Origin of the sequence: Kitasatospora sp. NPDC058190, assembly GCF_042883685.1 — a bacterium.
In the GTDB taxonomy this organism is placed as follows: domain Bacteria; phylum Actinomycetota; class Actinomycetes; order Streptomycetales; family Streptomycetaceae; genus Kitasatospora.
In genome coordinates this window covers 1-49,756 of the sequence record NZ_JBHVVI010000069.1, presented here as the reverse complement: position 1 = coordinate 49,756, position 49,756 = coordinate 1, and the positions used below count along the sequence as shown (strand labels likewise).

40 protein-coding genes are annotated in these 49,756 nt (G+C 73.1%); 26 read left to right on the top strand and 14 right to left on the bottom strand.

Features of this window, described 5'->3' with window-relative positions; translation table 11 throughout:
- Positions 1-143 precede the first annotated feature (143 nt).
- The 5 genes from ACFVWU_RS27925 to ACFVWU_RS27905 form a co-directional block, all read right to left on the bottom strand.
- Positions 144-890: a hypothetical protein gene (locus ACFVWU_RS27925; RefSeq protein WP_387626022.1), complete on the bottom strand. Its 747-nt coding sequence runs from the start codon at positions 888-890 to the stop codon at positions 144-146.
- A gap of 345 nt (positions 891-1,235) precedes the next feature.
- Positions 1,236-2,264, bottom strand: coding sequence for a peptidase (locus tag ACFVWU_RS27920; protein ID WP_387626020.1), 1,029 nt, complete (start codon positions 2,262-2,264; stop codon positions 1,236-1,238).
- A gap of 4 nt (positions 2,265-2,268) precedes the next feature.
- Positions 2,269-2,835: a hypothetical protein gene (locus ACFVWU_RS27915; protein ID WP_387626018.1), complete on the bottom strand. Its 567-nt coding sequence runs from the start codon at positions 2,833-2,835 to the stop codon at positions 2,269-2,271.
- Positions 2,836-3,156: 321 nt separating this feature from the next.
- Positions 3,157-4,560 carry a selenium-binding protein SBP56-related protein gene (locus tag ACFVWU_RS27910; protein ID WP_387626016.1) on the bottom strand — a complete coding sequence of 468 codons (1,404 nt, stop codon included), beginning with the start codon at positions 4,558-4,560 and terminating at the stop codon, positions 3,157-3,159.
- A 169-nt stretch (positions 4,561-4,729) separates the two neighbouring features.
- Positions 4,730-5,266, bottom strand: a complete 537-nt coding sequence (locus tag ACFVWU_RS27905) for a helix-turn-helix domain-containing protein (RefSeq protein ID WP_387626014.1) — start codon at positions 5,264-5,266, stop codon at positions 4,730-4,732.
- 78 nt (positions 5,267-5,344) lie between these two features.
- Here ACFVWU_RS27905 and ACFVWU_RS27900 point away from each other — a divergent pair, with 78 nt between their 5' ends.
- Together ACFVWU_RS27900 and ACFVWU_RS27895 are read left to right on the top strand one after the other, a co-directional pair.
- Positions 5,345-6,565 (top strand): alpha/beta hydrolase family protein, encoded by a 1,221-nt coding sequence (locus tag ACFVWU_RS27900; RefSeq protein WP_387626012.1) that lies wholly within the window; start codon positions 5,345-5,347, stop codon positions 6,563-6,565.
- Between the two features lie 119 nt (positions 6,566-6,684).
- Positions 6,685-7,656, top strand: a complete 972-nt coding sequence (locus ACFVWU_RS27895) for an alpha/beta hydrolase (protein WP_387626010.1) — start codon at positions 6,685-6,687, stop codon at positions 7,654-7,656.
- A 14-nt stretch (positions 7,657-7,670) separates the two neighbouring features.
- Here ACFVWU_RS27895 and ACFVWU_RS27890 read toward each other — a convergent pair whose 3' ends face one another.
- A complete protein-coding gene (locus ACFVWU_RS27890; RefSeq protein ID WP_387626008.1) occupies positions 7,671-8,924 on the bottom strand; it encodes an RNA-guided endonuclease InsQ/TnpB family protein in 1,254 nt (417 codons plus the stop codon).
- A 134-nt stretch (positions 8,925-9,058) separates the two neighbouring features.
- Here ACFVWU_RS27890 and ACFVWU_RS27885 point away from each other — a divergent pair, with 134 nt between their 5' ends.
- From ACFVWU_RS27885 to ACFVWU_RS27840, 10 genes are all read left to right on the top strand, one after another.
- The gene (locus ACFVWU_RS27885; protein WP_387626006.1) at positions 9,059-9,757 is read left to right on the top strand and encodes a 2-hydroxychromene-2-carboxylate isomerase; all 699 of its coding nucleotides are present in this window, start codon (positions 9,059-9,061) and stop codon (positions 9,755-9,757) included.
- The gene (locus ACFVWU_RS27880; protein WP_387626004.1) at positions 9,754-13,203 is read left to right on the top strand and encodes an amino acid adenylation domain-containing protein; all 3,450 of its coding nucleotides are present in this window, start codon (positions 9,754-9,756) and stop codon (positions 13,201-13,203) included. Before ACFVWU_RS27885 ends, ACFVWU_RS27880 begins: the two co-directional genes overlap by 4 nt.
- Before the next feature lie 104 nt (positions 13,204-13,307).
- Entirely contained in the window at positions 13,308-14,366 is a 1,059-nt protein-coding gene (gene sbnB / locus ACFVWU_RS27875) for a 2,3-diaminopropionate biosynthesis protein SbnB (RefSeq protein WP_387626002.1), read from the top strand.
- Complete coding sequence (sbnA, locus tag ACFVWU_RS27870) at positions 14,363-15,376, top strand: 2,3-diaminopropionate biosynthesis protein SbnA (RefSeq protein ID WP_387626000.1); 1,014 nt, start codon at positions 14,363-14,365, stop codon at positions 15,374-15,376. The genes sbnB and sbnA overlap by 4 nt, the downstream gene beginning before the upstream one ends.
- 221 nt (positions 15,377-15,597) lie before the next feature.
- Complete coding sequence (locus ACFVWU_RS27865) at positions 15,598-16,128, top strand: YbaK/EbsC family protein (protein ID WP_387625998.1); 531 nt, start codon at positions 15,598-15,600, stop codon at positions 16,126-16,128.
- A gap of 372 nt (positions 16,129-16,500) precedes the next feature.
- Positions 16,501-17,367, top strand: a complete 867-nt coding sequence (locus ACFVWU_RS27860) for a LuxR family transcriptional regulator (RefSeq protein WP_387625996.1) — start codon at positions 16,501-16,503, stop codon at positions 17,365-17,367.
- Positions 17,368-17,707: 340 nt separating this feature from the next.
- The gene (locus ACFVWU_RS27855) at positions 17,708-18,661 is read left to right on the top strand and encodes an ACP S-malonyltransferase (protein WP_387625994.1); all 954 of its coding nucleotides are present in this window, start codon (positions 17,708-17,710) and stop codon (positions 18,659-18,661) included.
- Between the two features lie 98 nt (positions 18,662-18,759).
- Positions 18,760-19,509, top strand: coding sequence for a thioesterase II family protein (locus ACFVWU_RS27850; protein WP_387625993.1), 750 nt, complete (start codon positions 18,760-18,762; stop codon positions 19,507-19,509).
- Positions 19,510-19,513: 4 nt separating this feature from the next.
- Positions 19,514-20,305, top strand: coding sequence for an IclR family transcriptional regulator (locus ACFVWU_RS27845; protein WP_387625991.1), 792 nt, complete (start codon positions 19,514-19,516; stop codon positions 20,303-20,305).
- Positions 20,306-20,520: 215 nt separating this feature from the next.
- Positions 20,521-21,576 carry a polyprenyl synthetase family protein gene (locus ACFVWU_RS27840; RefSeq protein ID WP_387625989.1) on the top strand — a complete coding sequence of 352 codons (1,056 nt, stop codon included), beginning with the start codon at positions 20,521-20,523 and terminating at the stop codon, positions 21,574-21,576.
- Positions 21,577-21,649: 73 nt separating this feature from the next.
- On the opposite strand, the gene ACFVWU_RS27835 is transcribed toward ACFVWU_RS27840, so the two are convergent.
- Complete coding sequence (locus tag ACFVWU_RS27835; protein WP_387625987.1) at positions 21,650-23,803, bottom strand: MMPL family transporter; 2,154 nt, start codon at positions 23,801-23,803, stop codon at positions 21,650-21,652.
- Positions 23,804-24,094: 291 nt separating this feature from the next.
- Here ACFVWU_RS27835 and ACFVWU_RS27830 point away from each other — a divergent pair, with 291 nt between their 5' ends.
- From ACFVWU_RS27830 to ACFVWU_RS27820, 3 genes are all read left to right on the top strand, one after another.
- Entirely contained in the window at positions 24,095-24,352 is a 258-nt protein-coding gene (locus ACFVWU_RS27830) for a hypothetical protein (protein WP_387625985.1), read from the top strand.
- A 146-nt stretch (positions 24,353-24,498) separates the two neighbouring features.
- Positions 24,499-27,531 carry a BTAD domain-containing putative transcriptional regulator gene (locus ACFVWU_RS27825; protein ID WP_387625983.1) on the top strand — a complete coding sequence of 1,011 codons (3,033 nt, stop codon included), beginning with the start codon at positions 24,499-24,501 and terminating at the stop codon, positions 27,529-27,531.
- 335 nt (positions 27,532-27,866) lie between these two features.
- A complete protein-coding gene (locus tag ACFVWU_RS27820) occupies positions 27,867-29,765 on the top strand; it encodes a BTAD domain-containing putative transcriptional regulator (protein WP_387625981.1) in 1,899 nt (632 codons plus the stop codon).
- Between the two features lie 84 nt (positions 29,766-29,849).
- Here ACFVWU_RS27820 and ACFVWU_RS27815 read toward each other — a convergent pair whose 3' ends face one another.
- Positions 29,850-30,188: a hypothetical protein gene (locus tag ACFVWU_RS27815; RefSeq protein WP_387625979.1), complete on the bottom strand. Its 339-nt coding sequence runs from the start codon at positions 30,186-30,188 to the stop codon at positions 29,850-29,852.
- A 165-nt stretch (positions 30,189-30,353) separates the two neighbouring features.
- Between ACFVWU_RS27815 and ACFVWU_RS27810 the strand changes: the two genes are divergently transcribed.
- Positions 30,354-31,949, top strand: a complete 1,596-nt coding sequence (locus ACFVWU_RS27810; protein WP_387625977.1) for a tryptophan halogenase family protein — start codon at positions 30,354-30,356, stop codon at positions 31,947-31,949.
- Positions 31,950-32,053: 104 nt separating this feature from the next.
- Here the strand turns inward: ACFVWU_RS27810 and ACFVWU_RS27805 are convergent, their stop codons facing one another.
- Genes ACFVWU_RS27805 through ACFVWU_RS27795 form a run of 3 tightly spaced genes read right to left on the bottom strand, consistent with a single transcriptional unit; the run spans position 32,054 to position 36,187 of the window.
- Positions 32,054-32,458: a nuclear transport factor 2 family protein gene (locus ACFVWU_RS27805; RefSeq protein ID WP_387625975.1), complete on the bottom strand. Its 405-nt coding sequence runs from the start codon at positions 32,456-32,458 to the stop codon at positions 32,054-32,056.
- Between the two features lie 13 nt (positions 32,459-32,471).
- Complete coding sequence (locus tag ACFVWU_RS27800) at positions 32,472-33,395, bottom strand: NAD-dependent epimerase/dehydratase family protein (protein WP_387625973.1); 924 nt, start codon at positions 33,393-33,395, stop codon at positions 32,472-32,474.
- Positions 33,392-36,187, bottom strand: a complete 2,796-nt coding sequence (locus ACFVWU_RS27795) for an AMP-binding protein (RefSeq protein ID WP_387626026.1) — start codon at positions 36,185-36,187, stop codon at positions 33,392-33,394. The genes ACFVWU_RS27800 and ACFVWU_RS27795 overlap by 4 nt, the downstream gene beginning before the upstream one ends.
- 669 nt (positions 36,188-36,856) lie before the next feature.
- Between ACFVWU_RS27795 and ACFVWU_RS27790 the strand changes: the two genes are divergently transcribed.
- Entirely contained in the window at positions 36,857-38,995 is a 2,139-nt protein-coding gene (locus ACFVWU_RS27790) for a BTAD domain-containing putative transcriptional regulator (RefSeq protein WP_387625971.1), read from the top strand.
- Positions 38,996-39,140: 145 nt separating this feature from the next.
- Here ACFVWU_RS27790 and ACFVWU_RS27785 read toward each other — a convergent pair whose 3' ends face one another.
- From ACFVWU_RS27785 to ACFVWU_RS27775, 3 genes are all read right to left on the bottom strand, one after another.
- Complete coding sequence (locus tag ACFVWU_RS27785) at positions 39,141-39,317, bottom strand: hypothetical protein (RefSeq protein ID WP_387625969.1); 177 nt, start codon at positions 39,315-39,317, stop codon at positions 39,141-39,143.
- Positions 39,318-39,391: 74 nt separating this feature from the next.
- On the bottom strand, positions 39,392-40,249 hold the full coding sequence (locus ACFVWU_RS27780; protein WP_387625967.1) for a LuxR family transcriptional regulator: 858 nt from the start codon (positions 40,247-40,249) through the stop codon (positions 39,392-39,394).
- 69 nt (positions 40,250-40,318) lie between these two features.
- Positions 40,319-41,068, bottom strand: coding sequence for a LuxR C-terminal-related transcriptional regulator (locus ACFVWU_RS27775; protein ID WP_387625965.1), 750 nt, complete (start codon positions 41,066-41,068; stop codon positions 40,319-40,321).
- A gap of 588 nt (positions 41,069-41,656) precedes the next feature.
- Between ACFVWU_RS27775 and ACFVWU_RS27770 the strand changes: the two genes are divergently transcribed.
- The 9 genes from ACFVWU_RS27770 (at position 41,657) to ACFVWU_RS27730 (ending at position 49,665) form a co-directional block, all read left to right on the top strand.
- Positions 41,657-41,974 (top strand): WXG100 family type VII secretion target, encoded by a 318-nt coding sequence (locus ACFVWU_RS27770; protein WP_387625963.1) that lies wholly within the window; start codon positions 41,657-41,659, stop codon positions 41,972-41,974.
- Between the two features lie 2 nt (positions 41,975-41,976).
- Entirely contained in the window at positions 41,977-43,554 is a 1,578-nt protein-coding gene (locus tag ACFVWU_RS27765; RefSeq protein ID WP_387625961.1) for a hypothetical protein, read from the top strand.
- Positions 43,555-43,564: 10 nt separating this feature from the next.
- Positions 43,565-43,957 carry a hypothetical protein gene (locus ACFVWU_RS27760; protein ID WP_387625959.1) on the top strand — a complete coding sequence of 131 codons (393 nt, stop codon included), beginning with the start codon at positions 43,565-43,567 and terminating at the stop codon, positions 43,955-43,957.
- Positions 43,954-44,421: a hypothetical protein gene (locus ACFVWU_RS27755; RefSeq protein WP_387625956.1), complete on the top strand. Its 468-nt coding sequence runs from the start codon at positions 43,954-43,956 to the stop codon at positions 44,419-44,421. The genes ACFVWU_RS27760 and ACFVWU_RS27755 overlap by 4 nt, the downstream gene beginning before the upstream one ends.
- 151 nt (positions 44,422-44,572) lie before the next feature.
- Positions 44,573-45,379, top strand: a complete 807-nt coding sequence (locus tag ACFVWU_RS27750; RefSeq protein WP_387626024.1) for an ABC transporter ATP-binding protein — start codon at positions 44,573-44,575, stop codon at positions 45,377-45,379.
- Complete coding sequence (locus ACFVWU_RS27745) at positions 45,364-47,277, top strand: hypothetical protein (RefSeq protein ID WP_387625954.1); 1,914 nt, start codon at positions 45,364-45,366, stop codon at positions 47,275-47,277. The genes ACFVWU_RS27750 and ACFVWU_RS27745 overlap by 16 nt, the downstream gene beginning before the upstream one ends.
- A 29-nt stretch (positions 47,278-47,306) precedes the next feature.
- Positions 47,307-48,605: a sensor histidine kinase gene (locus ACFVWU_RS27740; protein ID WP_387625952.1), complete on the top strand. Its 1,299-nt coding sequence runs from the start codon at positions 47,307-47,309 to the stop codon at positions 48,603-48,605.
- On the top strand, positions 48,569-49,225 hold the full coding sequence (locus tag ACFVWU_RS27735; RefSeq protein WP_387625950.1) for a LuxR C-terminal-related transcriptional regulator: 657 nt from the start codon (positions 48,569-48,571) through the stop codon (positions 49,223-49,225). Before ACFVWU_RS27740 ends, ACFVWU_RS27735 begins: the two co-directional genes overlap by 37 nt.
- Before the next feature lie 29 nt (positions 49,226-49,254).
- Positions 49,255-49,665 (top strand): ArsR/SmtB family transcription factor, encoded by a 411-nt coding sequence (locus ACFVWU_RS27730; RefSeq protein ID WP_387625948.1) that lies wholly within the window; start codon positions 49,255-49,257, stop codon positions 49,663-49,665.
- Positions 49,666-49,756: the final 91 nt, after the last annotated feature.

Below are 49,756 nucleotides of genomic sequence, written 5' to 3'. Positions count from 1 at the left end.
CCCTGCGTTTCTCGGGGGTGTTCCCGTGTTTTTTTCTGCGGGGGGGGGGGGGGGGGGGGGGGGGGGGGGGGGGGGGGGGCGCCCCCCCCCCCCCCCCCCCCCCCCCCCCCACCTCCCGCTACGTCCACGCGGGCTGAGCGCTGTCAGTTGTCGTGGCGATCGCAGTGGTCATGGTGGCCGTCGTGCCCGCCGTGGCCGCTGTGGCCGTCGTGGTCGTCGTGCCCGTCGCCGTCGTGCCCGTGGCGCTTGATCGTGGTGGGGTCGGTGGCGGTGTGGATGGTGGTGTCACCGCCTCCAGTGACGGTAGCGGTGTTGGTGACCCGTTCACGGGCGTCGCAGGAGACGTCGACCGTCAGGGTGATGGGCGGGTAGCTCTGCCCGGCAGGCAGGACGTCGCTGCGTGTACAGGTGAGGGTGGCCAGAATGCAGTTCCATCCGCTGCCGGTGATCTTCTCGGCCCGAAGACCTCGAGGGAGGGTGTCGTGGACGGTGACCGGGGTGCCATTGGTGGGGCTGGCCGTAGCGAGGTTACCCACGGTGATGGTGTAGGCGCCGTCCTCGCCCCGGATGAAGGGGTCCGTGTGACTCTTGGCGATGGTCAGGCTGACCGGGATGACCGTGAATGTGAGGCTGGTGCTGCCGGTACTGCTGGTGCTGGCGGCTCTGTCGGTGCGGCCGGGGTCGGCGGTGGCGGCGCCGCCGGGTTTGGTGAGGCCGGTGGTGGTGAAGGTGTCGATCACCGGCATCGCCTCGTCGTCGACCTGGGCGACGTAGGTGGGTTGAACCGTGGCGGTCCAGGTCGTGGCCTGGACGATCGCCAGGACGGCCAGCCCGGTCAGCGTGACCGCCCCCGCCCTGCGGGCCCGCGCCCTCAGCCACGATCGAAACATGCCGCCCGTACCTCCCGTGCCGCGGCGTGCTCCGGTCCGCCCTCTCTCATGTCTGAACACCGACATCTCCGCTCCCGACCGTCGATGACAAGCCGTAGATACTCATCGTGACATGGACATTACTTTAGGTATTCGTGCGTGGGCTCGCGAAGACAACACGACGGTGATCGTGGCGAGCACGCGGAGTCGACAAACACGGCGGGTGGGCGAGTGATGTGCCGAGGTCGGAGCGCCGGCGAGGATGGCGCCGGCGCAGAAGCAGCGGTGACACGCTCGATGAGGACCGTCATGCGTCGCTCACGGGACAGATCGGCCGGCTGCGGGGGCGGGGCTCGGTTGGAGTGGTCATCGGCGACGCCGAAGGAACTTGGAGAGCAGAAGGCACAGAGCGGTGAGGGCGAGGGCTGAGAGCCCGGCGACCGCGGGGGTGGGGAAGTGCCCTTGCTGGGCGACCGCGGCGACCGCTCCGATGCTGCCGGGGGTCGTTGGGAAGGTGATGGTGGCGCGGGTGGTGTGCTCGACCAGGCCGCTTCTGAGCGTGAGCTCCGCTGTCCACGGGCCGTTCGGTAGCGGTGCGTCCAGCGGGACGACCGCCTCCCCTCGGTCGCCCGGAGCCAGTGTGGTGCCCGTCTTGGCGGCCGGGAACGGTCCGGCGTGCTGTCCGCCGGGCCCGTCGGAGAGGGAGAGTGCCCCGCTGATGTCCAGGGCGCGGCCCCCCGTGTTGTGGATCCGGGCGCGAACCTCTCCCCGCCCGTCGCGGGCCCGGGTCGGATAGAGCTTCTCGATCGTGAAGTCCGAGGGTGGCTCACTGCCGGGACCGACGTCGATGTACATGCGGACGCCCACCCGGCCCAGCACCGTCAGAGTGTGCGAACGGTCCGTGGGGGTGCCCGTCTGCGCCCAGATGACGCCGTATCGCTCCCCGGCGGCGGCGTCCCTGGGCACCCGGATGGTGGTGCGGACGCGCGCCGTTTCGGAGGCCGCCAGCTCAAGGCCCGTCGTATCGAGTGATGTCCAGCCGGTCAGGTCGTTGGGGGTGCGCTCCGGCGCGAAGGTGAACTCGCCCCTCGCGATGGTGGCTGCCGCGGCGTAGAGGTTGACGTGCATCGGCGTGGACGACTGGTTGGTGACCTCCACCCGCCGCTCGATGGTCGAGCCGGGTGCGACGTGGTCGACGATGTAGGCATGCGCCCTGGGATCGGCACGGCGGTTTTCCGGAGCGTCGAGCAGCTTGATGCCGATGGTCCTGCCCGCAGCCGGGTCCTGGGGGGACGGAGCCCCGGGCGCCCCGTGCGCCGCCGCCGGCATCACCCCGGCGGCCTGCACGAAGGCCAGCATCAGCAGGAGAACCCAGTACCGGCGCGCACCCTTCATTCCGTCAGGCAACGGACTGGGTCAGCGTTCCGGTGTAGGTTCCGCTGACGGCGCTGGCGGGCACGTTGACGGCGACCGTCGGGTCCCAGGACGCGGTGTTGTCTCCGACACCGGCGCTCCCGGTGAGTACCGTCTGCGCGCTGTTGCTCAGCGTCACGTTCGTCGGAGTGACGGTGATGGTGCCGGTCGTCGTCACCGTCCCGACCGAGTAGGTGGCGCTGGTGGCGGGAATCGTCGACGGGCCGTTCACGAAGTCCGTCTCCGCCGCGGTCACCGTCCAGGAGGCCGAGGCGAGGGCGCGGTCGTCGGTGACGGTGCAGGGGCCGATCGGCGCGCTGATCGTGGTGCCGGGCGCTCCCGAGCCGAGGTTGGCGCTGGCGGGTACCGACAGCGACAATGCGCCGGACGTGACGGTGAACGTGACTGTGGTGCTGGGGTCGTCCTTCGCGGTGGCGAGGCCTGGCTGGACCAGGGCGAGGAGGGCGGCTGCGGCCGCGACAGGCAGGATTCGTGTGCGCACGATAACTCCCGAGGTGGCCCGCCAGCGGGCATGCTGGCTGACGGCGGACATGCTGGTTGACGCGACTCAGACAAATGGTTGCGGCCTGTTCGCACAAGCCGACGCGCGCCGCGTTCCGCCACACGAATGGCCAGATTTCAGCCGGAGCGAAGCGGGCCACCGAACCGGCCTCCGCTGCCGCCGGATGCGCCTGCGGCCGACCTTCACCAACGCCGATGGCCTCGCCCCCCTGACGGGGGCGAGGCCATCACGCCGTCCACTGTCCTGCAGCTCGGGCCTGACCGCGTCACGGGCACCCGCGCGACGCGTCACCCCGGCTCACGCCCGATCCGTGCGGGTCCGGTACGACCGGGCGCTCTCCCGGTGGGCCGGTTACCGGTAGCAGTAGGAGTCGGAGGAGGCGTCGCCACCCGCCAGATGCGTCTGGTGGACGCGCAGGCCCCGGAAGTCGTCGCCGTGCGGGAAGAACCGCTCGTCGATGCTCAGCCCGCCGGCCTCGGGATCGGCGTCCAGCTTGACCATCCACGGCTCGATGCCGTCCGGGTAGAACTGGTCGTCCCAGGCGCCGTAGAGGGAGTTGGTCAGGTACAGCCGCCGCCCGTCCCGGCTGATCTCCACCATCTGGGGCGCTCCGCTCAACGGCCGGCCCGGCTCCGCCGGATGCGGCGTGCGGGCCACCACCCCGCCGAGCCGGACGGAGGAGGCCAGCCGGGGGTGGAACGGGTCCGAGACGTCGTACTGGAACAACTCGCCGGTGCCCCAGGCCGACACGTACAGCCAGCGGTCGTCCACCGACAGGTTGATGTCCGTCACCAGCGGCGGCACCGCCCCGAACGGCCGCAACGCGGGCGGCAGTTCCTCCGCCGCGGCCGGCTCGGCGGGAATCTCGATCACCTTGCGCGCGGTGAACGCCGGCCCCTCCCGGTACCAGAGCCACACCGAGGAGGAGAGGTCCTCGACATTCGTCACCACCCCGGCGAACCCCCACTCCGCCTGCGGATCGTGCGCGGGACGCAGCTCCAGCACCATCTGGTACTGGTCCCCGAGATCGATCCGCTGCAGGTGCCGCCCGGTGCTCAACTCCCAGAAGTGCAGCGCGTGCCCGTACTTGCGGGCCAACAACTGCTCGGGCAGCACCCCGTCCTCCACCATCCACGGGGTGCCCCACTCGCTGGTCACCCCGACATCGGTGCCGAGGTGCCACCAGACGTCGTATGCGAAGTGCTGCGGACCGCGCTCGGTCTCCCACGGGCGGAGCACCTCGAAGGTGCTGTGGTCGAGCAGCGCGACGCCGCCCGGCCCGTCGGCGCCCTCGGCGGACCCGAGGCAGGACAGGAACACGCCGTCCGGGCCGCAGTGCAGGGTGTGGGGGCGCGAATAGCCCGCCCTGGCGGCCAGTTCCTTCGCCTCGACGGTCTTGACCAGGCGCGGACGGACCGGGTCCGGCCGGGTGTCCATCACGTGCAGCCGCGACGACCGAAGCCCCGGGAGGAGGAGGAACCGCCGCTCCGGGTTCTCGTGGCAGGCGTGCGCGAGGGCGCTGGAGCAGGCGTTCCACCCGAAGTGGTGCAACTCGTCACCCAGCGTGGGCAGTTCGGCGAAGTTGAGCACCTTCCCGTAGCTCGCCGACCCCGGATCCGTGTCGACGGTCAGCAACGCGTCCGGCTGCCGCGCCGACCGGTCGAACCCGGCGACGTACGCCAACGTCTCCGGCGGTGCGGCGATCGCCTCCGCGGCCGACCGGTAGAGCGACGGATCGGTGTGCCCGTGCTGCATGCAAACTCCCCAACTCGCCTTGTCCGTCCGGGAAGCGTTCCACATGAACACCGGCGCACAGCAGGCGCACGAGAAGCGGTCGGGAGGCGTGGACGGCTACCCCGTGCGGGGTGCGCAACGGCACCGCCGGGACCGCCGGGTGATCGACTTCGGCTCTCGGGCGCACGGCTCACGACGGCGTGGGTTCCACCGGGAAGTGGATCGGACTGAGCAGGTACTGCACCCGCTCGGGGCCCGGCCGGTTGGCCAGCCTGGTCACGATGGCCGCGCGCAGCTCGCCGATCAGCTGATCCAGCTCCGCCGGGCTGAGCCAGAGCGCATGTTGCCGGTAGCCCACCCGGTCGGCCACCGGGTCGGCCTGCTCACGGTCGAGATAGGCGTTGAACTCGGCCAGCAGGGCCGTCATCGCGGTGGCGAAGGCCCGTCGGTGGTCGTCGGAGGTCAGCGATCGGATGGTTTCGGGGCTGATGACGGCCCGGTCCTGGCGCAGCCGGTAGAGCCGTTGTACCGCGCCTCGTACCCTCTGCTCCTCGGCCACCTCCAGGATTCCGCCGGCCACCAGCAGGTCGATGTGCCGGTAGACGGTGGCCTTGGAGGCGTCGGGGATGCGTGCGCAGAGCTGAGTCGTGGTCAGCAGGCGTCCGCCACCCATCGCGTGAACGATCCGCAGCCGGATGGGGTGGGCGAGCAGTTCCAGGGAGTCCATGGCCCAACCTTCTCATGCCTGCTACTGTTCGCAAGTATGAGAATGGATGGGGGAAGGGCGTTGGAGGTCGCGGGGGGCTTGGCCGCACTGCTGCGGACGGAGTCGTTCGCCGAGATCGTCGAGCGGTTCGCGCCACCGTTGCGCGCTGCGGTCAACGCTGATGCGCTGCGGCTCGCGTGGGCGGCCGAGGCTGCGGGGCGGGGCGGGATCACGGCGATCGGGGAGCCGGTGAGCGAGGCCGACGAGACCGATCCGGTGCGCGTGCGCATCCCCGTGACATGTGCGGACGGCGGCTTCACCGTGGTCACGTCGGTCGGTGGTGACGGCCTGCTCCACGGTCTGCGGCTCGCCCCGGAGGACGGCGCCGAGTGGCAGCCGCCGCACTACGCGGATCCGGCCCGGTTCACCGAGCGGGACGTCCTGCTCGGCACCGGAGCGCTCGCCGTGCCCGGGACGCTGAGCCTGCCCGTCGGCCCCGGGCCGTGGCCCGCCGCCGTGCTGCTCAGCGGCGGCGGTGCGTTCGACCGGGACGAGAGCAGCGGCCCCAACAAGCCGCTCAAGGACCTCGCCTGGGGGCTCGCCACCCGACAGGTGGCGGTGCTGCGCTTCGACAAGGTGACCTTCGCCCACCCGGACCGTCTGCCGCCGGACTTCACGATGGCCGACGAGTACCTGCCGCATGCGCGTGCCGCCGTCCAACTGCTCCGGCAGCAGCCCGAGGTGGATCCGAACCGGATCCACCTGCTCGGCCACAGCATGGGGGGCAAGGTGGCGCCCCGGATCGCCGCCGCCGACCCGTCGATCGCCGGACTGGTGCTGCTCGCCGCGGATGCCCAGCCGATGCACGAGGCGGCCGTCCGGGTCGCCCGCCATCTCGCGGCGCTCGCTCCCTCCCCGGGCGCGGACGAGGCGGTGGCGGCGCTGACCCGGCAGGCCGCACTGGTGGCCGGCTCCGACCTCACGCCGGACACGCCGTCGGATCTGCTGCCGTTCGGGCTCTCCGCCCCGTACTGGCTCGACCTGCGCGCGTACGATCCGGTGTCCACGGCAGCCGGGCTGACCTGCCCGATGCTGATCCTGCAGGGCGGGCGGGACTACCAGGTCACCGTTGCCGACGACCTGACGCGCTGGCGGGCCGTCCTGGGGGACCGCTCCGAGGCGGTCATCCGGATCCACCAGGATTCCAATCACCTCTTCTTCTCCGGCAGTGGCCGCGCCACTCCGGCCGAGTACGCGCGACCGGGTCACGTCGAGCCGGCGGTGGTCGACGACATCGCGACGTGGCTGGCACGGCACTAGGAACGGGCAGGACCCCGCCGCCGAGCGCTCCGCCCCTACCGGCCGGTATCGTCGTGGCTCGGAACGGGTGGTCACCTGCCGTAACGGGCGGGCGGAGCAGAGGGACGGGTTCAGGGCAGATGGAGTTTCGGGAAGACATCCTCGGTGCCCCCTACGAGGCGGCCGAGCTGACGCTGCGGCCCGATGACGAGGGCGCCGTCTGCGCGACCCTGGTTCGCCGGGTGGTGCCGGGGGCGGACCGGGCCGTCCTGTACATCCACGGGTACAACGACTACTTCTTCCAGACCAATCTGGCGGACCACTACACCGACCTCGGCTTCTCCTTCTACGCCCTCGACCTGCGCAAGTACGGCCGCTCCCTGCGACCGCACCAGTCGCCGAACTTCGTCCGGGACCTCGCCGAGTACGACGAGGAGATCGACGAGGCGGTGCGGATCATCCGGGAGGTGGACGGGCACGGGCAGCTGCTGGTGAACGGGCACTCCACCGGCGGGCTGGTGGCCGCGCTGTGGGCGGGCCGACGGGCGGGGCGGGGGGTGGTGGACGGGCTGTTCCTGAACAGCCCGTTCCTGTCGATGCCGGTCGGGCAGGCCGTCCGGACCGCCGGCGGTCCGGTGGTGACGGCGCTCGGGAAGCTGTCGCCGACCCGGGTGCTGCCGTCCGCGCTGAACCCGCACTACACCCACAGCCTGCACAAGGACCACAAGGGCGAGTGGGACTTCGACCTGACGCTGAAGCGCGCCGAGGGCTTCCCGCTCTTCGCGGGCTGGCTGTCGGCGATCCACCAGGGGCACCGGCAGCTGCGGAACGGGCTCCGGATCGACGTGCCGGTGCTGCTGATGGCCTCGACGCGGTCCATCTCCACCACCAAGTGGCACAACGCCCTGCACCACGCCGACGCCGTGCTGCGCGCCGACGACATCGCCGCGCAGGGGCCGCAGCTGGGCCAGCACGTGACGGTCGTGCGGATCAGGGGCGGCATGCACGACCTGGTGCTCTCCGGTGAGGCGGCCCGGACCCAGGCGTTCGCCGAACTGGACCGCTGGCTGGCCGCGTACCTGGACGTCCAGCCGGTGGGGGAGAACGCTTGACATCCTCCCCGCCCTCAAGGGGCGGGGATTCCTCCCGCGCCTGCGGCACGGACGCCCGTGGACCGCTGGTCGCCGAGGCGGGTTCCCCGTTCGACGGGCCGTGCCTGGCGTGGGATCGCCACGCCGGGTCTTGCCGGCCCTCCAGGGGCGTTTAGCCTGTCCGCCTGCCCGGCGGCCAGGATGTTTCGAGCAGCGTTGAGGTCACGGTCATGCAGCACACCACACGCCGAGCAGGCCCATTCGCGTACCGCGAGGGGCTTGGGTCCGTCGCGGTGTCCGCACTCCGAGCAGAGCTGGGAGGACGGGTACGCGCGGTGCACGATGCCGACCGTGCGTCCGTACCGGGCGGCTTTCTCCTCAAGGAGTCGCCGGAAGGTGGACCATCCGGCGTCGTGGACGGACTTGGCCAGGCGGCCCCGGGCGAGGCCGCGCACGTTCAGGTCCTCCAGGTACACCGTTTGGGTTTCGCGGATGATCCTGGTGGTCTGTTTGTGCAGCCAGTCCATGCGGGTGCCGGCCACCTTGGCGTGGGCCTTGGCGACCTTGATGCGGGCCTTGGCCCGGTTCTTCGATCCCTTGGCCTTGCGGGACAGCTCCCGCTGCGCGGCCTTCAGCTTCTTCTCCGCCTTGCGGAGGAAGCGCGGGTTGTCGATCACGCTGCCGTCGGAGAGGACGGCGTAGGTGGTCAGCCCGAGGTCGATGCCGATCTCGGCATCGACCTCGGGCAGCACGTCCGGTTCGACGTCCACGACGAAGCTGGCGTGGTAGCGGCCGGACGGGTCCAGAAGGATCGTCACGGACGAGGGGTCGGCGGGCAGCGTGCGCGACCACTTCACCCGCACATCGCCGATCTTCGCGAGGTTCAGCTTGCCGTTCGAGCGGATGCGGAACCCGTTGCGGGTAAAGCGGAGGGACTGCCGGGTGTCCTTGCGGGACTTGAACCGGGGCAGACCGACTGGTCGCCCCTGCCGCTTGCCGGATACCGAGTCGAAGAAGTTCCGGTACGCGGTGTCCAGATCCCGAAGGGACTGGATCAGCGGGTCCACGCCCACCGACGCGAGCCACGCCCGCTCCGGGGTCTTCTTCGCCGCCGTGATCACGGCCTTCTGCAAGTTTGTGGACTTCGGGTACGGCAGGCCGCCCTTGCGGGCTTCCTTCCGCACCGAAAGAGCGTCGTTGTACACCACCCGAGCACACCCGAACGTCCGGGCCGGCGAATCGCGCTGACCCTCCGTCGGGTAGATGCGATAGGAGTACCGAAGGTGCACGAGATCAACCTACAGACATGCACTGACAACAGCTCGCGTCAGAACATCCGGAGATCACTCCGCTGCTTCGCGGCTCCGGACCAAGTCCCCATTCCTCCCCGGCCTGAAGGCCGGGGCATCCTGGGAGAGATCAGGTGAGCGCCACCGGACGGCGGCGCAACCCGCGCTGGTACTTCTCGCTGCGCAGCCCGTACTCCTGGTTCGCCTACCGCGACCTGCGCGACAAGTACCCCGACGTGCTGGAACAGATCGAGTGGATCCCGTACTGGGAGCCCGACCAGGAGTCCACCCGGCTGCTGGAGGAGGCCGGGGTCGTCCTGCCGGTGCAGCAGATGCAGCGGGCCAAGAACTTCTACATCCTGCGTGACGCCCGGCGCTGGGCCCAGGCCCGCGGCTGGCAGGTCACCTGGCCTATCGACCGCGCCCCGCACTGGGAGGTCTCGCACCTGGCCTACCTCGCGGCCGAGGAGGTCGGCATGGGGCGGGAGTTCGTCGACCGGGCCTACCGTGCCCGGTGGAACGAGGGCCGGGACCTCTCCGAGCGGCAGACCGTCGCGGAGATCGCGGCCGAGCTCGGCCTCGACCCGGGGCTCGGCGACGCCCTGGACGATCCGGCGGTGCGCGCCCGGGGCATCCGGTGCCTGATCGCCGCCTACCACGACGACGCCTTCGGGGTGCCGTTCTTCATGAACGGCCGCGAGGCCTTCTGGGGCGCCGAGCGGGTCTCGGCCTTCGTCGCGGCCTTCCGCGGCGAGACCTGGGACGGCGTCAGCGACGCCCCGTTCACCGCCCTCCCGGACGCCCGGGTACCGGCGGACAGGAGGATCCGATGACCATCAGTGGAACGCCCCCGCGCGTCGTCCCGCGCTGGGTGGCGCCGACCCCGGGCCGGGCCGGCGACGCCGCCTGGGCCGAGCTGACCAGCCCCGTCCCGGCCCGGCTCGCCGCCAGGGTCCGGCTGCTGGCCAGGCGCTCGGGCACCGGCTGGGAGGCCGCGCCGCTGGCCGCGCACACCGCGGTGCTCAGCGCGCTCAGCGGTGAGCGGGCCCTGATCACCGGATACGTCCCGCCGGCCGGCACCGTCCAACCCGTCGCGCTGGCCCAGGAGGAGGAGACCTGGCGCGAGCTGCTGGCCGCCTCCGCGGGGGCGGCGGCCAGGCCCGTCGTCGGAGCCTTCGAGACCGTGCTGGACCTCGGCGGCCGCGAGCCGGTCGCGCCGCACCCGCACACCGTGCTGGTCGCCGCGCTGCGCACCGGCCCCGAGGGCCCCGCCCTGCGGCTGCGCCACCGCACCGACGTGGTGGACGCGGCGGCGGCCGAGCGGATCGCCGGGTACTACCTGAGCGCCGTGCGGCGCCTGGTCGACGAGCCGGACGCGCCCAGCCGCGCGCACAGCCTGCTCTCCGAGGCCGAGTTGCACCACCAGCTCAACGAACTCTCCGGCCCGGAACGGGAGTTGCCGGACCGCTGGTTCCACGAGCTGTTCGAGGCGCAGGTCGCGGCCGGCCCCGAGCGGACCGCCGCCGTGCACGCCGGCCGCACGCTCACCTACGCGGAGCTGAACGCCCGGGCCAACCGGATCGCCCACGCGTTGCTGGCCCGCGAACTCGGCGCCGAGGCCGTGGTCGCCGTCGTCACCGAACGCAACCTGGACTGGCTGACCGCCGTCCTCGGCATCCTCAAGGCCGGGGCCGTCTACCTCCCGGTCGAGCCGCACGCCCCGGTCGACCGGATGTCCCGCACCCTCGACCGCAGCGGCTGCCGCCTGGTGCTCACCGAGGACGGCGGCCCCGGCCACGCCGAACAGGCCCTGCCCGCCGGGGCCGAGCTGCTCACCGTGGCCGCCGCGGTGGCCGAGGACCGCTCCGAGCGCAACCCCGGGGTGCCGGTCGGCGCCGACCAGCTCGCCTACATCTACTTCACCTCCGGCTCCACCGGCGAGCCCAAGGGCGCGATGTGCGAGCACGCGGGCTTCGTCAACCACCTCTACGCGAAGATCGACGACCAGGGCATCGGCGAGGGCACCGTGGTGGCCCAGACCGCGCCGCAGTCCTTCGACATCTCGCTGTGGCAGCTCGTCTCCGCGTTGGTGACCGGCGGCAGCACGCTGATCATCGAGCAGGAGGCGATCCTCGACGTCGACCGCTACCTCGACACCGTCGAGCAGGGCCGGGTCGCGGTGCTGCAGGCCGTCCCCTCGTACCTGGAGGTGGTGCTCGCCCGGCTGGAGGAGAGCCCCCGGCCACTGCCCGCGTTGCGCGTCGTCTCGGTCACCGGCGAGGCGCTGAAGAAGGAGCTGGCAGTCCGCTGGTTCGAGCGCTTCCCGCAGATCGCGCTGATGAACGCCTACGGGCTGACCGAGACCTCGGACGACACCAACCACGAGGTGATGACCTCGGCCCCGGTGTGGGACTCCGTCCCGCTGGGCCGTCCGGTCGGCAACGTCACCGCCTACGTCGTCGACGAGCGGTTGCGCCCGGTGCCGCTCGGCGCGCCCGGGGAGCTGGTCTTCTCCGGCGTCTGCGTCGGCCGCGGCTACATCAACGACCCGGAGCGCACCGCCGCCGCCTTCGGCGAGGACCCCCACCGGCCCGGCCGACGCCTGTACCGGGCCGGCGACTTCGGCCGCTGGCTGCCCGGCGGCGCGCTGGAGTTCCTCGGCCGGCGGGACGCCCAGGTGAAGATCCGCGGCTTCCGGATCGAGATCGGCGAGATCGAGAACCAGCTGCTGCGGCTGCCCGGCGTGCGCGACAGCGCCGTGGTCGTGGTGGAGAGCCCCGACGAGGGCCGGCACCTGATCGGCTTCCAGACCGGCTCGGACGAACCGGAGGCGGTGCTGCGCGAGCGGCTCGCCGAGACGCTGCCCGGCTACATGGTCCCGACCCGGCTGGAGCGCCTCGACACCCTGCCGCTGACGCCCAACGGCAAGACCGACAAGAAGGCGCTGATCGCCCTGGCCGGGGAACTCGCCGACCGCGAACCGGCGGCCGACCACGAGGAGCCGGCCACCGACACCGAGCGCAGGCTGGCGCAGGCCTGGGCCGCCGTGCTGAAGGTGCCCGTCGAGGGCATCGGCCGGCACGACGACTTCTTCGCCCGGGGCGGCACCTCGCTCTCGGCGGTGCAGCTGGTGGTCCGGATGCAGCGGGCCTTCACCCTGAAGGACGTCCGCGCCCACACCACCCTGGCGGCGCTGGCCGCCCTGGTGGACGGCGAACCCGGCGGAGTCGGGACGCCCGCCGCCGCCGCACCGGCCGCGGTCCCCGCCACCGGCCCGGCTCCCGCCACGGCGGTGGCAACGGTCCCGGGCGCCGCCCCGTTCGAGGTGACCAGGACCGAGGGCAGCCCCGCCGTGCTCACCCTGGACGGCCCGGCCCCCGAGGACCCGGCCGCCTGGGCCGCCGAGCACCGCGCCCGGCTGCACGCCACCGTCGCCGAACACGGCGCGCTGCTGGTGCGCGGCCTCGGGCTGCGCGACGCCGGGACGGTCGGGCGGGTCGGCCGGGTGCTGCTGAACGAGGTGATGACCGAACGGGAGGGCTTCGCGACCCGGCAGGTCCTCGCCGACGGCGTCCACTCCTCCTCGGAGTGGCCCACCGACCAGCCGATGTGCATGCACCACGAGCTGAGCTACGCCCGGGAGGTCCCCGGCACCCTGCTGTTCGCCTGCCTCACCGCGCCCGCCTCCGGCGGCGTCACCGGCGTCGCCGACTCGGCCGACGTGCTGGAGGCCCTGCCCGCCGAGCTGGTCGAGCGTTTCGAGCGGCGCGGCTGGCAACTGGAGCGCAACTACACCGAGACCGTCGGCGTCACGCTGGCCGAGGCCTTCGGCACCGGAGACCGGGAAGCCGTCCGGGCGTACTGCGCCGAGCGGAACATCGAGTGCCGCTGGCAGCCGAACGGCGACCTGCGCACCCGGCAGCGCGCCGCGGCCGTCCTGACCCACCCCGGTACCGGCCGGCGCGGCTGGTTCAACCAGATCGCCTTCCTCAACGAGTGGACCCTCGACCCGATGATCCGCGAGTACCTGAAGTTCGAGTTCGGCGACGACGGACTGCCGTTCAACACCCGCGACGGTGAGGGCTTCGAGCTGGACGAGGACACCGTGCTCGGCATCAACGGCGTCTACGAGAAGCACACGCTGCGCGAGCCCTGGCGGGCCGGCGACCTGATGATCGTGGACAACCTCCGGATGGCGCACAGCCGGGAGCCCTTCGAGGGCGACCGGGAGATCGCCGTCGTCCTCGGGGACCCGGTCACCGTGCCGACGCTGTCCTGACCCCGCCGGGCCCGGGTCGCCCCGGGCCCGGCCAACCCCGACGAAACCCGGGGCCGGGCACCCGTACCGCCCGGCCCCAACTCCCAGACGGATGGAGCCAACCCATGTCCCCCTCGCCGCTTGTCCCTGCCTTCGCCGTGATCACGGGCGCGCAGGTGGCCGAGGTTCTCGCGGGCCGTGAAGGCCAGGTCGTCGACCTGGTCGAGGAGGTCTACCGGCTGCACGGCCAGGGCGATTCGGTCAACCCGCCCTCGTACTTCCTGCGCTTCCCCGACCGGCCGAGCTCGCGGATCATCGCGCTGCCCGCCTCGGTCGGCGGCGCCCGGCCGACCGACGGCCTGAAGTGGATCTCCAGCTTCCCGGAGAACGTCGCGGCCGGCATCCCGCGTGCCTCGGCCGTCCTGATCCTCAACGACCACGACACCGGCTACCCGTTCGCCTGCCTGGAATCGTCGATCATCAGCGCCTCCCGCACCGCCGCCTCGGCGACGCTGGCGGCGGACCGGCTCAGCCGGGGCGAGCGGGCGCGCCGGGTCGGCTTCATCGGCACCGGCCTGATCGCCCGCTACATCCACCACTTCCTGGAGTCCACGGGCTGGACCTTCGACCAGCTCGGCGTGCACGACCTGTCGGCCGAGCACGCCGGCAACTTCGCCGACTACCTGTCCGGCCGCTCCGGCGAGGCCAAGGTCACCGTCCACGACAGCGCCGAGAGCCTGATCCGCGACAGCGACCTGGTCGTCCTCGCCACCGTGGCCGGCACCCCGCACATCCACGAGCCGGCCTGGTTCTCGCACAACCCGCTGGTGCTGAACGTCTCGCTGCGCGACCTGGCCCCCGAGGTGCTGCTCGCCTCCGCCAACATCGTGGACGACGTGGAGCACTGCCTGAAGGCGGACACCTCCCCGCACCTGGTCGAACAACGCACCGGCAACCGGGACTTCATCGACGGCACGCTCTTCGACGTGCTGGAGGGCCGGGTGGAGCTGCCCGCCGACAAGCCCGTCGTCTTCTCGCCCTTCGGCCTCGGCGTGCTCGACCTCGGCCTCGGCCGCTTCGTCCACGACACCCTGGCGGCCGACGGCCGACTCGCCACGGTCGACGGCTTCTTCCACGAGCTGGACCGCTACGGCCGCGAGGCCGGGAAGCAGGTGGCCCGGTGACCATCGTCTCGGCCCCGTACGAGATCAACGTGGACGACGTGTTCGTCGACCTCCGCCCGGTCTTCTCGGTGCCGCTCTACCTCAAGGCCGAGGGACTGAACCTCGCGGGCTCGGTCAAGCTCAAGGCGGCGCTGGAGATGGTGCTCGCCGCCGAGCGCGACGGGCTGCTCTCCCCGGGCGACGTGCTGGTGGAGTCCTCCTCCGGCAACCTCGGGGTGGCGCTCAGCATGATCGCGGCCAACCGCGGCTACGGCTTCCTGTGCGTCACCGACTCCCGGTGCAACCCGGCCAGCCACCGGCTGATGGAGGCCTTCGGCGCCCGGGTGCTGGTCATCTCCCGGCCGGACAAGGAGCGCGGCCTGCTCGGCGCCCGACTCGACTACGTGCAGCGCCTGTGCGACTTCGACTCCCGCTACGTGTGGCTCAACCAGTACACCAACCCGCGCAACTGGCTGGCCCACTACCGCAACACCGGACCGTCCATCGCCGCCCAGTTCCCCGAGCTCGACGTGCTGTTCGTCGGCGCCGGGACCACCGGCACCCTGATGGGCTGCGCCCGCTACTTCCGCGAGCGCGAGCGCCCGGTGAGGATCGTGGCCGTCGACAGCGTCGGCTCGGTGAGCTTCGGCGGACCGGCGCTCACCCGGTACATCCCGGGCCTCGGCGCCGGCGTGCGGCCGCAGCTGCTGGACGACTCGCTGGTCGACGACGTGGTCATGGTGCCCGAGCGGGAGACCCTGGAGCGCTGCCACACCATGGCCCGGGCGGGCTTCCTGTTCGGCGGCTCCACCGGGACGGTGGTCAGCGGCGCGCTGCGCTGGCTCGCCGACCACCCCGGCTCGGAGAACCTCACCGCCGTCGCGCTCTCCCCGGACCAGGGCGACCGCTACCTCGACTCGCTGTACGACCCGGCGTGGATCGAGGAGCACTTCGGTACGGAGGGTGGCTGGCCCGCCGCCGCGGCGCGGCCGGTCGCCGCACGGCCGCAGCTGGTCGCCAGCACGAGCTGACCCGGCATCCGTCGGGTCTTTAGGGGCCTGTCGTCAAACGCCCGCCCTCCGGGCGAACGACGGGAGTTCGAAGACAGGCCCTGGGCCGGCTCTTCCCTGGCCGCCGTCAGGCGGCCCGGGAGGAGCCGGCCTCATCCCCACCCACCACGCGGAGATCAGCGTCGATCCTTCGCCCGACCGGCCGGCCGGCGGAGTCCGGACCGGCCATGCGTGGAGGAGCAGTGCGCGACGAACAGTCACACCCGTCCGGACCGGCCGTCGTTCCGGACCGCCCGCAGCCGTCGACCTACCGGCGGCTGATCGACCTCTTCCAGGAGGGTGGCGTCGCCTACCGGCTGATCGACCACCCCCCGGAGGGACAGACCGTCCGCGCGAGCGAGCTGCGGGGCCATCGCCTCTCCGCCGCCGCCAAGTGCATGGTGATCGCCGTGGCCGGGCCCGAACCGAGCCCGCGCCACGTGCTGGCCGTCGTCCCCGGTGACCGCCGGGTGGACCTCAAACAGGTCGCCCGGGTCAGCGGGGGCGGCAAGGCGCGGTTCGCCGACCAGTCGGTCGCCGAACGCCTGGGTGCCACGGTGAGCGGGACGATCACCCCGTTCTCCTTCCACCCGGACCTCGACGTGCTCGCCGACCCGGCACTGTTCGAGGAACCGGAGCTGTACTTCAACGCCGCCCGGTTGGACCGGTCGGTCGCGATCCGGGCCGCCGACTACCGTCGGCTGGCCCGGCCCGAGGTGGTCGCGATCACCTGAGGAAACGCGGTGCCCGTACGGTGGCGTCCCGGTCGAACCCGGGGCGCCACCGCGGCGTTTCCGGCCCTTTTCGCGGCCGCTTTCCGAGGGCCCGTTCGCGGCCTTCCGCACAGCCCTTTCCGCTGCCCCTCCGCCGCCCCACCGCCGCCGCTCTCCCCGCCGCGCGGCGTGACCGGAATCGGTCAACCACTCCCGGTGCGGGGCTCGCGATCGCCACCAACGGTGGGCGGACGCACGCGCACCGTCACCCCCACGGGTGGGCGCCCGCCGTTCCGGCGCCCCGGCGCGCAACTTGTTGACAGCACCGTAGGAGGGCCGCGCCACCGCGTTGTTCGATGACGGTGGACGCCAGTCCCACGTCATGGGGGAGCGATGAGGAAACTGTCGACGGTTCCGGAACAGACACCACACCCGCCGGACCGGCCCGGCGACGTCGTCGAGCAGGGGCTGCTGGAGGTGAAGGCCCTGATCGAGGACGCCGTGGTCAGGCACCGGGACCTGGTCGCCCGAGGCGCGGTGGTCACCCCCGTGCCGCCCGGCGAGGCGGTGCTGTCCGCCGAGGTGGCTCGGCTGATCGGCGGCGCCCGGCGCAGCCTGGAGGTGGTGCTGGCATCCGACCGGCAGCGGGCCGCGGAGATCTACCAGGCCCTGGACGGACTGCTCGCCGGCTTCGACGCCGGCGTCGCGGTACGGCTGCTGTGCGTCCCCGAGACCCTGGACCGGGAGTTCGTCCGCCGGCAGCTCGAAGCGGGCCGCTCGCTGGAGGCGAGAACGGCCCACCTGCCGTGGGTGGAGGTGCTCCTGGTGGACCATCAGATCGCCCTGTCGTGCTCCGACCCGGTGGCCGGCAGCCTGCGGGCCTCGGTCACCCGGGACGCCTCGGTGCTCCGGGCGCTGCACAACCTGTTCGCCGGCGTCTGGCGCCGGGCCGTCCCGCTGGAGAGTCAGGTCGACTTCGGGGACTGGGCGCGCGCCGAGTTCACCCGGCGCATCCTGGACCGGCTCAACGCCGGGGTGACGGACGAGGTGGCGGCCCGCGACCTGTCCGTCTCGGTCCGCACCTACCGGCGCTACGTCGCCGACATCATGGGCCAGCTGGGTGCCACCTCCCGGTTCCAGGCCGGCGCGCGGGCCGCCGAGCTCGGCCTGCTGTCCGTCGAGCGGGTCCCCCGTCCCGGCGCCGCGCACTGCCTGGCCGAAGGCCGCCGCCCGCGTCTCGGCGCCGTGGCAGCTTCCTGAAACGGCCGTTGTCGCCCGCCCCGGGCGGCGGCTAGAAAAGACGAAGGAAATCCGACGGAAATCGCCCGTCGCGCATTCCGGGCCGTGGTTCGCGGCCGAACACCCTCCCGCCGTCCGTCCGCCGCCCCACCGCGCGGACCAGGACGGCACCGCCGAAGAGCCTCCGGCAGCCTCTCCCCGGGCGGGCTGCCGGATCCGCCGTCCGGGCGGCGCGGAACCCCTCGGGAGCCGCGCCCCGGACGGCGGCAACGCGGCGGAGCCGGAACCGTTCCCCCGGCGGAACCGGCTCCGCCTCGAAGCCCGGACGACACGGTGATCCCCCGGCTGGAAGGTTCATCCCATGACCCCCGAACCGATCGCGCTGCTGTTCCCCGGGCAAGGCACCCAGAAGCAGGGCATGGGCGAGCCCTGGCGGGACACCGGCGCCTGGGCCCTGGTCGAGACGGTCTCCGAGCAGTCCGGGCAGGACGTCGCCGAACTGCTCCTGCACACCGACGGCGCGCTGCTGCGCCGCACCGACCTGGCCCAACTGGTGGTGTTCACCGTCGCGGTGATGGCCCACGACGAGGCCCGCCGCACCGGGCTGCTGACCGGGGCGCCGATCGCCTGCGCCGGCCACAGCCTCGGCGAGTACGCGGCCCTGGTCGCCGCCGGAGCTCTCGGCCTGGCCGACGCGGCCCGGCTGGTCGCCGTCCGCGGCAGCGCCATGCGGGAGGCGGCCGAGCTGCGCGAGGGCACCATGGGCGTGCTGGTCGGCGCCCCGCTGCAGGCCGTCGAGGAGCTGACCGCCGACGCCCGCGCCGCCGGGCACCAGGTCTGGGTGGCCAATGTGAACGCGCCCGGCCAGGTCGTGGTCTCCGGCTCGGTCGAGGGCGTCGCGGCGGCCTCCGCCGGTGCGCCGGGGATCGGCGCCAAGCCGATCTCCATCCCGGTCGGGGGTGCGTTCCACAGTCCGTACATGGCCCCGGCCGCGGAGCGGCTGCGTGCGGCCCTGGCGGGCGTCGAGTTCGCCGCCCTGCACACCCCGGTGGTCGCCAACACGGACGCCCGGCCGCATGCCTCCGGCGCCGACTGGCCCGAGCTGATGATCCGTCAACTCACTTCCCCCGTAATGTGGGAGGCCGGCGTCCGCACGCTGGTCGACCGGATGGGGTGCCGTCGGCTGATCGAACTGGGCCCCGGTCGCACCCTGGCCGGCGTGGCCCGCCGGATCACCCCGGAGACCGAGGTGCTCTCCATCGACAGCCCGGTCGCTCTCGGGGCCGTGGGGCCCGCCTCCCGGGTCCTCGCCTGATCCGACGATCCCTGCCCGATTCGAGAAGACCGAGAGACAGGCCCTTGGCCCGGCGGTGCCGGGCGCCCGGGGTCGAGGGAACGAGAGGAGCCGTAGAGATGATCGAGAGCGCGGTCGCGAGCCGCTGGTTCCGGCGTTACCCGCCGCCGGGCGGCGTGGTGGCCAAGCGGTTGGTCTGCCTGCCGCACGCGGGCGGGACCGCCGGCATGTTCCACGGCTGGGCCGGTGGGTTCGGCCCCGGCGTCGAGGTGCTGGCCACCCGCTACCCCGGGCGGCAGGAGCGCTTCGGCGAGGAGTGCGTCACCAGCATGAAGGAGCTGACCGACGAGGTCGTCCGGGCGCTGCTGCCGCTGTCGGACGTGCCGCTGCACCTGTTCGGCCACAGCATGGGTGCCTCGCTCGGCTACGAGGTCGCGCTCCGGCTGGAGAACGAGCACGGCGTCCGACTGGCGGGGCTGCACGTGTCCAGCCGCAAGGCCCCGCACCGGGTCGACTCCCCGCCCGTCTACCTCGGCGGGGACGCGGCCGTGATCGAGGCCGTGGCCGGTCTCGGCGGCACCGAGGCGGGCCTGCTCGGCGACCCGGACCTGTACGAGCTGGTGATGCCCGCGCTGCGCGCCGACTTCGAGATCGTCGGCACCTATCTCGCCCAGCCCGGCTACCCGGTGGCCTGCCCGGTCGCCGCGTACGTGGGTGACCGCGACCCCGGGGTCAGCCCGGTCGACATGGCGGCCTGGGCCGACGTGGCCTCCGGCGGCTTCGACCTGACGGTGTACCCGGGGGACCACTTCTACCTGGCCCCGCAGCGGGACGCCCTGCTGCGCGACCTGGCCGCCCGGATCGCGTGACGCGATGGACACCGACACCATGACCTCGACCGACGAGGACCTTGCCGGCGGCGTCGACGTCCTGGACCGGCCCTGCGGGGTCGGTGTCCTCGACAAGACCTCCGTCCTGCTCGGCGTCCTCGCCGAGGGCCCGGCCTCGCTGCGGACCCTGAGCGAGACCACCGGCCTGCACCGGGCCACCGTGCACCGCCTCGCGCTCGCCCTGGAGTCCATCCGGCTGCTCACCCGCGACGTCCAGGGCCGCTTCGCGATCGGCCCGCGGATCGGCGAACTCGCCGACGGCGCCCGGCGTGACCTGCTGGTGCAGGGCGCGGGGCCGGAGCGGCTGCTGAAGCGCTCCCAGGAGGTGCTCGGGGAGCTGCGCGAGCGCACCGGCGCCAGCGCGCGGCTCTACCGCCGCAAGGGCGACGTGCGGATCTGCGTGGCCTCCGCCGAGGCCGACGACAGCGGTCGGAAGGGCTCGGCGCTGGGCGCCGCGCTGCCGATGACGGCCGGCGCGGGCGCGCAGGCACTGCTCGCCTGGGAGGAACCGACCGAACTCGTCCGCGTCATCCAGCGCGCCGCCTTCGGCGCGGCCGCTCTCACCAAGGTGCGCCAGCAGGGCTGGGCGCAGAGCCTGGGTCGGGGCGAACTGGGCTTCGCCGCCGCCGCGGTGCCGGTGCGCGGGCCCGGCGGGCGGGTGATCGCCGCGCTGGTTCTGGACGGCCCGGTCACCCTGCTCACCCGTACCCCCGGCCGTCACCACGGCGGCCTGCTGATCGACGCGGCCACCGCGCTGGGTCCCAAGCGGCCCTGATCAGGCACCCCGAAGCAACCCGCCGGGCGTCCCCCACCGCCCGTACGTCCACGGCGGGTCCTCCCCGGGCCCCGGTCCGACCCCACGCGGACCGGGGCCCGCGCACGCGCGCTGACAGTTTGCTGCCACATCGCCGGGGGAGGTTGCGGGTCCCGGTGTGAGGGCTTCTAGGGTCGGGTTCGAACAATCGTCCTGACGCCTCGCCTGGAGGACCGATGACCACCCCGATCGCCGTGTTACGGCCGGACTCCCTGGCGGCCCGGCTGGAGCTCACCGACCCGGACTTCGCCGCCCGGCTGCACGGCCGCCTGGCCGACGCCGAACGGTGGCTGCGCGCGACGGCGGGCGACGCCCCGCACGCCCTGGTCGCCGAGTGGTCCCGCTACGTGATCGAGGCCGGCGGCAAGCGGCTGCGGCCCCTGCTGGTGCTGCTCGCGGCCGAGTTCGGCGCCGACGCGGCCTTCGGCGGGTCCGACGGAAGGGGTGCGGACCCGGTCCTGGACGCCGCCGCCCTGGTCGAGCTGGTGCACGTCGCCTCGCTGCACCACGACGACGTGATGGACGGCGCCCGCAGCCGCCACGGGGTGCCGAGCGCCCCGGCCCGCTGGGGCAACCGCACGGCCGTCCACCTGGGCGACCGGCTGCTGGTCCGGGCGGGCCGGCTCGCCGCGGACCTCGGCCCCGAGGTGGTGCGGCTGCAGGGCGAGGCCGCCGAGCGGCTGGTCCGCGGCCAACTGCGGGAGCTGACCGGCCCACTGGCCGACGAGTCCCCGCTGAGCCACCACCTCGCCGTGATCGCCGACAAGACCGGCTCGCTGATCGCGCTCGCGCTGCGAATCGGCGCCGAGGTGGCGGGTGCGCCGCGGCCCGCCGCCCGGGCGCTGGCCGAGTACGGCGAGCAGCTCGGCCTGGTCTTCCAACTCTCCGACGACCTGCTGGACTTCGCCTCCGAGCCGGGGGAGTCCGGCAAGGACCCCGGGATCGACCTCGCGGTGGGGGTGCGGACCCTGCCGATGCTGCTGGCGCTCGACGAGGACGGGCCGCGTGCCGCGGAGCTGCGGGCCCTGCTGGAGCGCGGCCCGCTGGCCGACGAACGGGACCGCCGCCGGGCGGCCGAACTGCTGCGCCGCTCCAGCGCCGAGGCCCGCGCCCGGGAGCTGCTGCACGTCCACGCCACCGAGGCCCGCGCCGCGCTGGCCGCCCTTCCGGACCTCCCGGCCCGCGCGGCCCTCGCCGACCTGGTCGGCCTGGTCGAACACCGCTCCGCGTAGCGCGTCCGGGCACACGCGAAGGGGCCGCCGGGTCGGAACGACCCGGCGGCCCCTTCGCCGTCACCGACGCCGGTCAGCCCGAGGTGCGGCCGCTGCCGACCAGGACGGGCTCCTCGCCGGCCGGGTTCGGCGCCTGCTCCTTGAGGCCCGGCCACCAGGCCCGGCGGCCGAGCAGTGTGGTGGTGGCGGGGACGAGGAACAGCGCCATCACGAAGGCGGTGAGCAGGATGCCGAACGCCACCGCGAAGCCCATCTGCTGGAGCATCGAGTTGTCCGCGAGCATCAGGACGCCGAAGGTGCCGGCCAGGATGACCGCCGCCGCGCCCATGGTCGGCGCGGAGCGGGCGACCGCGTGCTTGATCGCCTCACGCGGGTCGTTGCCGTCGCGGATCTCCTCCCGCAATCGGGCGACCATCAGGATGTTGTAGTCGGTGCCGATGGCCACCACGAACAGGTAGACCAGCACCGGCAGGCTGAACAGCACGCCGTTGGCGCCCTTGACGCCCTGGAACAGCCAGACGGTGGCGCCGAGCGTGCCGGCGAAGCCGAGGCCGACCGAGATCATCAGGAACCACGGCGCGACGACGCTGCGCAGCAGCAGGCCGAGGATGATCATGATGGCGAGGCCGGCCACCGGGAAGACCACGCTGTAGTCGCGCTCGACGGCGGTGCGGATGTCGGCCAGGACGGCGGTGGTGCCGCCGACCAGGGCGCGGGTGCCGTCGGGTGCGGCCGCGTGGGCCTGGTCCCGCAGCGCGCCGTCGACCAGGTCGAGGGCCTTGTCCTCCATCGGGTTGTAGGCCAGCGAGACGCTGTACTGCGCGACGGTGCCGTCGGCCGAGGGCTGGGCGGGCGAGACCTGGGCGACTCCGGCGACGCCGGCGATCTTGTCCCGGAAGGCCGCGAGCTGGTCCTGGGCCAGCTTGCCGCCGCCGGTGTTCTCCAGGAACACCTGGGTGGGCTGGGCCTTGCCGGCCGAGAAGCCCTTCTGCAGGTCGTCCATCGCCTGCACCGACTCCAGGTTCTTCGGCTGCGAGCCGCCCATGTCGAAGTCGGCCTTGAAGCCGAGGGCGCCGAGGGCGAGGGCGACCAGCAGGCCGCCGGAGACGATCGCGACCAGGCCGGGGCGGCGGGCCGTCATGGCGCCGATCCGCTGCGCCAGGGCGTTCTTCGGCTCGCGCTTCCAGGCCTTGGAGGGCCAGAACGCGCCCCGGCCGAGCAGGGCGAACACGGCCGGCACCAGGGTGACACCGGCGATCGCGCTGACCGCGACGGAGATCGCCAGCGAGGGGCCCATGGAGCGCAGCATGCCCATGGTGGACAGGGTCAGTGCGAGGAAGGCCACGACGACGGCGCCGGCCGCGGAGGCGATGGTCTCGCCGACGCGGGCGACGGCCTCGGCCATCGCGGGCCGCGGCTCCATCCCGGCCCGCAGGAACTCGCGGTAGCGGAAGAGCAGGAAGAGCAGGTAGTCGGTGCCGACGCCGAACAGGACGACGATCAGCATCGTCGAGGACGAGGGGTCGGCGTCCAGTCCGAAGACCTTGGCGGCGGTGGCGATCAGCCCGTTGGCGGTCAGGTAGACCAGGGTGATCAGGACCACCGGCATCAGCGCGATCAGCGGGCTGCGGAAGATGATGCCGAGCAGGACGACGATCAGCAGCAGCGTCGCCATCATGATCATGGCGTCGGTGTTGTCGCCCGACTCCTGGGCGTCCAGCGCGCTGGCGGCCGGGCCGGTCGTCCCGATCTTGAGGCTGGTGCCGCTCAGCAGCTCCTTGACGTCCACGCGCAGCTGCTTGACGTTCTCGGTGACGGTGGTGTCCGAGAGGTCCTTGTTGTCGGCGTAGATCTGCGCGAGGCCGATCTTGCCGTCCGGGGAGACCGCGGCCGGGTCGGCCTGGATCTTGGTGAGGTGGGCGTAGTGCTTGGCCTGCAGGCCGGTGGCGACCTTCTGGATGTCGGCCTTGTCGGCGTCGGTGAACGCACCGCCGTCGGCGCGCTGGAAGACGGCGATCGCGGCCGGCTGGTCCTCCTGCCCGGGGAAGGCGCGCTTCTCCAGGTCGGAGACCTGCACCGACTCGTAGTGCGAGGGCAGGAACTCGGTCTGGTCGGTGGTCGACTCGAGCTTGGGGGAGAGGGCCGTCAGCGCGACCGCGGCGATCAGCCAGGCCACGACGACAAGCCACGGCCGGCGGACGACGAACCGTCCGATCCGTGTGAACATGACACTCCTTGCGTCCGACGACACCCGACGATCCCGGTGAATGGCGGGGCGCAGGGCATGCTGCGAACTGGTGGATGGCGTGCGATCGAAACGGGCGATCGCAGTCAGTGAGCCTGCAGCATCGCACCGTTGCCCCGCTTTGCACCTGTCACCTGACAGCTAGTGGCCATCGGCGGGGCACCGCGCCCGGCCCGGCTTCAGCTTGCGGACCGCTGCCCGGCGAACCGTGGCCACCGCCGCCGGGGCTGCCTACGGTCGAGCCATCGTCTGTGGAGCAGAGGAGGTAGGCCAGTGCCGAAGACCACGCCCGCGAGCGACGGTCGCGTACCGCCGAGGAGGCGCCTCGGAGTCGCGGACGGCAGCGAGGAGCCGCTCGCCACCGTCCTCAGCGGCGATCCCTCGTCGATCGAACTCGACGCGCTCACCGCCGTGTTGGCCATCTTCTCGGGCAACCCGGCGCGCCCGGCCGAGATCTGGGCACGGGCCTCCGGGATGGGTCGCAGGGCCCGGGGCCGGGCCTGGACCCCGGCCCACCGCGAGGCGTCGTAGGAGCCGGTCGCGACGGGCGGGTGGCAGCTTCTTGCGAGCCCGATTGTCCGTCCGCGTCACGCTCTGGTACGAACGGAGTCAAACCAGAAGATCGACAAGGGTGCCCGAACCGCGGGCGCGCGACCGCCGGTTGAGGGGAGCGACTGGTGCTGCAGGTGGTGTTCAGGGTCCTCGGGCCGCTCGACGTCCGGGCGGACGGGAACCCGGTGCAGCTCTCCGGCGCCCGGCAGCGCATCGTCCTCGCGATGCTGCTGCTCTCGGCCGGCCGGGTGGTCTCCGTCGACACCCTGGCCGAGGCCGTCTGGCAGGGAAATCCGCCCAACACCTTCGTCAACCAGATCGCGATCTGCGTCTCCGGGCTGCGCAAGGCCTTCAAGGCCTCCGTCGGCCTGGACGACCTGATCGCCACCGTGCATCCCGGCTACCTGCTCGCCCCCGGTGAACACCGCATCGACGCCGTCGAGTTCGAGGAGCGGGTGGCCGAGGCCCGGGAGGACGCCCGGGAGGGACGCTCCGCCGAGGCGGTCGCCCTGCTGGAGGAGGCGCTCGGCATGTGGCGCGGCCGCGCCCTGGAGGGGGTGGCCGGCCCGGACGACGCCGCCTCCGGGGTCTGGGGCCGGCTGTCCGCCGAGGCGGCCCGACTCACCGAACTGCGGCTCGCCGTCTACGAGGAGTACACCGGCCTGCGTCTGGAACTCGGCCAGCACCGCGACCTGATCGGTGAACTCTCCGCCTTCATCCGGGAGAACGGGCTGCGCGAACAGGCCTGGGCGCAGTTGATGCTCGCCCAGTACCGGTCCGGCCGCCGGGCCGAGACCCTGGAGACCTTCCGCGAGGCGCGCCGGCTGTTCGTCGACGAGCTCGGCATCGAACCCGGACCGGCCCTGCAGGCCCTGCACGAGGCGGTGCTGGCCGACGAGGCCTGGCTCACCGCGCCCGCCGGCCCGCCCACCGCGGCCCGCTCCAGCGCCCCGGCCGCGCCCGTGGTGCCCGCCCAACTTCCCTCCGACGTCGCGGCGTTCACCGGACGCGCCGAAGCGCTCGACGCCCTGGACCGGCTGCTGGAGCAGCCGGGGGACGGCTCCGCCCTGCCGGTCGGCCTGATCACCGGGATCGGCGGGGTCGGCAAGACCGCCGCCGCCGTGCACTGGGCCCACCGGGTCGCCGCGCACTTCCCCGACGGCCAGCTCTTCGCCGACCTGCGCGGCTACGACGAGTCCGACGAGCCGCTCGCCCCCGAGGCCGTCCTCGACCGCTTCCTGCGCGCCCTCGGTGTGCCCGCCCCCGAGGTCCCGGCCGACCTGACCGGTCGCGCCGACCGCTTCCGCACCGAACTCGGCGGCCGCCGCGTGCTGGTGGTCCTCGACAACGCCCGCTCCTTCGAGCAGATCCGCTGGATGCTGCCGGGCAACGGCCGCTGCTGCGCGCTGGTCACCAGCCGTGACCCGATCGAGGGCCTGGCCGGCGACTACCACTTCGTCCCCGTCCCGCTCGGCGCCCTGGACCGGGCCGAGGCGGCCGAGCTCATCGCCCGGGTGGTCGTGCGCGAGCGCCTGGCCGGCGACCCGGACAGCGTCGCCGAACTCGGCGAGCTCTGCGACCGGCTGCCGCTCGCCCTGCGCATCGCCGCGGCGCGGCTCGCCGCCAAGCCGCACTGGACGGTCCGCTCGATGGTCGGCCGGCTGCGGTTGCAGCACCGGCGCCTGGACGAACTGAGCGAGGGCAACCGAGGGGTGCGGGCCGGCTTCCGGCTCAGCTACCGCGGCCTGCCCAAGGCGGTGGCCCGGATGTACCGGCTGCTCGGGCTGCTCAACGTCCCGGACTTCTCCGCCTGGACCGGCGCCGCCCTGCTGGACATCGACCCGCTGGACGCCGAGGACCTGATCGAGCAACTGGTCGACGCCCAGCTGCTGGAGGTGCTCGCCGACGCCGCCACCGGTCAGGTGCGCTACCGCTTCCAGGACCTGCTGCGGCTGTTCGCCTCCGAGTGCGCCGTCGAGGAGGAGGACCCGCGCGAGCGCGTGTCCGCGCTGCGCCGCACCGCCGGCGGCTGGCTGTTCCTCGCCGAGGAGGCGCACCGGCGGATCTACGGCGGTGACTACACGGTGGTGCACGGCCCCGGCCACCGGCACCGGCTGCCCGCCGAACTGGTCGACCAGCTGGTGGTGGACCCGATGGAGTGGTTCGAACGCGAGCGGGCCGCCATCGTCGGAATCGTCGACCAGGCCGCCGAACTGGACGAGTCCGCGCTCGCCTGGGACCTCACGATGACCAGCGCGACGCTCTTCCAGAACCGGAACTACCCCGCCGAGTGGCAGCAGTGCGCCGAGCGCGCCCTCGCCGCGGCCCGGCGGGCCGGCGACGCCCTCGGCGAGGCGGCGATGCTGCACTCGCTCAGCTCGCTGGCCATCGTCCAGTCCCGCTACCACGACGCCCACGGCCAACTCGGCGACGCCCTGCGGTTGTTCGAGGAGTGCGGCGAGCGGCACGGCGAGGCCCTGGTACGGCGCAACCTCGCCCTCTACGAGTGCAACCGCGGCGACGCCGCCGCGGCCCGCGAACACGGCTACCGCTCGCTGGAGGGCTTCCGCGCGGTCGACGACCACTACGCCGAGGCGCACGTGCTCGGGGTCCTGGCCCGGGTGGAGCTGGAACTCGGCGAACCCCAGCTCTCGCTGGAGCTCAGCGAGCAGGCGATCGCCAAGAACCTCGCGGTCGGTTCGGTGCGCGGCGAGGCGCAGAGCACCGTCCGGCTGGCCGAGGTGCTGGTGCGCCAGGGGGAGGGCGAGCGGGCCGAGGCGGCCTGTCGGCGCGCGCTGGAACTGGTCCGCGGGCTGGGCGACCCGCGCGGGGAGGCGCACTCGCTGCGCTGCCTCGGCGAGGCGCTGTGGCGCCAGGACAGGCTGGCGGAGGCCGCCGGGATCCTGCGCGAGGCCATGGTGGTCTCCGGACGGGTGCCGGACCGGTTCCTGCAGGCCAGGGCCGGCGCGATCCTCGGCTGCGTCACCGTCCTGCTCGGCGACCGGATCGAGGCGGCCGGTCACCTCACCGAGGCGGCCGAGCTGTTCGCGAAGGTGGGGTCGCCGGTCTGGCAGGAGAAGCTGGCCCGGCTCGATCGCGCGGTGCGCGGCGCCGGGGCCCTCGACTCGGCACTGCTGCGGGGGCTGCTGGACGGCTGATCCGCCCGGCGTCCACCGGCTCAGAACGGGTTGATGATGGTCCACGGGTCGTCCTGGAGGACGGCCAGCCTGTCGAGGGCGGCGCGGGTGGTGGCGGTGGTGGCGGCGTTCATGACGGTCTCCCTCGATGCCGGGGCCGGGGGCGCCGGGCGGGTTGCCCGGCCGCTTCCCTCGACCTGAGAACGAAGGTAGACGGGCCGGGTTTTACGGCTCTTTCGATTCCCTTTCGCTGAACCCGCCGCCGCGCCCGGCCGACGAAATCCAACCGACAGAGCGGCGAAAAGCCAGGTCAGTACGGTCACGCTCGCATCGCATCCGCGAAACGAGGGTGACTCATGGCATACGTCGCAGCACCGGACCACGCGTTGGAGACCACGGCCGCGCAGGCCCCGGCGTCCCTGGATTTCGGCATCCTCGGGCCCGTCAAGGCGACGCTCGACGGCCAGGAGGTCCAACTGGACGGCCCCAAGCACCGCACGGTGCTGGCCGCCCTGCTGCTCGCCGACGGACGGCTGATGCCGGACGAGCGGCTCTGCACCCTGCTCTGGGGCTGGGAGCCGCCGGCCACCTGGACCGCCCAGCTCTACACCCACACCTCGCGGCTGCGTGGGCGGCTCGGCCCCGGCGTCGACCTGGTCCGCAGGTCCTCCGGCTACCGGCTGGACATCGGCGCCGGCCGCTTCGACCTCGCCGAGTTCCGGCGCGACGCCGAACTCGGCCGCCAGGCCCTGGCCGCCGGCGACCACGCCCGCGCCGCCCGGCTGCTGCGCGCCGCGCTGGCGCACTGGCGCGGTGCCCCGCTCACCGGAGTCACCGAGCACCTGGCCGCGACCGAGCTGCCGCAGCTGGCGGAGAGCCGGCTCGCCGCGCTGGAGAACCGGATCGAGGCGGAGCTCGAACTCGGCGCGCACGCCACGGCCGTCGCCGAACTGCGCGGCCTGGTCGCCGAGTACCCGACCGGCGAGCGGCTGCGCGGCCAGCTGATGACGGCCCTCTACCGCTGCGACCGGCAGGGCGACGCCCTCCAGGTGTACGACGCGGGCCGGCGGCTGCTCGCCGAGGAACTGGGCATCGACCCGGGACCGACCCTGCGCCGGCTGCACGGGCAGATCCTGGCGGGCGAACTCCCCGCCCCGGCCGCCCGGCCACGCATCACCGTCACCGATGCGGCGCCGACCCCGGAGGAACCGGCCGGGCCCGAGGGCGCCGGGGTCTGGGCCGGCCTCACCCCGGCGATGCTGCCCCCGGACACCGTCGGCTTCACCGGCCGCGAGCGCGACCTCTCCGCCGTCCTCGCCGCCCTGCGCGGCCCCGCCGGGGGAGCGGCCGGCCTCGGCTCGGTGGTGCTCACCGGCGCCGCCGGGGTGGGCAAGTCCGCGCTCGCCGTCCGCGCGGCCCACCAGTGCCGTGCCGACTTCCCCGACGGCCAGCTCTACGCCGACCTGCGCACCCCCGAGGGCGGCAGCCGAACCCCGGCCGCGGTGCTCGGCTGGTTCCTGCGCGCCCTGGGCGTCGCCGAGGGCGCGCTGCCGGCCGGCCTGGACGAGCGCGCCCAGCTCTACCGCAGCCGGCTGGCCGGCCGCCGGATGCTGGTGGTGCTGGACAACGCCTGCGACGACCGGCAGATCCGACCGCTGCTCACCGCGGACGAGCACAACCGCACCCTGGTCACCGGCCGCTCCGCGCTCGGCACGGTCGAGGGCTCCAGGCTGCTCTGGCTCGGCCCGCTGGACTTCCCCGAGGCCTACCAGCTGCTCGCCACCGCGGCCCCCGACCGGGCGGTCGGCGACCCGTCCGCCGCCGCCCGGATCGTGGAGCTGTGCGACCGGCTGCCGCTCGCCCTGCGGATCTGCGCCGCCCGTCTCGCCGCACACCCGCACTGGTCGCCGGCCCGGCTGGCCGCCCGGCTCGACCCCGCCCACCGCCGGCTGGACGAGCTGCGGCTCGGCGACCTCGACGTCCGCACCAGCCTGCGGGCCGGCTACCAGGGGCTCGACCCGGCCGACCGGACCGCCTTCCGCGCCCTCGCCCTCACCGAGGCCGCCGCCTTCACCCCGGGCGAGGCCGCGCCGCTGCTGGGCGAGAGCGAGGACGGCGCCGAGGAGATCCTGGAACGGCTGACCGAGGCCAGGCTGCTCACCGCCACCGACGACGGCGGGCTGCGCTACCACTTCTCCTCCCTGGTCCGGCTGTTCGCCCGGGAGCAGCCCGCACCCCTGCCGGTGCCCTGCTGATCCCCGCTCGGTCGTTCCCCATCGGGCCCGCCGGTTCCCCGGGGCCCCGTCCGCCGTCGGACGGGGCCCCGGGCTCGTTGCCCGTCAGCCGCAGCCGCCCGCGTGGCCGCCGTCCAGGTTCGCCTCCGGGCCCGCCGTGATCATCGCGACGTAGGCGGCCAGGAGACTGCCCCAGCGCATACCGGACTCCGGGTCCGGCCGGTCGTAGTCGAGGTCGGGGTCCAGGCCCAGCATGGTCGCCGTCCTGGAGACCACCTCCGGGTCGCTCAGGTCGAGGCGTATCAGCTCCTCGGGCCGCAGCATGTCGACCAGCCCCCCCTCGGCCAGCCAATCCTGGAAGTCGAGCTCCATCAGTTCGATCGCCTGAGCGTCGTATTCCACGTCGCTGTAGGAAGAACCGTTCTCGCTGTTGTTCGTCCGCATCGTCGCCTCCGGTCTCGTGACGGGTTCTCCGGTCGCGAGAAAAGAATGTGACGGAGGCCTATCCGGCCCCTATGAGGACTTTCGGTGCCGGTTCCATAGAACTCTCATAGAAACCCTCATAGACATCTGAGGCAGCGTCCCGACATGGAAAAACGGATCGAGCGCGTGGTGATTCTGGGAAGTGGCCAGATCGCCTGGACGGCCGCCGCCTATCTGCGGAAGGAACTCCAGGGAACGGTTGCAGTGACCGTCCTGGAAGATCCGGACGACCCGCCGGAGGCCGGAACCGGCACGGCCCTGCCGTCCTTCCAGCGCTCGTTCTTCGACGTCCTGGGAATCGACGAACAGGAATGGATGCGGGCGAGTTCGGCCACCTTCAAAGCGGCGGACCGCTATGTGAACTGGCGTACCGCCGGGCCCGGGCGGACCACCCCGCGGGAGCTGCCGGACGCCCGGCCCGACGCCTTCTACCACCCGTTCGGGCTGCTGCCCGAGTACGACCGGGCCCCGCTCTCGCACTACTGGCAGCACCGCCGCCAGCGCGGAGAGACCACCGAGCCCTTCGACTACGCGTGCTTCCGTGAACCCCCGCTGCTGGACGCCCGGCGCTCCCCGCGCTGGCTCGACGGGCGCAGCGCCACCCGCTACGGCTGGCACTTCGACCGCCTGGAGTTCACCGCCCACCTGCGCCGCCACGCCGTCGCCGCCGGTGGCGTGCGGCGGGTGCGCGGCCGGCTGGCCCGGGTCGAGCGGGACGCGCAGGGCGACCTCGCCGCCCTGGTCACCGAGCACGGCGAACGGATCCCGGGCCAGCTCTTCCTGGACTGCTCCGGCCCGCGCCGCCGGCTGATCGGCGACCTGCTCGGCGAGCCCTTCCTCGACCTGCGGGAGCAACTGCCGTGCGACCGGGCGGTGTCGGTGACCGTCCCGACGCCCGACGCCCGGCGCCGGGGCATCGAGCCGCACAGCACCCTGCTGGCGATGCCGGCCGGGCAGACGGCCGTCCACCCGGTGCTCGGCCGGCTCGGCGCCGCTTACGCCTACGGGAGCGGCCACACCACGCCCGAGGAGGCCGCCGCCGAGCTGTGCCGGCTCTGGGGCCTGGACCCCGGGCACACCGAGGTCCACCACCAGGAGCACGGCCCCGGCCGGACCCGCCGCTCCTGGCGGCGCAACTGCGTGGCCCTCGGCGCGGCGGCCGGTGTGCTGGACCCGGCCGGGCCGGACTGCCCGCACCTGGCCGTGCGGGCGCTCCAGCTGCTGGTCGCGCACTTCCCGGCCGGGCCGCTGCCGCCCGTCCTGCCGGAGCGCTACAACCGGGCCGTCGACCGCGCCTTCGACGAGGCCCGGGACTTCCTCCAGCTGCGCTACGGCTGCTCCCCGCGCGACGACACCCCGTTCTGGCGGGCCACCGGGCGGCTGGCGCTCTCGGAGGCGGTGCGCACCAGGATCGCCGTCTACCGGGCCGGGCTGCCCTGCGGCTCGGCGCTGGTGGAGGAGGCCCGCTACTACGGCTACCGCGCGGAGGAGCCGCTCAGCCCGTGGACCGACGCCGACCACTACTGCGTGCTCGCCGGGCTTGCCCCAACCCCGGTCGGCCCTTCACCGGTGCTCGCCCACCGGCCCGAGTCGGTGCGCGGCGCCGGGACGCTCTTCGAGCAGGTCCGCCGCCAGCAGCGCAACCTGCTGGAGACCCTGCCCAGCGCCTACGACTACCTGCGCCGGCTGCACGGGCGGGGCGCGGACGAACTGGCGGTGTGAGCGGGCCGCGGCCCGAACGCCGAAGGGCACCCCGGCCGGGGTGCCCTTCGGGCGGGAGGAGCGTCGCCGCCCCTCGACTCTCGATGCTTCTCGATGAAGCCTGCTCAGCTCTCGATGAGCCGGGTGAACACGACGGTGTCGAACACGTCCTCCATCCGGACGGCCCTGCCGTCGCGGAAGGTCCAGGAGTGGATGAACGGCAGGGTCTCGGTGCGGCCGCTCAGCGAGGTGACGGAGCGCACCCCGAAGACCACCACGCGGTCGCCGGACTGCACGAACTCCTGCGGCTCCAGCCGCATGCCGCCCAGCACGGTCGGCACGGTGGCGAGGAAGCCCCGCACGCCGTCATGGCCGATCTTGGTGCCGCCCAGTCCGTACGGGGCCAGGCCGTCCGGGTGCACCCACTCGACCGAGGGGTCCATGACGGCCAGCAGGCCGGCCACGTCCCGGTCGTGGAAGGCCTGGTAGGCGCTGTGGACCAGGTCGAGGTTCTCGCGGGTTCGGGACATCGGGGAAACCTCCTCAGGAGCGGACGTGCTCGGGGTACAGGGCTTCGAGGGTGCGACGGATGCCGTCGCGCCAGTCGACCTCGCAGGGGCCGGTCAGCTCCCGGCGCAGCGTCGGGTCGAACTGGTAGGTCTCCCGGGTGACCGAGCTCGGCACCAGCTTCGCCGGCACCCCGGTGAGCTCCTCCAGGTAACGCACGCAGTCGGTGATGCCGACGGACTGGTCGCCGCCCCAGTTGACCAGGGTGGCGGGCACCGCGCCGGCCTCCCACAGCCCCGGGACCTGCCGGACCAGGTCGTCGGTGTGCAGCGGCGAGCACCAGTTCTGGCCCTCCAACGGCACCGGGATCGGCTCGCCGGCCAGCATCCGCCGGAAGTACAGCATCGGCACGCCGCCGTAACCGCCCGGCCCGTACGCGATGTTGAGACGGGCGATGGTGGTCGGCAGGCCCAGCACCTGCGCGAAGGCGCGCACCGCGCCCTCGGTGGCGAGCTTGCCCACCGGGTAGGCCGGCAGCCAGTCGGCGACGCCGTCCACCGGGTCGGTCTCGGTGTAGCGGTGGTCCAGGGTCTGCCGGGCGTAGACCGCGCCGGTCGACACGTAGAGGAAGGACTCGGCGGTGCGGCAGTGGGCCATCAGCCGGCCGGTGGCGACCGCGTTGACCTCGACGGTGGCGTTGAAGTCGCCGTCGTCGCCGCGCCGGACGGCGGAGTGGATGACGTGGGTGAAGTCCTCCGGCACGCCCTTGAGGCCGTCGGGGCCGGTGTCGTCCATGTCCCAGTGCCAGGTGGTGATGCCCCGGTCGTTCAGCTCCCGCTCCACGCCCGGGGTGCCGAAGCGGCCCAGGCACCACACCTCGTTGCGCTCGGCGAGCGCCTCCGCCACCGGCCGGGCGACCTGCCCCGTGCCACCCGTCACCAGGATCTTCTTGCCGTTCACTGCCCGTCCCCCATCGCACGGTCGAGTTCCGCGCGCAGCACGGCCTGGAAGGCGGCCACGTGCTGCGGTCCCATCAGCGTGTAGTGCTCACCCGGCACGTCGACGTACCGGTTGGCGCCGCGGGTGTGCTCGTCCCAGCGACGCAGTTCCTTGGCCAGCCAGTCCTCCTTGGTCCCGCGCAACGGGACGGCGTAGAACACCGACATCGAGTCGACCGTGCCGCTCGGCCGGTAGCTGCGGCCCAGGTCGGTGATCCGGTCGGCGAGCTCCGCCCAGGCGCCGAACTTGGCGAGATCCAGGTCGAGTTCGGCGATCCGCTCGGCCGGCGCGAGCCCGATCAGCGTGGCCAGCTGCTCCTCCTCGGACAGCCCCCGCAGCTGCCCCGGAAGTTCGCGTGCCTGCTTCTTGTCCACCAGGTCGAGGAAGAACGCCAGGTTGACGGCGGTCTCGACGAAGTCCAGCTCGTCCATCCGGTACTTGATGTGCGGCGGCAGGTTGAAGCTGCCGACGAAGTCGACCCGCTCGCCCTGTGCCTCCAGCACCTTGGCGATCTCGAAGGCGACGGCCGCGCCGAAGGAGTAGCCGGCCAGCGCGTACGGGCCGTGCGGCTGGCGGGCGCGGATCCCCGCCACGTAGCAGTCGACCATCTCCTCGAAGGTCGCGAAGGGCTTCTCCCCCTCGTTGAAGCCCCGGGCGCGCAGCGCGTAGAACGGCCGGTCACCGACGAAGTACTGGGCCAGGTTGACGAAGACCAGCACCTCGCCGACCCCGGGGTGCACGCAGAACAGCGGTGTCTTGTCCCCGCTGACCTGCATCGGGACGACCGGGTCGTAGACCCGCTCGCCGGGGGAGGCCGGATCGGCGAGCCGGGCGGCCAGGTCGCGCACCGTCGGGGCGGTCAGCACGGTGAGCACCGGCAGGTCGGCGGCGCCCAGGCGCTGCGCCACTCTGTTGCGCAGCCGCAGGATGTCCAGGGACGTCCCGCCGAGGTCGAAGAAGTTGGCGGTGGCGCTGATCCGCTCCGGCTCGGTGTCGAACAGCTCGGCGTAGATCTCGGCGAGCACCCGTTCGGTGTCGCCCTCGGGCTCGGTGTGCCCGCCGAGCCGCCGTACCGTCAGCTCCTCCACCATCCGCACCGCCTCGTGGTAGTCGCCGTTCTCCAGCCGGGTGCGCATCAGGGCGCGCTGGATCTTGCCGAGGCTGGTCTTGGGGAAGGCCTCGGCGGGCAGCGGCAGGATCAGCGCGGGTCGGAAGCCCCACTGCATCACGACGGTGCTGCGGATCGCGGCGAGCAGCCGGTAGTGCCCGTTCTCGTCCTCGGCGGGCAGCTCCGGGTGGAAGGCGATCACCAGTTGCTCGGTGTCGCCGCCGGCCGCGCGGATGGGGAAGGCCGCGACGTAGGAGGCGGCGACGCCGTCCAGCCGCTCCAGCGCGGACTCGATCTCGTGGCTGAAGTAGTTGACGCCGTTGACGATGACGCTGTCCTTGGAGCGGCCGACCAGGGTGAGCCGGCCGTCGTCGATCCGGCCGAGGTCGCCGCTGCGGAACCAGCCGTCGGCGGTGAAGGCGTCCCGGGTGGCCCGCTCGTTGCGGTAGTAGCCGCGGGTGATCATCGGTCCGCACAGCTGGAGTTCGCCCACGCCGCCTTCGGGCAGGGCGCGGTCCTGTTCGTCGGCGACCCGGATCCGCAGGCCCTGGACGGGGGTGCCCAGGTTCGCGAACTCCGCGCCCTCGTCGCCCTGCGGGAAGGAGCGGGAGTAGATGCTGCCGGCGCAGGTCTCGGTCATGCCGAAGGCGGGCCAGAGCGCGGTGGGGGAGAGCCCGTAGCGGGCGAAGGTCCGCAGGAAGGAGCGGCCGGTGGCGCAGACCACCGCCTCGCCGCCGCTGATGATGTGCCGCAGCCCGCTCAGGTCGATCCGGGCGCGGTCCGCCGCGTCCAGCCGTTCGGCGGCCGAGTTCAGCAGCCCCAGCAGGAAGTTGGGGGTGAAGGTCATGGTCACGCCGTGCCCGGAGACCAGCCGGAGGAACTCCACCGGGTCGCGCAGGACGACCGCGGCCTCGGTGTGGACCTGGCGGGCGCCGACCGACAGCGGTAGCAGGTGGCACTCCAGCAGGGCGGCGACGTGGTCGAAGGAGACCCAGTTGAGCGTGGTGTCGGCGGCGGTGAGCCGGTGGTAGCCGTTCTTCCCGGCCATCGACGCCAGCAGGTTGGCGTGGCTGAGCATGACGGCCTTGGAGTTGCCGGTCGAGCCCGAGGTGAGCACCAGCACCGCGACATCGTCGGGCTCGGGGGTGTGGAAGTCCTCGGCGGGCTCAGCCTCCGGGTCCAGCAGCAGCTCCAGGGTGGCCGTGGCGAGGCCCTCCACGGGGGGCAGCTCGGCCGAGATCGCCTCGCTGGTGATCAGCAGCGGCCTCTCCAACAGGGTGTTGACGTGGGTGAGCTGGGTGGCCCAGCGCTCCGGGTCACCCTGCAGCCGGGCCATCGGGCACGGGACGAAGCCGCCCAGCACCGACGCCCAGAAGGCGATCAGGAACTCCTCGGGGTGGGTCAGCAGCAGGACCAGCGTGTCCCCCGGTCGCAGGCCGCGGGCGCGCAGACCGGTCAGCAGGATCTGGGCCTCCCGGAGCAGCTCCGGGTAGCTCTGGTCGGCGTGGCCGGTGGCGGTGCCGCCGAGGGCGTAGCGCACCCCGGTGTCGGGGTGCCGTTCGGCGGCGCGCAGCAGCAGGTCGGCGATGCCCCGTGCGGGGGCGGCGGCGTCGGTCTGCAGGGTCAGTGGGGTTAGCGGGGCGATCGCGGAAACCTCAGTGAAGGTGGTCACACGAGGAAGGTAGGTGCGCTCCTGCCACAGGGGGACCACTGGTGGCCTGAAGAGGCGCCCACCACCACGCCTTGTCTACGGCTGGTGAGGAGGGGGTCGCCGAAGGTGGTCGAACTGGATCGACGTTGTACCGGTTATGGCGGCACGGGGCAGGTTCCTGTCAGCTGGGTGACGGAAGGTTGAGCCTGCCGCGCACGAACGGTAGAGCCCGGCCGGAGGGTTCACCACCGGCGGGGATTCCCCGGCCGATGGGCCCCGGCCACCCGCCGTCGGAGCGCCGACGCGCGATTCCCGGGCCTTCCGGCACTGTTCCGCACCGGCCGCCCGGGGATTCCTCCGGCGACGAGGAATCTCACATCCCGGGATTCGTGCCGAGTGGATGTCAACTTCCGGACAGGGCCGTTGTCCAGGCAGGACGTGCACTGGGAGAGTGGCCGAGGCCGATCGGTTCAGTGCGACTTCCGCCGATGCGCCACCACAACCCTCCTGGCAGACGGACCGCCGTCCGTTCGTGCCGGAACCCTCATTCCGGCGCACACGGTACGGCTCCCCGGGCGAACCGCCGTCGACCGGGCCGGGGTTCCGCCGCGCGCCCGGGGCCGGGTGGCGGTGGCGGCTGAGGCCGGATCAGGAGGGCAGCTCGTGCTTCAGGTGGTGTTCCGGGCCCTGGGGCCGCTCGAGATCAGCGTCGCGGGCCGACCCGTCCCGCTCCAGGGCGCCAGGCAGCGCACGATCATGTCGATGCTGTTGCTCAGCCCGAACCGGGCGGTCTCGGTCGACGCGCTGGCCGACGCCGTCTGGCAGGGCCGCCCGCCCGCGACCTGCCGCAATCAGATCGCCATCTGCGTCTCCGCGCTGCGCAAGACCTTCAAGGCCGAAGCGGGCGTGGACCGGCTGATCGTCACCAGCCACCCCGGCTACCTGCTCGACGCCGCCGAACACCGCATCGACGCCGTGGAGTTCGAGGAGCTCGTCGTCCTGGCCCGGGAGGCCGCCCGGGCCGGCCGGGCCGAACAGGCCTGCGCCCGCTACCAGGAGGCGCTCGCCCTGTGGCGCGGCCCCGCCCTGGAGGGCGTCACCGCCGAACGGGTCGAGGCCGAGGCGGCCCGGTTGACCGAACTGCGGCTCACCGCCTACGAGGAGCACGCCGGGATCCGCCTCGAACTCGGCGGGCACCGCGAACTCGTCGGGGAACTCACCACCTTCTTCCGCGACCACCCGCTGCGCGAACAGGCCACCGCCCACCTGATGCTCGCCCAGTACCGCTCCGGCCGCCGCGCCGAAGCGCTGGAGACCTACCGGGAGTGGCGCGGCCTGCTCGCCGCGGAACTCGGCATCGCCCCCGGCCCCCGGCTGCGCGAACTGCACGAGGCGGTGCTCAACGACGCGCCCGGGCTCGGCGCGCCCGGCGAGTCCGTCACCCTCGCCCCGGTGGGCGCGGCCCCGTCCCAGCTCCCGCCGGACGTCGCCGCCTTCACCGGTCGTCGGGCCGAACTCGACCGGCTGGACCGGCTGTTGGTGAATCTCGGCGGAACCGCGCTGCCGGTCGCCTCGATCAGCGGCAGCGGCGGCGTCGGCAAGACCGCCCTCGCCGTGCACTGGGCCCACCAGGTCGGCGAGCGCTTCCCCGACGGACGGCTCTTCGCCGACCTGCGCGGCTACGACGAGCAGGAGGACCCGCACCGCCCCGGCGCGGTGCTCGACCGCTTCCTGCGCGCGCTCGGCGTGCCCGGCCGGCAGATCCCGTCCGAACAGCACGAGCGCACCGCGCTGTTCCGCAGCCTGTTGGACGGCCGCCGGGTGCTGATCGTCCTCGACAACGCCCGGTCGTTCCAGCAGATCGGCCCGCTGCTGCCCGGCAGCGGCCGCTGCTGCGTGCTGATCACCAGCCGGGACGGCCTGGGCGGCGCGCTGGCCGGCGACTACGCCTTCGTCCCGCTGCACCTCGGCCCGCTCGACCCGGACGAGGCCGTCGAACTGCTCGCCCGGGTCGCCGGATCCGACCGGCTCGCCGCCGACCCGGAGGGCACCGCCCGGCTGGCCGAACTGTGCGACTGCCTCCCGCTCGCCCTGCGGATCGCCGGCGGGCGGCTCGCTGCCAAGCCGCACTGGCCGGTGCGCAGTCTGGTCGCCCGGCTGGAGGACGGGCAGCGCCGGCTCGACGAGCTCAGCCCGGGCGGGCGCGGCGTGCGGGCGGGCTTCGGGCTCAGCTACCGCGACCTGCCGGCCACCGCCGCGCGGATGTTCCGGCTGCTCGGACTGCTCGACCTGCCCGAGTTCGCCGCCTGGACCGGCGCCGCCCTGCTGGACACCTCCCCGACGGACGCCGAGGACCTGATCGAGCAACTGGTCGACGCCCAGCTGCTGGAACCGCTCAGCGCGGACACCGGCCCGGTGCGCTACCGCTTCCAGAACCTGCTGCGGCTGTTCGCCCGCGAGCGCGCCCGGGCCGAGGACAGCGAGGAGGAGCGCCGGGCCGCCGTCTACCGGGCCTACGGGGCCTGGCTGGGCCTGGCCGGCGAGGCTCACCGCCGACTGCACGGCGGTGAGCACGGCGACGTCCACGGCCCGGCCCGGGTGCACCCGCTGCCCGCCGACTCGGTGGAGGACCTGCTGGCCGACCCGCTGACCTGGTTCGAGAGCGAGCGGGCCGCCATCGCCGGCCTGGTCGACCAGGCGGTGCAGGAGGGGGAGCCGGAGCTCGCCTGCGACCTGATGACGGTCGGCGTGACGCTCTTCCACGACGGGGAGGGCCAGGAGGACTGGCACCTCTGCGGTTAGGGCCCGTCTCCGAGGTGTCGTCGGGTCGGACCCCGGCGTCGCGGACCCGGCGTCGCGGACCCGGCAAGGAGCCAGGAGGCAGGCCCGGGGAAGGGGCCCGCCACGGAACCTCGCCCGGTCCGCGAGCCGTACCCGCCCCCGGGGCCTACCGTTCGCCCGCGGTGGGCGGCTCGGTCAGGGTGTCGATGTACTCGACCAGCAGCTCCGCCCAGGGCACGGAGTCCTGCGCGCCGGACTCCGCCGCGGCCCCGTCGGCCGGGTGGCCGCCCAGCGGAGCCGACGGCGGTGCGGGCCGGACCGCCAGTCTCTCGTCATCATTCATCTGTACTCCTGGGTGCACGGTGGTCGGAACGGAAGCACCGGTGGGAAGCTCGCAGCCAGGTTTACGCCATGACTCTATGAATCCTCTATTCCGGAAGTGGAGCGCTGCTCGGGCCGGGCTCGCCCGGGCCTGGTCCTGGGCGGCTGCCCGACGCCCGGTCGAGGCCTGGACCGCACGTCCGGGCCGTCCAGCGGCAGCAGGCCCAACTGGGCGGCCCGCACTCCGGCCTGAAAGCGGGAGCTGGCACCCAGCAGGGTCATGATCTCCGCGACGTACCGACGGTAGGTGCGCACCGAGACGGTCAGCTCGCGGGCGGCGACCTCGTCGGTGACACCGGCCCGCAGCGCGCCCAGGATCTGCCGGGCGAAGGCGGCCCGGGCCCGGTCGCCGAACACCACCCGTTCGTGGGCGGGCACGGCCGTGCGCCACACACTGTCGAACAGGGTGTGCAGGGTGGTGAGCACTTCGGGCACCCGGATCACCGAGGCGCGCCGCCCGGTCCCGGAGCCGGCCACCACCAGCGCGGCCGTCCCGTCGACCATGATCGCCTGGAGTGGGGGCACCCGGGCCACCCGGACCGCCACCGGCTTGGCGCGGTCCAGCTGCTCCGTCACGAACTGCTCGTCGACCAGTTCGGGGGAGGTGAGCAGCCGGACCGGGATCGCCGTGTCGGCGCCGTACAGCAGTTCGCGTTCGGCCCGCTCCGGCCGCGCCTCGCCGTCCAGGCCGCGGGCGTGCACGATGGAGATGCTGTTCGCCGCTCCGTTGATCAGCTGTTCGGCGATGCCGAGGATCTCCTCGTACCCGCCGTCCACCACGGTGACCAGTCGGTCCGCGGAGTAGCGGTCACGGTGCATGGCGACGGTCGAGTCGATCAGCTCGCTCACCCCCAGCAGGGCTCTTTCGAAGTCATCCGCTGCGGTGTTGGACACGTCCTCGTTCCCTTCGGCGACGGGGGGTTCGACGGTCCGCCGGGCTGCGGCGCACCACCGACGGGGGGCTCAGCGATCCATCGAGAGCAGGCCGAGCTGGACGGCCCGCACACCTGCCTGGAAACGGGAGGTGGCGCCGAGCTCACGCATGATCTCCGCCACGTGACGCCGGTAGGTGCGCAGCGAGACGCCCAGTTCCTGGGCCGCGGCCTCGTCGGTGTGGCCGCTCTGCAGCCGCTCCAGGATGGACTGGGCCAGTTCGGCCCCGAGTCGAGGGCTCAGCCCGAGGTGGGTCACCAGCGGCCTGGCTCGCGACCACGCCCCGGCGAAGAGCAGGTCCAGGGCGCGGACGACGGCGAGCTCGCTGACCATGGCGGCGTTCCCGCCCTGCCCGTGGGCGGCGGACCGGACCAGCGCGCCGCGGCCGTCGACCACCAGGGCCTCGCGCAACTCCCCCTCGGAGACGCGCACTTCGGGATCGAGCCCGCACAGCCGCTGGGTCAGGTCGAGCGCGGTGTCGACGGCGTCCGCGGCACACAGCACCCGCACCACGACCGAGCGGTCCTGGGCCCGGCCCGCGGCCGGCGGAAAGCCGGGGAGCAGCTGCTCCATCGCGCGCGACACGGCCTCGGTGAAGTCATTGGCCGTGATCAGGGCGATGCTCACCGAGTGCCGGGCGCCGCCGATCAGCTCGTCCAGGGACTCGCCGATCGCGTTGGCCTCGGTCCGGGTCAGATGGGTGGAGCCGCCGGTGCTGCGCCGGTGCAGGGAGACAGTGGACTCGATCAGGGAGCGGGCCTGTAGCAGGGCCTGTTCCATGTGGGCCGCGTGCGTCCCTGAACGTAACGTTTCGTCATTGCCGACCGGTGCACCGGCCGTCCCATCCGCCACAACTGCCCCCGTTGATCTCTTCCCCGTTCTCCTTCGAAAGGCGCGAAGCCCGCCCGGAGTTCCCGGTCGGGCCGAATGTGGGTCGGCCGTGCGGTTCAGTCCTGGTGGAAGGCTTGGCTCTGTGGTGGTTCGAAGAAGTAAAGACCGCCGAGGACATTAGTTTGAGCCCACTCTCCAGTCAAACTTGATTGCCCCTCCAAGGCGTTGTCCGCCTGATCACGCCATGTGCGTGGCGGATTCCTTCGCCTTCGGGATCACGTTCCGGTGCTGGGATTGCCAGGAGTTGATTGAGGGTTGGACTGATTCATCTGAGTGAGGGGGTGGGGGCGGGGCTCCGCTGGGTGAGCGTTCGGTTCCCCAAGGCTTCCTCCCGATCCTGTGCCCGTTCCGTACAGATCCGGCGGGGTTGTGCGCGCACCCCTCCACTCCGCCGTTCTCCCTGGTGGGAGGCGGCAGAACTGCCGCTATGCTGACCGGCGATCTTCGGACGGTATGACGGGGAATCGGGGGAACAGCATGGGTAGCGACGGCGCCGGGACGGGGTTCGGTGCGCATCCGGACAAGCTCGGGGACGCGGGTGACCGGCTGATCGCGGCGGGGCAGGACGTCCGCTCGGTCAAGGACACCCTGGGCAAGTTGAACATGTCGGACCCGGCGGTGCTCGGGGAGTACGCGGGTGACGCGGCCAAGGCCTTCTGGTCGGCCTGGCAGGACGAGCTCGGGGTGAACCTCGACGCGCTGACCGACCTCGGGGGCAAGGTGCACACCACCGCGGCCAACTACACCACGACGGACAGCGGCGTCGCGCAGCAGTACCAGAAGCCGGGGGCCTGACCGTGCCCGACCACGAGCTCAATCCGCTCGGCCTCGACCCGGGCACCCAGCGGCAGCAGGCCGAGAAGCTGAAGAAGACCATCGACGAGTCGCACGGCATGTGGGGCGCGGGCGATCTCAAGTACGCCGTCCACGACGCCCTGCAGCTGTCCGGCCCCAAGGGCGACTCCGGCAAGGTCGGCGACCTCGCCGCCGCCTACTACAAGGCGGTCGGCCAGCTGGACCAGATTCAGTTCAGGGTGGCGCAGGTCGGCTCCCAGCACCTGCCGGACGCCTGGACCGGGCAGGTCGGCGAGAAGGCCGCCGAGGTGGTCAAGGCCTCCGCCGACGACCTGACGCGCTGCCGCGACGCGATGGAGAAGGGCCGCCAGCAGCTCAGCACGCTGGCCACCGCGCTGAGCGAGGCGCAGACCCTGCACGGGCAGGGCGCCGCTCCGCTGGGCGAGGCGCTGAAGCTGCTGCACGACATCACCGTCGCCGGCGCGCCGGACCCGATCAACTGGGACGACGACACGATGCACAGCGCCCACGCCAAGGCGAAGGACGGCATCAAGTCGATCTACGACGCCGCGGTGAAGGCCGAGAACGCGGGCCGCGCCGCCGCCCGTGAGCTGAACGCGCTGGCGGACAAGGCGCTGGCCGGCAAGTTCAAGAACAAGGGGCTCGGGGCGGAGGACAAGCTGGTCCTGGTCGACGCGTCCGTCGGCGGCAACGCGGGGGACGGCACCATCCTGACCGAGGCCAACGCGGTCCGGGCCGCCCAGCTGATGGACCAGATGAGCGACGCCGACCGGGCCCGGTTCGACCAGCTGCTGGCCGGCAGCAAGTCTCCGGAGGAGCGCGCCTACCTGATGAAGGCGCTGGCCGCCGGGCACAGTTACGACGAGATCAAGGCCTTCGACGACCAGATCCACGATCACGCGGACGATCCCGGTTGGCTGGCGACGCGGATCTCCCCGGTGCAGCTGGACTCGGCCGCGCCCGGCCAGAACGGGACCGGCTACGGGGGCGTGGCCTGGGACCAGGGCCAGCACAACACCTGCGTGGCCGCCTCGACCGTGACCGCCCGGGCGATGGTCGACCCGCTGTTCGCCTTCCAGCTCACCACCGGCGGGCACCCCGGCGACCCGAAGTACGACAACGGGCAGGCCGCCAAGGACCGTTGGGACAACGAGACGAACCGCGTCTACGACTCCCGCTCCTGGATGCACCTGGGGGCGGACGGGATGTGGGACTGGGAGTCCAAGGACATCGCCAACTCCGAGATCGGCGACCACACCGGGGCCGGCTACAAGAACGTGGACCTGGGGGACACGGACCAGCGCAAGGACGTGCTGGCCCAGGTCGAGTCGTCGGTGGACCAGGGCAAGCCGGTCCCGATCTCGGTCAAGAACGACAAGCTCCTCCCGGACGGCCACCAGATGATGATCATCGGGCACCGGGGCGACCAACTGGAGATCTACAACCCCTGGGGCTACACCGTCTGGGTCAGCGAGGACGACTTCATCCACAACCACCTGGGGGGCGCCACCCAGGGGGACGAGCTCCCCATCGCCGACAGCGTCCGGATGCCCAAGTGAGGCCTGAGAGTTGAGCACCCACCACCAACCCCTGAGCGACGACCGGCTGGCCGAGATGGACATCGAGGTCCTGCTGCGCTTCGGCCTGTCGGCCCCCGGTACGGTCCGCTCCGTGCTGTTCGGCGACGGCGCGGTCGCCGCCGCGATCACCGCCGACCGGCTCGGCGTGCTGCCGCGCGCCGTGGTCTTCCTCGGCGAGGTGGTCCGCTCCGGCGGCACCGGCTTCGCGGCCGAACTGCCCGAACCGCTGCCCGGCCCGGCGGCCGCGGTGACCCGGGGCTGGCTGGCGGCGGCCGCCACGGTCGTGCGGGACCCGGCGGGGGACCAGCTGGTCGCCCGCTGGCTCGACGCGGTCGCCGCCGTACTGGCACTGCGCGTAACCAACCGGGAGTCGAACTCGTGAAGAAGAAGTGGCAGCGGATCCTCCTCGTCGCGGTCGTCCTGCTGGCCGTCGCGGGTGCGGCGGGCGCGGTGGCGATCCACAAGATGGCCGCCGGCAAGCTCGACCACGGCACGGTGTTCACCGCGACCTCAGGTGAACTCCTCGTCAAGCCGGGCCAGGTGTTCTCGGTCGAGGTGAGCGCCCACCGGAACTGGGGCGACATCTGGAGTGTGGCCGACCCGGCCCCCGACTCCGCGGTGGTGCAGACCGTCGGCGACGAGTACGTGCGGAACGTCGGTCTGGCGAACCTGGGCGGTGCGATCGGCTCGGACTCCGGCGGCCACTACTACTTCGTCTTCCGTGCCGCCCAGAACCCCGGCCGGACCACCGTCACCCTCCACGTGGACTACCGCGACAAGCTCGGTGGGACCTTCTCCGGCGGGCCGGAGCAGACCAAGCGTCAGTTCACCGTCAACGTCGGCTGAGCCGTCACCGGTTGGGGGTGGGCCCAGGCCCACCCCCAACCGGGGGCTCAGCCGTATTCTGCGGCCTGTTCGCCCTTCCTAGTGTTGATCACGAGCCGCCCGGAGCCCGGGCGGCCGTGGGAGACGCGGGGAGGACCAGGTGCGGGGCAAGGTGCGGGGAACGGTGCACGGGGCGCGGGAGCCCCGGCCGGCGACGGATGGCAGCGCCCCGGCGCTGCGGCTGGCCGGCCTGCGCAAGCGGTTCGGCGCGCACACCGCCGTGGACGGAGTCGACCTGGTCGTGCCGAGCGGTTCGTTCTACGGGCTGGTCGGCCCCAACGGCGCCGGCAAGACCACCGCCCTGTCGATGGCCGTCGGCCTGCTGCGGCCGGACGCCGGGAGCTCGGAGATCTTCGGGGTCGACGTGTGGAGCGACCCGGTGCGCGCCAAGGCCCTGGTCGGGGTGCTGCCGGACGGCATGATGCTGCCCGAGCGGCTGACCGGCCGTGAAGTCCTGCACTACCTGGGCCGGTTGCGCGCTCTGCCGGCCGCCACCGTGGACGCCCGGGCCGAGGAGCTGCTGGCCGTCCTGGAACTGGACGAGGCCGAGCACACCCCGGTGATCGACTACTCCACCGGGATGCGCAAGAAGATCGGCCTGGCCACCGCCCTGCTGCACGCCCCCCGACTGCTGGTGCTGGACGAGCCCTTCGAGGCCGTCGACCCGGTGTCCGCCGCGACCATCCGGGTCATCCTCCAGCGCTTCACCGCCTCCGGCGGCTCGGTGGTGCTCTCCAGCCACGTGATGGCCCTGGTCGAGCAGCTCTGCGACCACGTCGGCGTGATCGCCGGCGGCCGGGTGCCGGCGGCCGGCCCGGTCGACCGGGTCCGCGCCGGGCGGAGCCTGGAAGACGTCTTCGTCGAGCTGGTCGGCGCCCGTACCGGCGGGAAGGAGGGACTGTCGTGGTTGGCGTCCTGACCGGAATGAAGCTGGCCGTCCTGCGACGGTCGATGTCCGGCCCCCGGGCCGCGAGCCTGATCACCGGGGGCGTGTGCGGAGCCCTGGCGGCGGTCGGCACGGCGCTGCTCGGCCTGGTGGACTTCCCCGCCCCCGAGGCCGGGGTCGGCACGATCGCCCTGGTGCTGCTGGTCTGGACCGTGGGCTGGGCGGTCGGCCCGACCCTCACCGGCGGCGACCCGACCCTGCGGCTCTCCTACTTCACCCTGGTGCCGCAGCGCCCGAGTGGGCTCGCCCTCGGCCTGCTGGGCGCCTCGTTCGTCGGCATCACCCCGGTGGTCAGCCTGATCGCCTTCACGGTGCTGATCGTCTTCGGCGCCGGGCTGGGGCTGCTGCCCGCCCTGGTCGCCGTCCCCGCCGCGCTGCTCCAACTGCTGTTCGTCGTGGTGCTCGCCAAGCTGAGCCTGCAGAGCCTCGGCAGCGTCGCCCGCTCGCGGCTCGGCTGGGAGCTGTCCGCGCTGCTGGTCGGCCTGGTCTGCGGCTTCCTCAACACCGGCTGGTTCGGCATCGGCTTCTTCGTCGAGCTGCTCGGCGGCCACTGGGCCGCCACCGTCGGCACGGTCGTGCGCGCGCTGCCCTCCGGCTGGGCGGCGGTCGCCGTGGACGCCGCCCGGCGCTCCGACTGGGCCCTGGCCGGCGCCTGCCTCGGCGGACTGCTCGCCCTCTGCGCACTGCTCTTCGCCGCCTGGACCGCCCTGCTCTCCCGGCAGCTGGCGCGCGGCACGGTCGGCGGCGGCCGGGCCACTGCCCGCCGGGGCGCCCGGCTGCGGGCCCTCCCGGACAGCCCCGGGGGCGCCGTCCTGGGCAAGGAACTGCGCCTGTGGGCGCGCGACCCGCGCCGCGCCCGCTTCCTGCGGATCGCGCTGTGGACCGCCCTGTTCACCGGCCTGCTCCCGCTGCTCGGCGGATTCCCCACCGTGCTGCCGTGGACGGGTGTCGTCCTCGCGCTGTACGCCGGCGCGCTCGGCTGCAGCCTGTACGGCCTGGACGCCGGCGCGCTCTGGCTGACCCTGGTCGTCCCCGGCGCCGAGCGGACCGACGTCCGGGCCCGGCAGCTGGCCTGGCTGCTGGTGGTCGGCCCGGCCGCCCTGCTGCTCACCGTGGCCGCGACCCTCGCCGTCCCGAACGGCTGGGCCTGGCCCTGGCTGCTCGCCACCCTGCCCGCCGTCCTCGGCGCCGGGGCGGGCCTGACGCCGCTGATGTCCCTGCTCGGCCCGGCGCCGTTCCCCGACCGGCCCGGCGGCAACCCGCTGGACGGCTTCAGCGACGAGAGCGGCGACCAGGCGCGGATGCAGAGCCTGGCCGTGCTGCTGCTCCAGCTGTTCGCCGCGCTGCCGACGGCCGGCGTCGTGCTGGCCGGCACCCTGCTGCACAGCGCACCGCTGCGCTGGGCGGGGGCGGCGGTCGGCCTGGGCACCGGGCTGCTCTACGCCTGGTGGATGGGCCGGGAGGCCCGGCGCCGACTGGAGACCCGCGGGCCGGAGCTGCTCGACGTGATGCGCAAGGGCGTGCGGCGGGTGACGGAGACGGCCCGGTCGCAGGAGGAGCAGGACCTGCTGGACGGCCTCTCCCGCCGCCGCGCGACGATCGCCGGACTGCTGGTGACGGCCGGTGTGCTGAGCGCCGCCCCGCAGGGCGGGGTGGCGATGGGGATGACACTGCTCGCGCCGACGAACCGGAGCTGGTTCCTGGCCCTGTACCTGCCCCCGGACTGGCAGCTGCCGGTGGAGGCGGGCTTCATCCTGCTGGGCACGGCCTGCTTCCACGGGGTGTACCGGCTGATCCGCGCCAAGCACGCGGCCGCCCAGGCCGCGACCTGTTCCGCCGCCGTCCAGGACACGGCCCGACTGCCATCATGATCACCCGAACCCGAGCTGCCGGAGGACCCGTGACCACCCCGCAGACCCGAGCCGCCCAGGCGCTGCGCACGGCCGTGCGGGCGCTCGGACGCCTCGCCGTCCTGACCCTGCTGATACCCGTCGGGGCCGTGCTCTGCGTGCTGTACCTGGCGTCCTTCCTGCTCTGGGGCTGCCTCGGGATGTTCCCGCTCTTCCCGTCCGCCACCAAGGTGGTGCGCGCCGCCGCCGGCGCCGCCCGCTGGGCGTCCGGCCACTGGTCGCAGGTGCCCGTACCGGTGCCGTACCAGCCGCGGCCCGCGCTGGAACGCACCCTGCACGGCTGGTTCTGGACCGGCCACGACTACCACAAGAGCCGCTGGTTCGCGGGCATGGCACGCACCCTCCGCTGGCTCTGGAACGACCCGGCGACCTGGCGCGACGCCCTCTGGGCGATCTCCGACCCGCTGGTCGGCGGGGCCGTCGCCGCCACGCCCGTCCTGCTGGTCGCCGCCGGCCTGTACGGGCTCGGCCAGTCCCTCGTGCCGTACGACCTGCCGCTCGGCGGCCTGCTCGCCGTCCTCCTCGGCCCGGTCCTGATCGCCGGCGGCCTCGCCCTCGCCCGGCCCGCGCTGCGCCTGCACGGGCTCTGGACCCGCTCCGTGCTCGGCCCCACCGAACGCACCCGGCTGGCCCAGCGGGTCGAGCAGCTCACCGAGATCCGGCTCGACGCCACCGAGGCCCAGGCCGCCGAACTGCGCCGAATAGAGCGGGACCTGCACGACGGCGCCCAGGCCCGACTGGTCGCGGTGAGCCTGCGGCTGGGTGCGGTGGCGGCGCTGATCGACCGCGACCCGGAGAGTGCCAAGCGGGTGGTGACGGACGCCCAGGAGAACGTCACCCAGGCCCTGCAGGAACTGCGCGACCTGGTCCGCGGCATCCACCCGCCGGTGCTCGCCGAACGCGGACTGGCCGAGGGCGTAAGGGCGTTGGCGCTGGACGTGCCGCTGAAGGTCGAGGTCCGGACCGAACTGCCGGGCCGGGCCGAGGCCCCGGTGGAGTCGGCGGTCTACTTCGCCGTCAGCGAGGCGCTCACCAACGCCGTCAAGCACGGCGGCGCCCGCCACGCCACGGTGGAACTGACGCACGCCGCAGGGCTGTTGCGCGCCGAGGTGACCGACGACGGCCAGGGCGGGGCCGACCCCGACAAGGGCAGTGGCCTGCGGGGCATCCAGCGCAGGCTGGCGGTCTTCGACGGTACGCTCACGGTGACCAGCCCCCCGGGGGGCCCGACCAGGCTGATCATGGAGCTACCGTGCGCGTTGTCCTCGCCGAGGACCTCGTCCTCCTGAGGGACGGACTGGAACTGCTGCTGCGCGCCCACGGGCACGACATCGTCGCAGCGGTGGAGAGCGGCCCCGAACTGGCCGCCGCCCTCGCCGAACACCGCCCGGACATCGCGGTGGTCGACGTCCGACTGCCCCCGACCCACACCGACGAGGGCCTCCAGGTCGCATTGGCGGCCCGCCGCGAACAGCCCGGCCTGCCGGTCCTGGTCCTCTCCCAGCACGTCGAACAGCTCTACGCCCGCGAACTGGTCGCCGACGGCGCCGGCGGCGTCGGCTACCTCCTCAAGGACCGCGTCTCCAAGGCCGACCAGTTCGTCGACGCCGTCCACACCGTTGCCGCCGGCGGCACGGTCATGGACCCCCAGGTCATCACCCGCCTCCTCGCCCGCAACGCCTACGACGAGCCGCTCGCCATGCTCACCGCGCGGGAGCGGGACGTCCTGGCGATGATGGCCGAGGGCCGCTCCAACGCGGCGATCGCCCAGCGCCTGCACTTCAGCGAGGGCGCGGTCAGCAAGCACACCTCCAACATCTTCGCGAAGCTGGGGCTCGGGGCGTCGGACGACGACAACCGACGGGTGCTGGCGGTGCTGGCGTACCTGAACGGGACGCGTGCGGCCTGAGGGCGGGCGTCCGTCGGTACGATCCATGCATGGGTGGTGCTGAGGAAGAGGCCTGGGACACCGACGCGGCCGAGCGGGCGGTGGCCGTGCTGAAGGCGGTGGCCGATCCGTCGCGGTACCGGCTGCTGTGGGCGTTGAGCCGTCGCGAGCTGCCGGTCAGCGAGCTGGCCGAACTGCTGGGCGCCCATGTCGCGGCCACCTCGCAGCACCTGGCGAAGCTGCGGGCGGCGGGCCTGGTGGTGGCCCGCCGGGAGGGCACCCGGATCTTCTACCGCGCCACCGAGGTGCGCGGCCTGCTCACCGAGGCCGCCGTGATCGCCAACGACCTGCCGGCCCGCGGCGGCGACGGCGGCGACGGCGGTGCGACCCCGGCCGCCGCGCCGGCCGAGCAGCCCTTCGCCCGCGCCGTCCGGGCGGTCCGCCGCCGCCCGGCGACCTAGTGCTGCTCCGCGGAAGTTCGTGGAGGGGTGATCACAGCCGCGGGTGCATGGCAGGCTGCTTGGCATGGTGATCAGTGATTCGTCGCAGGCC

What these genes read in the sequence shown, in the direction of transcription:
- ACFVWU_RS27925 (WP_387626022.1), bottom strand. Translation starts at nt 890, where the DNA reads ATGTTTCGATCGTGGCTGAGGGCGCGGGCCCGCAGGGCGGGGGCGGTC.
- ACFVWU_RS27920 (WP_387626020.1), bottom strand. Translation starts at nt 2,264, where the DNA reads ATGAAGGGTGCGCGCCGGTACTGGGTTCTCCTGCTGATGCTGGCCTTC.
- ACFVWU_RS27915 (WP_387626018.1), bottom strand. Translation starts at nt 2,835, where the DNA reads ATGTCCGCCGTCAGCCAGCATGCCCGCTGGCGGGCCACCTCGGGAGTT.
- ACFVWU_RS27910 (WP_387626016.1), bottom strand. Translation starts at nt 4,560, where the DNA reads ATGCAGCACGGGCACACCGATCCGTCGCTCTACCGGTCGGCCGCGGAG.
- ACFVWU_RS27905 (WP_387626014.1), bottom strand. Translation starts at nt 5,266, where the DNA reads ATGGACTCCCTGGAACTGCTCGCCCACCCCATCCGGCTGCGGATCGTT.
- ACFVWU_RS27895 (WP_387626010.1), top strand. Translation starts at nt 6,685, where the DNA reads ATGGAGTTTCGGGAAGACATCCTCGGTGCCCCCTACGAGGCGGCCGAG.
- ACFVWU_RS27880 (WP_387626004.1), top strand. Translation starts at nt 9,754, where the DNA reads ATGACCATCAGTGGAACGCCCCCGCGCGTCGTCCCGCGCTGGGTGGCG.
- sbnB (WP_387626002.1), top strand. Translation starts at nt 13,308, where the DNA reads ATGTCCCCCTCGCCGCTTGTCCCTGCCTTCGCCGTGATCACGGGCGCG.
- ACFVWU_RS27860 (WP_387625996.1), top strand. Translation starts at nt 16,501, where the DNA reads ATGAGGAAACTGTCGACGGTTCCGGAACAGACACCACACCCGCCGGAC.
- ACFVWU_RS27855 (WP_387625994.1), top strand. Translation starts at nt 17,708, where the DNA reads ATGACCCCCGAACCGATCGCGCTGCTGTTCCCCGGGCAAGGCACCCAG.
- ACFVWU_RS27850 (WP_387625993.1), top strand. Translation starts at nt 18,760, where the DNA reads ATGATCGAGAGCGCGGTCGCGAGCCGCTGGTTCCGGCGTTACCCGCCG.
- ACFVWU_RS27845 (WP_387625991.1), top strand. Translation starts at nt 19,514, where the DNA reads ATGGACACCGACACCATGACCTCGACCGACGAGGACCTTGCCGGCGGC.
- ACFVWU_RS27840 (WP_387625989.1), top strand. Translation starts at nt 20,521, where the DNA reads ATGACCACCCCGATCGCCGTGTTACGGCCGGACTCCCTGGCGGCCCGG.
- ACFVWU_RS27835 (WP_387625987.1), bottom strand. Translation starts at nt 23,803, where the DNA reads ATGTTCACACGGATCGGACGGTTCGTCGTCCGCCGGCCGTGGCTTGTC.
- ACFVWU_RS27820 (WP_387625981.1), top strand. Translation starts at nt 27,867, where the DNA reads ATGGCATACGTCGCAGCACCGGACCACGCGTTGGAGACCACGGCCGCG.
- ACFVWU_RS27815 (WP_387625979.1), bottom strand. Translation starts at nt 30,188, where the DNA reads ATGCGGACGAACAACAGCGAGAACGGTTCTTCCTACAGCGACGTGGAA.
- ACFVWU_RS27805 (WP_387625975.1), bottom strand. Translation starts at nt 32,458, where the DNA reads ATGTCCCGAACCCGCGAGAACCTCGACCTGGTCCACAGCGCCTACCAG.
- ACFVWU_RS27785 (WP_387625969.1), bottom strand. Translation starts at nt 39,317, where the DNA reads ATGAATGATGACGAGAGACTGGCGGTCCGGCCCGCACCGCCGTCGGCT.
- ACFVWU_RS27775 (WP_387625965.1), bottom strand. Translation starts at nt 41,068, where the DNA reads ATGGAACAGGCCCTGCTACAGGCCCGCTCCCTGATCGAGTCCACTGTC.
- ACFVWU_RS27770 (WP_387625963.1), top strand. Translation starts at nt 41,657, where the DNA reads ATGGGTAGCGACGGCGCCGGGACGGGGTTCGGTGCGCATCCGGACAAG.
- ACFVWU_RS27730 (WP_387625948.1), top strand. Translation starts at nt 49,255, where the DNA reads ATGGGTGGTGCTGAGGAAGAGGCCTGGGACACCGACGCGGCCGAGCGG.